The 55,760-nt window shown below is 66.9% G+C and carries 53 protein-coding genes and 1 tRNA gene (2 of these 54 running past the window's edge); 16 read left to right on the top strand and 38 right to left on the bottom strand.

Annotated elements, in window-relative coordinates:
• From atpA to ACTT2I_RS15450, 6 genes are all read right to left on the bottom strand, one after another.
• A protein-coding gene (gene atpA / locus ACTT2I_RS15425; protein WP_088433869.1) for a F0F1 ATP synthase subunit alpha crosses the window boundary here: on the bottom strand, positions 1 to 882 show its 5' portion. Its footprint begins 666 nt before the window's first position; only the first 882 of its 1,548 coding nucleotides appear in the window; the start codon lies at positions 880 to 882; its stop codon lies off the left edge, out of view.
• Between the two features lie 44 nt (positions 883 to 926).
• Positions 927 to 1,454: a F0F1 ATP synthase subunit delta gene (locus tag ACTT2I_RS15430; RefSeq protein ID WP_088433764.1), complete on the bottom strand. Its 528-nt coding sequence runs from the start codon at positions 1,452 to 1,454 to the stop codon at positions 927 to 929.
• A gap of 3 nt (positions 1,455 to 1,457) precedes the next feature.
• Complete coding sequence (locus ACTT2I_RS15435; protein ID WP_088433763.1) at positions 1,458 to 1,928, bottom strand: F0F1 ATP synthase subunit B; 471 nt, start codon at positions 1,926 to 1,928, stop codon at positions 1,458 to 1,460.
• 111 nt (positions 1,929 to 2,039) lie between these two features.
• Positions 2,040 to 2,342, bottom strand: coding sequence for a F0F1 ATP synthase subunit C (gene atpE / locus ACTT2I_RS15440; RefSeq protein WP_088433762.1), 303 nt, complete (start codon positions 2,340 to 2,342; stop codon positions 2,040 to 2,042).
• Between the two features lie 66 nt (positions 2,343 to 2,408).
• Positions 2,409 to 3,203, bottom strand: a complete 795-nt coding sequence (atpB, locus tag ACTT2I_RS15445) for a F0F1 ATP synthase subunit A (RefSeq protein ID WP_088433761.1) — start codon at positions 3,201 to 3,203, stop codon at positions 2,409 to 2,411.
• 31 nt (positions 3,204 to 3,234) lie between these two features.
• The gene (locus ACTT2I_RS15450) at positions 3,235 to 3,603 is read right to left on the bottom strand and encodes a hypothetical protein (protein ID WP_172407534.1); all 369 of its coding nucleotides are present in this window, start codon (positions 3,601 to 3,603) and stop codon (positions 3,235 to 3,237) included.
• 541 nt (positions 3,604 to 4,144) lie between these two features.
• On the opposite strand from ACTT2I_RS15450, the gene ACTT2I_RS15455 reads away from it, so the two are divergent.
• A complete protein-coding gene (locus tag ACTT2I_RS15455) occupies positions 4,145 to 4,963 on the top strand; it encodes a hypothetical protein (RefSeq protein WP_019183629.1) in 819 nt (272 codons plus the stop codon).
• Positions 4,964 to 5,191: 228 nt separating this feature from the next.
• Here ACTT2I_RS15455 and lpdA read toward each other — a convergent pair whose 3' ends face one another.
• The 4 genes from lpdA to ACTT2I_RS15475 form a co-directional block, all read right to left on the bottom strand.
• Positions 5,192 to 7,006, bottom strand: a complete 1,815-nt coding sequence (lpdA, locus tag ACTT2I_RS15460; protein ID WP_421098938.1) for a dihydrolipoyl dehydrogenase — start codon at positions 7,004 to 7,006, stop codon at positions 5,192 to 5,194.
• A 17-nt stretch (positions 7,007 to 7,023) separates the two neighbouring features.
• The gene (locus ACTT2I_RS15465) at positions 7,024 to 7,671 is read right to left on the bottom strand and encodes a hypothetical protein (RefSeq protein WP_421098937.1); all 648 of its coding nucleotides are present in this window, start codon (positions 7,669 to 7,671) and stop codon (positions 7,024 to 7,026) included.
• The gene (locus tag ACTT2I_RS15470; protein ID WP_421098936.1) at positions 7,668 to 9,086 is read right to left on the bottom strand and encodes a dihydrolipoyllysine-residue acetyltransferase; all 1,419 of its coding nucleotides are present in this window, start codon (positions 9,084 to 9,086) and stop codon (positions 7,668 to 7,670) included. The genes ACTT2I_RS15465 and ACTT2I_RS15470 overlap by 4 nt, the downstream gene beginning before the upstream one ends.
• A 200-nt stretch (positions 9,087 to 9,286) precedes the next feature.
• The gene (locus tag ACTT2I_RS15475; RefSeq protein ID WP_088433757.1) at positions 9,287 to 9,808 is read right to left on the bottom strand and encodes a DNA-deoxyinosine glycosylase; all 522 of its coding nucleotides are present in this window, start codon (positions 9,806 to 9,808) and stop codon (positions 9,287 to 9,289) included.
• Positions 9,809 to 10,000: 192 nt separating this feature from the next.
• Here ACTT2I_RS15475 and ACTT2I_RS15480 point away from each other — a divergent pair, with 192 nt between their 5' ends.
• From ACTT2I_RS15480 to glpK, 3 genes are all read left to right on the top strand, one after another.
• The gene (locus ACTT2I_RS15480; RefSeq protein ID WP_019183623.1) at positions 10,001 to 10,633 is read left to right on the top strand and encodes an OmpW/AlkL family protein; all 633 of its coding nucleotides are present in this window, start codon (positions 10,001 to 10,003) and stop codon (positions 10,631 to 10,633) included.
• Between the two features lie 147 nt (positions 10,634 to 10,780).
• Positions 10,781 to 12,274 (top strand): glycerol-3-phosphate dehydrogenase, encoded by a 1,494-nt coding sequence (glpD, locus tag ACTT2I_RS15485; protein ID WP_421098935.1) that lies wholly within the window; start codon positions 10,781 to 10,783, stop codon positions 12,272 to 12,274.
• Positions 12,275 to 12,322: 48 nt separating this feature from the next.
• The gene (gene glpK / locus ACTT2I_RS15490; RefSeq protein ID WP_421098934.1) at positions 12,323 to 13,822 is read left to right on the top strand and encodes a glycerol kinase GlpK; all 1,500 of its coding nucleotides are present in this window, start codon (positions 12,323 to 12,325) and stop codon (positions 13,820 to 13,822) included.
• 4 nt (positions 13,823 to 13,826) lie between these two features.
• On the opposite strand, the gene ACTT2I_RS15495 is transcribed toward glpK, so the two are convergent.
• Together ACTT2I_RS15495 and ACTT2I_RS15500 are read right to left on the bottom strand one after the other, a co-directional pair.
• Complete coding sequence (locus ACTT2I_RS15495; RefSeq protein WP_121040102.1) at positions 13,827 to 14,621, bottom strand: MetQ/NlpA family ABC transporter substrate-binding protein; 795 nt, start codon at positions 14,619 to 14,621, stop codon at positions 13,827 to 13,829.
• A 113-nt stretch (positions 14,622 to 14,734) separates the two neighbouring features.
• On the bottom strand, positions 14,735 to 15,700 hold the full coding sequence (locus ACTT2I_RS15500) for a helix-turn-helix transcriptional regulator (RefSeq protein WP_088433753.1): 966 nt from the start codon (positions 15,698 to 15,700) through the stop codon (positions 14,735 to 14,737).
• A gap of 90 nt (positions 15,701 to 15,790) precedes the next feature.
• Here ACTT2I_RS15500 and ACTT2I_RS15505 point away from each other — a divergent pair, with 90 nt between their 5' ends.
• A complete protein-coding gene (locus ACTT2I_RS15505) occupies positions 15,791 to 16,402 on the top strand; it encodes a hypothetical protein (protein ID WP_421098933.1) in 612 nt (203 codons plus the stop codon).
• Positions 16,403 to 16,524: 122 nt separating this feature from the next.
• Positions 16,525 to 17,301, top strand: coding sequence for a DUF481 domain-containing protein (locus tag ACTT2I_RS15510; protein ID WP_019183617.1), 777 nt, complete (start codon positions 16,525 to 16,527; stop codon positions 17,299 to 17,301).
• Between the two features lie 66 nt (positions 17,302 to 17,367).
• On the opposite strand, the gene hemC is transcribed toward ACTT2I_RS15510, so the two are convergent.
• The 6 genes from hemC to ACTT2I_RS15540 all read right to left on the bottom strand — a co-directional run bounded on the left by hemC (position 17,368) and on the right by ACTT2I_RS15540 (position 23,462).
• On the bottom strand, positions 17,368 to 18,279 hold the full coding sequence (gene hemC / locus ACTT2I_RS15515; protein ID WP_421098932.1) for a hydroxymethylbilane synthase: 912 nt from the start codon (positions 18,277 to 18,279) through the stop codon (positions 17,368 to 17,370).
• Between the two features lie 85 nt (positions 18,280 to 18,364).
• Positions 18,365 to 19,093, bottom strand: a complete 729-nt coding sequence (locus ACTT2I_RS15520) for a LytR/AlgR family response regulator transcription factor (RefSeq protein WP_088433750.1) — start codon at positions 19,091 to 19,093, stop codon at positions 18,365 to 18,367.
• Between the two features lie 10 nt (positions 19,094 to 19,103).
• Positions 19,104 to 20,150 carry a sensor histidine kinase gene (locus ACTT2I_RS15525; protein WP_088433749.1) on the bottom strand — a complete coding sequence of 349 codons (1,047 nt, stop codon included), beginning with the start codon at positions 20,148 to 20,150 and terminating at the stop codon, positions 19,104 to 19,106.
• 4 nt (positions 20,151 to 20,154) lie between these two features.
• Positions 20,155 to 20,820, bottom strand: a complete 666-nt coding sequence (locus tag ACTT2I_RS15530) for an alpha/beta hydrolase (RefSeq protein ID WP_172407545.1) — start codon at positions 20,818 to 20,820, stop codon at positions 20,155 to 20,157.
• Positions 20,821 to 20,896: 76 nt separating this feature from the next.
• Positions 20,897 to 22,804: a glucans biosynthesis glucosyltransferase MdoH gene (gene mdoH / locus ACTT2I_RS15535; RefSeq protein ID WP_421098931.1), complete on the bottom strand. Its 1,908-nt coding sequence runs from the start codon at positions 22,802 to 22,804 to the stop codon at positions 20,897 to 20,899.
• A gap of 478 nt (positions 22,805 to 23,282) precedes the next feature.
• Positions 23,283 to 23,462, bottom strand: a complete 180-nt coding sequence (locus tag ACTT2I_RS15540; RefSeq protein WP_088433746.1) for a hypothetical protein — start codon at positions 23,460 to 23,462, stop codon at positions 23,283 to 23,285.
• A 194-nt stretch (positions 23,463 to 23,656) separates the two neighbouring features.
• Here ACTT2I_RS15540 and ACTT2I_RS15545 point away from each other — a divergent pair, with 194 nt between their 5' ends.
• Positions 23,657 to 24,046, top strand: a complete 390-nt coding sequence (locus ACTT2I_RS15545) for a DUF2628 domain-containing protein (RefSeq protein WP_421098930.1) — start codon at positions 23,657 to 23,659, stop codon at positions 24,044 to 24,046.
• 30 nt (positions 24,047 to 24,076) lie between these two features.
• On the opposite strand, the gene arsC is transcribed toward ACTT2I_RS15545, so the two are convergent.
• Positions 24,077 to 24,511 carry an arsenate reductase (glutaredoxin) gene (gene arsC / locus ACTT2I_RS15550; protein ID WP_421098929.1) on the bottom strand — a complete coding sequence of 145 codons (435 nt, stop codon included), beginning with the start codon at positions 24,509 to 24,511 and terminating at the stop codon, positions 24,077 to 24,079.
• The gene (gene arsH, locus ACTT2I_RS15555) at positions 24,508 to 25,260 is read right to left on the bottom strand and encodes an arsenical resistance protein ArsH (protein ID WP_421098928.1); all 753 of its coding nucleotides are present in this window, start codon (positions 25,258 to 25,260) and stop codon (positions 24,508 to 24,510) included. The genes arsC and arsH overlap by 4 nt, the downstream gene beginning before the upstream one ends.
• Positions 25,261 to 25,299: 39 nt before the next feature.
• On the opposite strand from arsH, the gene ACTT2I_RS15560 reads away from it, so the two are divergent.
• Both ACTT2I_RS15560 and arsB read left to right on the top strand, forming a co-directional pair.
• The gene (locus ACTT2I_RS15560) at positions 25,300 to 25,626 is read left to right on the top strand and encodes an ArsR/SmtB family transcription factor (RefSeq protein WP_421098927.1); all 327 of its coding nucleotides are present in this window, start codon (positions 25,300 to 25,302) and stop codon (positions 25,624 to 25,626) included.
• A gap of 7 nt (positions 25,627 to 25,633) precedes the next feature.
• Positions 25,634 to 26,734 (top strand): ACR3 family arsenite efflux transporter, encoded by a 1,101-nt coding sequence (arsB, locus tag ACTT2I_RS15565; protein ID WP_421098926.1) that lies wholly within the window; start codon positions 25,634 to 25,636, stop codon positions 26,732 to 26,734.
• 50 nt (positions 26,735 to 26,784) lie between these two features.
• Here the strand turns inward: arsB and arcD are convergent, their stop codons facing one another.
• The 4 genes from arcD to ACTT2I_RS15585 form a co-directional block, all read right to left on the bottom strand.
• Positions 26,785 to 28,209 (bottom strand): arginine-ornithine antiporter, encoded by a 1,425-nt coding sequence (arcD, locus tag ACTT2I_RS15570; protein ID WP_088433744.1) that lies wholly within the window; start codon positions 28,207 to 28,209, stop codon positions 26,785 to 26,787.
• Positions 28,210 to 28,273: 64 nt separating this feature from the next.
• Positions 28,274 to 30,823 (bottom strand): methyl-accepting chemotaxis protein, encoded by a 2,550-nt coding sequence (locus ACTT2I_RS15575; protein ID WP_421098925.1) that lies wholly within the window; start codon positions 30,821 to 30,823, stop codon positions 28,274 to 28,276.
• 330 nt (positions 30,824 to 31,153) lie between these two features.
• Positions 31,154 to 32,620: a SulP family inorganic anion transporter gene (locus tag ACTT2I_RS15580; protein WP_421098924.1), complete on the bottom strand. Its 1,467-nt coding sequence runs from the start codon at positions 32,618 to 32,620 to the stop codon at positions 31,154 to 31,156.
• A 244-nt stretch (positions 32,621 to 32,864) separates the two neighbouring features.
• Positions 32,865 to 33,728, bottom strand: a complete 864-nt coding sequence (locus ACTT2I_RS15585; RefSeq protein ID WP_421098923.1) for a DMT family transporter — start codon at positions 33,726 to 33,728, stop codon at positions 32,865 to 32,867.
• 114 nt (positions 33,729 to 33,842) lie between these two features.
• Here ACTT2I_RS15585 and ACTT2I_RS15590 point away from each other — a divergent pair, with 114 nt between their 5' ends.
• Complete coding sequence (locus ACTT2I_RS15590) at positions 33,843 to 35,243, top strand: aminotransferase-like domain-containing protein (RefSeq protein ID WP_421098922.1); 1,401 nt, start codon at positions 33,843 to 33,845, stop codon at positions 35,241 to 35,243.
• Here the strand turns inward: ACTT2I_RS15590 and ACTT2I_RS15595 are convergent.
• Both ACTT2I_RS15595 and ACTT2I_RS15600 read right to left on the bottom strand, forming a co-directional pair.
• Positions 35,240 to 36,334, bottom strand: a complete 1,095-nt coding sequence (locus ACTT2I_RS15595; protein WP_421098921.1) for a DUF5694 domain-containing protein — start codon at positions 36,332 to 36,334, stop codon at positions 35,240 to 35,242. The genes ACTT2I_RS15590 and ACTT2I_RS15595 overlap by 4 nt on opposite strands.
• Positions 36,335 to 36,452: 118 nt before the next feature.
• A complete protein-coding gene (locus tag ACTT2I_RS15600; protein ID WP_421098920.1) occupies positions 36,453 to 37,508 on the bottom strand; it encodes a DUF5694 domain-containing protein in 1,056 nt (351 codons plus the stop codon).
• Between the two features lie 233 nt (positions 37,509 to 37,741).
• Between ACTT2I_RS15600 and ACTT2I_RS15605 the strand changes: the two genes are divergently transcribed.
• Positions 37,742 to 38,266: a hypothetical protein gene (locus ACTT2I_RS15605; RefSeq protein WP_421588821.1), complete on the top strand. Its 525-nt coding sequence runs from the start codon at positions 37,742 to 37,744 to the stop codon at positions 38,264 to 38,266.
• A 26-nt stretch (positions 38,267 to 38,292) separates the two neighbouring features.
• Here ACTT2I_RS15605 and ACTT2I_RS15610 read toward each other — a convergent pair whose 3' ends face one another.
• The 7 genes from ACTT2I_RS15610 to dtd all read right to left on the bottom strand — a co-directional run bounded on the left by ACTT2I_RS15610 (position 38,293) and on the right by dtd (position 44,628).
• Positions 38,293 to 38,643: a hypothetical protein gene (locus ACTT2I_RS15610; protein ID WP_421098918.1), complete on the bottom strand. Its 351-nt coding sequence runs from the start codon at positions 38,641 to 38,643 to the stop codon at positions 38,293 to 38,295.
• Between the two features lie 11 nt (positions 38,644 to 38,654).
• Complete coding sequence (locus tag ACTT2I_RS15615) at positions 38,655 to 38,837, bottom strand: hypothetical protein (RefSeq protein WP_421098917.1); 183 nt, start codon at positions 38,835 to 38,837, stop codon at positions 38,655 to 38,657.
• A gap of 884 nt (positions 38,838 to 39,721) precedes the next feature.
• A tRNA-Ile gene (locus ACTT2I_RS15620) sits at positions 39,722 to 39,797 on the bottom strand.
• Between the two features lie 56 nt (positions 39,798 to 39,853).
• The gene (yjjJ, locus tag ACTT2I_RS15625) at positions 39,854 to 41,254 is read right to left on the bottom strand and encodes a type II toxin-antitoxin system HipA family toxin YjjJ (RefSeq protein ID WP_421098916.1); all 1,401 of its coding nucleotides are present in this window, start codon (positions 41,252 to 41,254) and stop codon (positions 39,854 to 39,856) included.
• A gap of 168 nt (positions 41,255 to 41,422) precedes the next feature.
• A complete protein-coding gene (locus ACTT2I_RS15630) occupies positions 41,423 to 42,097 on the bottom strand; it encodes a hypothetical protein (protein ID WP_421098915.1) in 675 nt (224 codons plus the stop codon).
• Positions 42,098 to 42,249: 152 nt separating this feature from the next.
• Positions 42,250 to 44,097, bottom strand: a complete 1,848-nt coding sequence (rpoD, locus tag ACTT2I_RS15635; RefSeq protein WP_088433679.1) for an RNA polymerase sigma factor RpoD — start codon at positions 44,095 to 44,097, stop codon at positions 42,250 to 42,252.
• Positions 44,098 to 44,187: 90 nt separating this feature from the next.
• Positions 44,188 to 44,628 carry a D-aminoacyl-tRNA deacylase gene (dtd, locus tag ACTT2I_RS15640; protein ID WP_421098914.1) on the bottom strand — a complete coding sequence of 147 codons (441 nt, stop codon included), beginning with the start codon at positions 44,626 to 44,628 and terminating at the stop codon, positions 44,188 to 44,190.
• 86 nt (positions 44,629 to 44,714) lie between these two features.
• Between dtd and ACTT2I_RS15645 the strand changes: the two genes are divergently transcribed.
• From ACTT2I_RS15645 to ACTT2I_RS15660, 4 genes are all read left to right on the top strand, one after another.
• Complete coding sequence (locus ACTT2I_RS15645; RefSeq protein WP_421098913.1) at positions 44,715 to 45,632, top strand: lauroyl acyltransferase; 918 nt, start codon at positions 44,715 to 44,717, stop codon at positions 45,630 to 45,632.
• 68 nt (positions 45,633 to 45,700) lie between these two features.
• Positions 45,701 to 46,834 carry a GTP cyclohydrolase II RibA gene (gene ribA, locus ACTT2I_RS15650; protein ID WP_172407530.1) on the top strand — a complete coding sequence of 378 codons (1,134 nt, stop codon included), beginning with the start codon at positions 45,701 to 45,703 and terminating at the stop codon, positions 46,832 to 46,834.
• A gap of 85 nt (positions 46,835 to 46,919) precedes the next feature.
• Entirely contained in the window at positions 46,920 to 47,447 is a 528-nt protein-coding gene (locus ACTT2I_RS15655; protein WP_421098912.1) for a PH domain-containing protein, read from the top strand.
• The gene (locus ACTT2I_RS15660; protein WP_421098911.1) at positions 47,444 to 48,961 is read left to right on the top strand and encodes a PH domain-containing protein; all 1,518 of its coding nucleotides are present in this window, start codon (positions 47,444 to 47,446) and stop codon (positions 48,959 to 48,961) included. The genes ACTT2I_RS15655 and ACTT2I_RS15660 overlap by 4 nt, the downstream gene beginning before the upstream one ends.
• Positions 48,962 to 49,081: 120 nt before the next feature.
• On the opposite strand, the gene ACTT2I_RS15665 is transcribed toward ACTT2I_RS15660, so the two are convergent.
• A complete protein-coding gene (locus ACTT2I_RS15665; protein ID WP_421099398.1) occupies positions 49,082 to 50,140 on the bottom strand; it encodes a CDP-glycerol glycerophosphotransferase family protein in 1,059 nt (352 codons plus the stop codon).
• Between ACTT2I_RS15665 and ACTT2I_RS15670 the strand changes: the two genes are divergently transcribed.
• Complete coding sequence (locus ACTT2I_RS15670) at positions 50,139 to 50,957, top strand: glycosyltransferase family 2 protein (protein WP_421098910.1); 819 nt, start codon at positions 50,139 to 50,141, stop codon at positions 50,955 to 50,957. The genes ACTT2I_RS15665 and ACTT2I_RS15670 overlap by 2 nt on opposite strands.
• On the opposite strand, the gene ACTT2I_RS15675 is transcribed toward ACTT2I_RS15670, so the two are convergent.
• From ACTT2I_RS15675 to fmt, 4 genes are all read right to left on the bottom strand, one after another.
• Positions 50,942 to 52,243: an O-antigen ligase family protein gene (locus ACTT2I_RS15675; protein WP_088433672.1), complete on the bottom strand. Its 1,302-nt coding sequence runs from the start codon at positions 52,241 to 52,243 to the stop codon at positions 50,942 to 50,944. The genes ACTT2I_RS15670 and ACTT2I_RS15675 overlap by 16 nt on opposite strands.
• A gap of 111 nt (positions 52,244 to 52,354) precedes the next feature.
• Positions 52,355 to 54,076, bottom strand: coding sequence for an ArnT family glycosyltransferase (locus ACTT2I_RS15680; RefSeq protein WP_443096698.1), 1,722 nt, complete (start codon positions 54,074 to 54,076; stop codon positions 52,355 to 52,357).
• A 26-nt stretch (positions 54,077 to 54,102) separates the two neighbouring features.
• Entirely contained in the window at positions 54,103 to 55,446 is a 1,344-nt protein-coding gene (gene rsmB, locus ACTT2I_RS15685; RefSeq protein WP_421098909.1) for a 16S rRNA (cytosine(967)-C(5))-methyltransferase RsmB, read from the bottom strand.
• 1 nt (position 55,447) lies between these two features.
• On the bottom strand, positions 55,448 to 55,760 hold the 3' portion of the coding sequence (gene fmt / locus ACTT2I_RS15690; protein ID WP_421098908.1) for a methionyl-tRNA formyltransferase. Its footprint extends 611 nt past the window's final position; the window shows 313 of its 924 coding nt (coding positions 612-924); the start codon falls outside the window, past its right edge; the stop codon is at positions 55,448 to 55,450.

The following is a 55,760-nucleotide window of genomic DNA, read 5'->3' on the forward strand; positions in this document are numbered from 1 at the left end:
GTAGAACACGTCACCCGGGTAGGCTTCACGGCCCGGCGGACGCTTCAGCAGCAGCGAGATCTGGCGGTAGGCGACGGCCTGCTTGGACAGATCGTCGTACACGATCAGCGCGTCTTCGCCGCGGTCCATGAAGTACTCACCCATGGTGCAGCCCGAGTAGGCGCTGATGTACTGCATCGCGGCCGATTCGGACGCGGTCGCAGCGACCACCACGGTGTGCGCCAGGGCGCCATTCTCTTCCAGCTTGCGCACGATGTTGGCGACGGTCGAGGCCTTCTGGCCGATCGCGACGTACACGCACTTGATGCCGGTTTCTTTCTGGTTGATCACCGCATCGATGGCCAGGGCGGTCTTGCCGGTCTGACGGTCACCGATGACCAGCTCACGCTGGCCGCGGCCGATCGGAATCATCGAGTCGACGGACTTGTAACCGGTCTGCACCGGCTGGTCGACCGACTTGCGCCAGATCACGCCCGGAGCAACGCGCTCCACCGGCGCGGTGGCCTTGGCCGCGATCGGGCCCTTGCCGTCGATCGGCTCGCCGAGCGCGTTCACGACGCGGCCCAGCATTTCCGGACCGACCGGCACTTCCAGGATGCGACCGGTGGTCTTGGCAACGTCGCCTTCGCGCAGGTTCTGGTAATCACCCAGGACCACGGCGCCGACCGAGTCGCGCTCCAGGTTCAGGGCCAGGGCGAAGGTGTTGTTCGGCAGTTCGATCATTTCGCCCTGCATCACGTCGGCCAGACCGAAGATGCGCACGATGCCGTCGGACACGCTGGTCACGGTGCCTTCGTTGCGCGATTCCGCGGCCAGCTTGACCTTCTCGATGCGGTTCTTGATCAGTTCGCTGATTTCGGAGGGGTTGAGCGTGGTTGCCATCGTCAAGTCCTAGTGCCGGCGATCACGCCGGACGTTAAATGAATTCAGTTAGCGAGCGCGGTCTGCAGGCGCGACAGCTTGCCCTTGAGCGAGCCATCGATGACCACATCGCCGGCGTCGATCACGGCACCGCCGATCAACGACGCATCCACTGCGGTCGTCACGTCCACCTCGGCGCCGAAGCGCTTGCGCAGCGCGGCCTTGATGGCGTCCAGTTCGGCGCCGGACAATTCGGTGGCCGAGGTCACGGTGGCCTTGACCACGTGTTCGGCTTCAGCGCGCAGCTGGTCGTACATGCCGGCGATTTCCGGCAGCAGCGGCAGACGGTGCGCATCGGCCAGGATGGCCAGGAAGCGACCGAAGGTCTCGCTGGACGATTCCGGCACCAGCATCGCGACGGCATCGCCGCGATCCAGTTCCGGGTTCGACAGCAAGGCCGCCACGCGCGGGTCGGCAGCTACGTGGGCGGAGAACGCAAGCGCGTCCGACCACGGCGCGAACGTGCCTTCGTCGCGCGCGGTCGCGAACGCGGCGCGGGCATACGGGCGTGCAAGCGTGAGGGCCTGGCTCATCGATCAGATCTCCGAGGCCAGCTCGTCGAGCAGCGCCTTGTGGGCGTTGGCGTCGATTTCGCGCTTGAGCAGCTTTTCGGCACCGCTTACGGCCAGCGCGGACACCTGCTTGCGCAGATCTTCACGGGCACGGTTGGCGGCAGCGTCGATCTCGGCGTAGGCCAGATCTTTCTGGCGGTTGGCTTCGACGATGGCTTCATTCTTGGCGGCATCAACGATCTGGTTGGCGCGTGCATGGGCCTGATCGATGATCTCGTTGGCCTTGGTGCGCGCATCCTTCAGTGCATCGTTGACTTTTTCCTGGGCCTGGGCCAGATCTTTCTGGCTGCGGTCGGCAGCGGCAAGGCCTTCAGCGATCTTCTGCTGACGCTCTTCGATCGCGTTCATCAACGGCGGCCAGATCTTGGTCGCGATGATCCAGATCAGTCCGGCAAACGCCAGTGCCTGGGCAACGAGGGTAAAACCGATATCCATGGGGTTCGCTCAATCTGGGGTGATGGGGTGGTTGCGCCGCCCGAAGCGGCGCAGCCGTCCTTCATCCGCGATCAGGCGCACAAGGCGCCTGATCGTTTCACTTTCGCTGGATCAGCCTGCAACGGCCGGCAGACGTGCAACGAACTCGCCGATGGTCGGGTTGGCGAAGGCCAGCAGCAGGCCAACGGCGACCGAGATGATGAACGCGGCATCGATCAGGCCGGCGGTGATGAACATTCGGACCTGCAGCACCGGAATCAGTTCCGGCTGGCGCGCGGCCGATTCCAGGAACTTACCGGACATGATGGCCAGACCGAGACCTGCACCCAGCGCGGCCAGGCCGATCATGATGCCGACGGCGAGGACGGTGGAGCTCTGGACTTGGGCGAGGTTGGTCAGGACGGCGAAGTACATGGTTTTCTCCTGGAACTTTGAATAGCTAAGGGTTTAGAAACAAACGGATGAAGGGTGAAGCGAAACTCAGTGAGCGTCTTCCGACAGGCTCAGGTACACGATGGACAACATCATGAAGATGAACGCCTGCAGCGGAATCACCAGCAGGTGGAACAGCATCCAGCCCAGGCCGAATGCACCGCCTGCGATGGCGCCGGCGATACCCGCACCGCCCAGCACCCAGATCAGCAGGAAGACGATCTCACCGCCGAACATGTTGCCGAACAGTCGCATCGCCAGCGAAATCGGCTTGCTCAGCCACTCGACGATGTTGAGGATCAGGTTGAACGGGAGCATCCACTTGCCGAACGGCGCCGTCAGGAATTCCTTGGTGAAACCACCCAGGCCCTTGGAGCGCAGCGCGAAGAACAGCATCAGGAAGAACACGCTGATCGACATGCCCAGGGTGGCATTGACGTCGGCGGTGGGAACCGGCTTCCAGTACGGCACGCCGAGCAGCTCGAGCGGCTTGGCGATGAAGTCGGCCGGGATCATCTTGATGAGATTCATCATGAGGATCCAGAAGAACAGGGTGATCGCGATCGGGGTCACCAGCTTGCTGGTGCCGTGGTAGGTGTCCTTGGCCTGGCGGTCAACGAACTCCAGGCAGATCTCGACGAACGCCTGCCACTTGCCCGGGACGCCGGCCGTCGCCTTGCGGGTTGCCATCCAGAAGCCAAACACCATCAACAACCCCATCAGGACCGAAGTCACGATGGTGTCGACGTGAATTGCCCAGAAACCACCTTCCTGCATATGGAACGTCAGGTTGTGCAGGTGATGTTGGATGTAGGAGGTGGGTGTCAGCGCCTCGCCTGCCATGTGTCCGGAACCTTGAGTTAAATAAATTGGATCAGCGCCTGGCCAGAGCCAGGACCTGGAACATCAATCCGACGGCGATACCGGCCAGCAGCGCCAGTGCAGGCAGCTTGAAGACCAGGAACCCCACCATCAGGACGCCGAATACGAGCACCCACTTTGCCACCACCGCCAGGATCAGGCGGGTCATCGCCGAGCCTGCCGCCTGAACCCCGCCGCCCAGCGCCATCCGCGCGGCGACCCAGCCGGCAGCAGAAACCGCCACACCGGAGAGCAGCGCCCCCAGAGCGGCCTTCGGGCCTCCCCACAGCAGCAGGGCAAGAGCCAGGACAGCCACTGCAGCCAGCGGGTAAACCGCTGCGCGCAGCATCAGTCGCCGACCCGCGTCAACGGAGTTCAGCACGTGAATGTCCTGCATGGTTGTGAGTAGGAAAGGCCGAGGCCGCAAGCAACCGCCTCGTCGAGCCGCCAAATTATAGCAATGGGACAATTTGAGAGACAACCGCTGCCTGTTCATCCCGGATGTAAGCCCGCCGTTGGGGGCTTTTAAGAACCTGTTCCACCACCGGGCCAATCCCACTGCGCAAAGGGACGCCCGATGCGGCAGTGCAGCAGATTGAACTTTGGTCGCACCACCCGGTCAGATCCATCAGCCTGCCGTTGAATCCTCGTCGGCGTCCCGCGCGCAGGCCAGTACAGGGTGGCCCCGAAGCCCTCTCCGGGGCCACCCTCTTTTTCCTGGCGCCGCGGCGACCGGGCGAACCGCCGCAGACGGGGCGGCTGGTCGTGAACGGGGTCTGCACCCTGAAACGGCCAGCGAGCGGACCTGCGGCGCCCCGGCACGCATGAACGGTACACACAGCGTCCACCATACCTTCACGAATGGTGGACGTCGCAGTGGGCAATGTGACGGCACATCACCAGAACCACCGCAAGGACCCCCGATGCGCCCGATGCTCTCCCTGCTTGCCGTGCCAGTCGCTCTGGCCGCACTTTCCTATGCCGCTCCGTCCCACGCTGCCGAAGGCGATGACCGCTTCGCCCTGCGTCTGGGTGCGATGCAGATCGATTCGGACAACACGATCCGTGGCAATACCAACATCGCTGGCCAGGATGTGGGCTTCTCCGAAGATTTCGGCCTCGGTGGCAAGGAATGGGAGCCGCGCGTGGACGGCATGTTCCGTATCAGCAACCGCCAGCGCCTGCTGTTCAACTACTTCAAGTACGACAAGGATCGCCGCGAGACCCTGGATCAGGGCGTGAGCTTCGGCGATACCAACGTGCCGGCCGGCAGCTTCATCAAGGGTGAGCTGAAGTACCAGGTCGCCAGCCTGGTGTACGACTACTCGGTGGTGGACACCGACAAGTTCGACCTCGGCCTGCAGTTGGGTGCCGAATACGCCAAGGTCAGCACCAAGGCTTACGCGGACGTCGGTGATCTGTACCAGGGCGAGTTCCTGGACGAGAAGGCCGACGGTGTCGCGCCGGTGGTCGGTGCGCGCCTGAGCTTCACCCCGTCCGAGAAGTGGATGATCACCTTCCAGGGCCAGTACCTGAACACCAAGTGGGGCAACTTCGACGATTACGACGGCGATCTGAGCCGTGCCAATGCGATCGTGGATTACCGCTTCACCAAGAACTTCGGCGTGTTCGCCGGCTACGACTGGTTCAAGCTGGACGTGGACCAGACCGGCAGCGATGGCACGATCGGTCTGAAGCAGGAGTTCAAGGGTCCGGTGGCAGGCGTCAGCTTCGTCTTCTAAGCCCTTCGCAACACCGCTCTCCAAGCGCGGCCTCCGGGACACCCGGGGGCCGCGTTTTTTTTTGCTTTGTTCTGGTGCGACAACGGCGCGGTAGTCGAGTGGCGGGCACGGATACCCTGTCGTGCGAATGTCCCGCGGCCACGGCCCGCGGCAGGGCAACAAAAAACCCCGGCTTTCGCCGGGGTTTTTCGTTGAACCGGAGTCACCATCAATGATGGTGACCGCCGATTACTTCTTCTTCGGCATGTACAGATCGGTGATCGTGCCGTCGTAGATTTCCGCGGCCATCGCCACCGATTCGCTCAGCGTCGGATGCGCGTGGATGGTGTGGCCGATGTCCTCAGCCTCGGCGCCCATCTCGATCGCCAGGCCGATCTCGGCCAGCAGATCACCGGCATGCACGCCGACGATCGCGCCACCGATGATGCGGTGGGTCTCTTCGTCGAAGATCAGCTTGGTGAAGCCCTCGGTGCGGCCGATACCGATCGCGCGGCCGCTGGCGGCCCACGGGAACTTGGCCACGCCGACCTTCAGGCCCTTGGCCTTGGCTTCGGTTTCGGTCACGCCGACCCACGCGATTTCGGGGTTGGTGTAGGCCACCGACGGAATCACGCGCGCCACCCACTCCTTCTTCTCGCCGGCAGCCACTTCCGCGGCCAGCTTGCCCTCGTGCGTGGCCTTGTGGGCCAGCATCGGGTTGCCGACGATGTCGCCGATCGCAAAGATGTGCGGCACGTTGGTGCGCATCTGGCGGTCAGCCGGGATGAAGCCACGGTCGGTGACCTGCACGCCGGCCTTCTCGGCATCGATCTTCTTGCCGTTCGGCGAGCGGCCCACGGCAACCAGCACGCGGTCGAAGGTGGTTGCTTCCAGACCCGGCTTTTCGCCTTCCACGGCGGCTTCGAAGGACACGGTGATGCCGGCCTTGTCAGCCTTGACGTCGGTCGCCTTGGTCTTCAGGTGGACCTCGACGCCCTGCTTCTTCAGGCGGTCGGCCAGCGGCTTGACCAGGTCCTTGTCGGCGCCCGGCATCAGCTGGTCCATGAACTCGACCACGGTCACCTTGCTGCCCAGCGCCGCATACACCGTCGCCATTTCCAGGCCGATGATGCCGCCACCGACCACCAGCAGCTTGCCCGGCACTTCGGCCAGCTCCAGCGCATCGGTGGAGTCCATGACGCGCTTGTCGTCCCACGGGAAGTTCGGCAGCTTCACCGCCTGCGAACCGGCGGCGATGATGCACTGCTCGAAGCGCAGCAGCTGGGTCTTGCCGTCGTCGCCGACGATTTCCAGCTCGTTGGCCGAGACGAACTTGGCTACGCCCTGTACGGTGCGCACCTTGCGCTGCTTGGCCATGCCGGCCAGGCCCTTGGTCAGCTGGGTGACCACTTTTTCCTTGTAGCCGCGCAGCTTGTCCAGGGTGATGGTCGGCTTGCCGAACTCGACGCCGAAATCACCGGCATGGGCGACTTCATCGATCACCGCGGCGGCATGCAGCAGCGCCTTGGACGGGATGCAGCCCACGTTGAGGCAAACGCCACCGAGGCTGGCGTAACGCTCGATCAGCACGGTATCCACGCCCAGATCGGCCGAACGGAAGGCGGCGGTATAACCGCCCGGGCCTGCGCCCAGCACCACCATCTTGCAGTCGATATCGGCCGGCTTGCCCGAGGACAGCGCCGGCTGCGGCGCGGCCGGTTCGACCGGGGCGCGGTGCGACGGGGTCACCGGCGGCTTGCTGGCCGGAGCGGCCTCGGCCTTCGGCGCTTCGGCCTTGGCCGGCGCGGCAGGCACGGCGGCCTCGCCTTCGGCTTCCAGCAGCAGCACGACGTCGCCTTCGGAGAGGTTGTCGCCGAGCTTGACCTTGATTTCCTTGACCACACCGGCGGCCGAGGACGGCACTTCCAGCGTTGCCTTGTCCGATTCCAGCGTGACCAGACCCTGGTCCTTCTTCACCGTGTCACCCACGGCGACCAGCAGTTCGATCACCGGGACACCGCTGTAATCGCCGATGTCGGGAACCTTGATTTCAATTGCGGCCATTCGTGTTCTCCTGGTGCTCAGACGGCCTTGCCGCCGAGCAGTTGCTGCAGTTCGTCGAGCGACTCGTCCAGATCTTTCCAGCGACGGTCGAGCTTCTTTTCCTTGGTGTCGCTGGCTTGGATCAGCAGCGCCACCTGTTTCATCATCAGCCGGCCCGCACCGCACTCCGGCCGGGTGCCGCTGTAACGCTGGCCGGCCACGGTGAAGGACAGCACGTCACCGTCCAGCACCGGCGCCTTGCGCTCGGCCGGCACCTGCGCGGCCAACGCGGCCTGCCAGCTGTGCAGCAACCGCTGCGCCAACGGCGCCGGGATGCTGACCTGGTACTGGTCCGGCTGCTGGTCCACCCGCAGTTCCACGCCGCCCTGGCGGGCGCCGCTGTTCCAGCTGTAGACGCGCTTGTCGGCCCGGCTGTAGCGCAGCGTCCATGCCTGGCCCTGGGGACCGGGCAGCAACGCTACGCCGGTTTCCACGCCACTGCTGGGCAGGCTGACCAGCGACAACGCCGGCTGCGCCTTGCCGCCGAACAGGGTTTCCACTGCCTGGCCATAGTTGCCGACCGCCGGGGGCCAGCCATGGCCCAGGTCGGACGCGCATTCGCGCGCGCCCGCCTGTGCCATCGGCAGCGCCATCAGCAGCCCGGCCAGGACCAGGCCCTGCTTCACAGCAGGACGCGCCGCATGTCGGCCAGCACCTGCGAGAGGTAGGTGGTGAAGCGGGCAGCCAGCGCGCCGTCGATGACGCGGTGGTCATAGCTCAGCGACAGCGGCAGCATCAGCTTCGGAGCGAATTCCTTGCCGTTCCAGACCGGCTGGATCGACGACTTGGACACGCCCAGGATGGCCACTTCCGGTGCATTGACGATCGGGGTGAACGCGGTGCCACCGATGCCGCCCAGCGAGCTGATCGAGAAGCAGCCACCGCTCATGTCGGCCGGGCCGAGCTTGCCGTCGCGGGCCTTCTTGGCCAGTTCGCCGGATTCCTGCGCGATCTGCACCACCCCCTTCTTGTCGACATCGCGGATCACCGGCACGACCAGGCCGCTCGGCGTATCGGCCGCGAAGCCGATGTTGAAGTACTTCTTCAGGGTCAGGTTCTCGCCGCTGGCATCCAGCGAGGCGTTGAACTCCGGGAACTTCTTCAGCGCCGCGGCGCTGGCCTTGACCAGGAAGGCGAGCATGGTCAGCTTGATGCCGGCCTTCTCGTTTTCCTTGTTCAGGGCCACGCGCAGTGCTTCCAGCTCGGTGATGTCAGCCTGTTCGAACTGGGTGACATGCGGAATCATCGCCCAGTTGCGGGCCAGGTTCGCGCCGGAGATCTTCTTGATGCGCGACAGCGGCTGGACTTCGACCTCACCGAACTTGCTGAAGTCGACCTTCGGCCAGGCCAGCAGGTTCAGGCCGCCACCGGCCGCCACGGTGCCGCCGGTGGCAGCGCCGCCGCCGGCCAGGGCCGACTTGACGAACTTCTGCACGTCGGACTTGGTGATCCGGCCACCCTTTTCAGTACCGCTCAACTGGTTCAGGTCCACGCCCAGCTCGCGGGCGAACACGCGCACGGCCGGCGAAGCGTAGGGCACCTTCTGCGGCAGCACGCTGTCGGCGTTGAAGGCGACCGGCGGGCTGGTCGGCGGGCTGGTCGGCGAGCCACCCGACGGGGCAGCGGCGGCCGGGGCCGGCTGGGTCGGCTTGGCGGCGGACTGTTCGATATCACGGGCGGCCAGCTTGTCCGGCTCGGCCGGGGTCGCGACGGGCTCGACCTTGGTCGCGGTCTCGGCCGCTTCGGTCTTGGCGGCCGGGGCCGGAGCAGCAGCGGCAGCGGCCGGCGCGGCGGCCTCGTCGCTGACTTCGATCAGGGCCACGAGCTTGCCCTCGGAGAGGTTGTCGCCGATCTTGACCTTGATTTCCTTGATGATACCGGCCACCGAGGACGGCACTTCCATCGTGGCCTTGTCCGATTCCAGCGTCACCAGACCCTGGTCTTTCTTGACGGTATCTCCAACGGCGACCAGCACCTCGATTACCGGGATATCGCTGTAGTCACCGATATCGGGGACAAGTGCTTCCTTGATTTCGGCCATGGGGAAAACTCCGGCAATCTGGTGTAGGGAATCGCCTATTGTGGGGGCTTCGCGCGCCAGCGCCAACCAGCTTGGCGAATTTTCAGCACCCCTGTCCCGGGACAGCCTGTTGCAGGCATCTGCTTTGGCCGGATTCGGCTTGGCACAGTGCAAAGCGGAATTTTCCAGTCGGTACCGTATTGTCCGCTGCTGTCCCCGCCTCAGCGCCGTATGGCCTCGGCCAGCGGCTGCCACGCCTCCACCAGCCGGGGCAACGGCCAGGCCGCGTTGGCCGGACTGGTAGAGGGCAGCGACCAGACCGGGACCTCGCGCGCCGCGCCGACCAGCCCCGGCAGGATGAAACGCTGGAACGCCCGGTACGCGGTGCCGCCATTGCAGGCGATCGCGCGCAGCGCAGGCAATCGCTCGATCACTGCACCCAGCGCATTGGGCACTTCACTGCCGCGCACGATCGACGCATCCAGGCTGCCGCGCCGCTGGCACTGCCCGATCACATCCCACACGCCCACACCGGCCGCGTTCAATGCACGCACGCGTTCCGGATAAGGAAGCGTCGCGTCGATCCCGCACAGCACGCCCATCAACGGCCAGAAACGGTTGCGCGGATGGGCGTAGTACCGCGCGGCCTGCAGCGATGCAATGCCCGGCATCGAGCCGAGTACCAGCACGCGGCCATCGGCGTTCAGCTGCGCAGGGAAGCCGATGCACGTTGTCGTTTCCATCACACCATCACCAGATGCATGAATGTCAGGCATTGCATGATCGCCCGTAAATACAGCGGTTTCGCACTGATCGCTGAATGGAAACAACTAAATTTTAACGTGCGTCGGATGCGATTCATATTGCGGGGACTACGGTTGCCTCGCCCCACAACACCGGGGCCCAGAACAAAAACATCCTGAGGAGATTCCCCCATGCGCTCCATCCGTACCCTGACCCTGGCTACCCTGACTGCTCTTGCTTTTGCGCCGGCTGCTTTCGCGCAGGACAGCACTGTTGATACCGCTTCGGGCAAGCACTTCGCCGTGGTCGGCGGCGTGTCGCTGCTGCAGCCGAAGAACGATCCGCTTGATGGCGTGCGCAAGGTAGACGGCGGCCCGGCCCCGACCCTGAGCTTCAGCTACTACATCAACGACAACTGGGCCGTGGAACTGTGGGGCGCAGCCGACAAGTTCGATCACCGCGTGCGCGGCACCGATGGCGCCCGCCTGGGTACCGTCGAACAGCAGCCGATCGCGCTGAGCGGCCAGTACCACTTCGGCCAGGCCGACAACGTGTTCCGTCCGTTCGTGGGCGCCGGTTACTACGAGTCCAACTTCAGCAATGAAGACCTCGCCAGCGACATCGGCCACATCGGCGTGAAGACCGCCAAGGGCGCCATCGGCACCGTCGGCGTGGACATGAACATCAACAGCACCTGGTTCGCCCGCGCCGATGCCCGCTACATGCATTCGCGCCCGGAGCTGACCGTCAACGGTGAAGGCACCGGCGACAAGGCCAAGCTGGATCCGTGGACCGTGGGCTTCGGCATCGGCGCGCGCTTCTAAGCACGCCGTCCGCTTCCACGCAGTACGCACAACGGGCCCTTCGCGGGCCCGTTGTCGTTGGGGGTCGGCAACTTTCATCGGGCGTTGCCGACCACTGCCCGACACTGGCCACCACGGCGGACCACGCCGATCCGCCCCGGGGAGCCGATGCGCGAGTCCTTCGACATGCTGGTGGTGGGTGGCGGCATCAATGGCGTCGGGATCGCGCGGGATGCGGCCGGGCGCGGGCTCTCGGTCTGCCTGTGCGAGCAGGATGACCTGGCCGCCCACACCTCCAGCGCCAGCACCAAGCTGATCCACGGTGGCCTGCGCTACCTGCAGCAGGGTGAAATCGCACTGGTGCGCAAGGCGCTCAACGAACGCGAAACGCTGCGCCAGCTCGCCCCGCACCTCATTGCCCCGACCACGTTCGTGCTGCCGCATGCACGCCATCTGCGCCCGGCATGGATGCTGCGTGCCGGCCTGTGGCTGTACGACCACCTGGGCCGCGCCAATGCGCATTTCCCTGCTACTCAACGCATCGACCTGCAACGCGATCCCCGCGGCGAGACGTTGCAGCCGGGTTACCGGACCGGCTTCACATATGCCGACGCGCGCGTCAACGATGCGCGGCTGGTGGTGCTCAACGCACTGGACGCGCACGAGCGTGGTGCAGAGATCCGCACGCGCACCCGCTGCGAACAGTTGATCCGCCACCGCGATCACTGGTGGGCGGTACTGCGCACGGCCACCGGCGCCGTGCAGCGCATCCGCGCCCGGTGCGTGGTCAATGCCAGCGGGCCTTGGGCCGGCACCGTCCTGCAACGCGCCGGGCTGGATGCACCGCTCGGGCTGCGGCTTGTGCAGGGCAGCCACCTGGTGGTGCCGCGCCTGTTCGCGCATGACAGCGCCTACCTGTTCCAGCAACCCGACCAGCGGGTGGTGTTTGCGATTCCCTTTGAACAGGACTTCACCCTGATCGGCACCACCGATACCGACTACGACGGCGATCCGGCGCAGGTGCAGCCCCGCGCCGACGAGCAGGCCTATCTGCTCGACGCGGTGAACCGGTTCCTGCGGGCGCCCGTGCGCGCCGAAGACATCGTCTGGCGCTACAGCGGGGTGCGCCCGCTGCTGGCCGACCATCACCGCGATGCGTCGCGGGTCACGCGCGATTACCGGCTGGACGTGGATACCGCCGGCGCGCCGCTGCTGAGCGTGCTGGGCGGCAAGCTCACCACCTACCGCGCCTTGGCCGAGGACGCCTTGGGGCGCCTGTCACCCTCGCTGCCGGAGATGGGTGCGGCGTGGACGGCCGGCGGGCCGCCGTTGCCGGGGGGCGATGGCGGCACGGCCGCCGAGGTGGCCGATGCGCTGCTGCGCGGTCACCCTGGCCTGCCCCCTGCCCTGCTGCAGCGCCTGGCCGCCAGTTACGGCATGCGTGCGATGCGGCTGCTCGATGATGCGCAGACGCTCGACGCGCTGGGCCAGGACCACGGCGGCGGCCTGTACGACCGCGAGCTGGACTACCTCATCGCACACGAATGGGCGCGCAGCGCCGACGATGTGCTGTGGCGCCGCGGCCATCTGGGCCTGCGACTGGATCCCCGCCAGCGCGAGGCCTTGGCGGCCACGCTGCAGGCGCGCGTTTCGATGCCGTAGGCTGTAGGCCTGTCACGCCTCACGGCATCGATTTCCACGGAGCAGACCATGGACAAGCACTACGTGCTCGCCATCGACCAGGGCACGACCAGTTCGCGCGCCATCCTGTTTGACCGTGCCGGGCACATCGCCGGCAGCGCGCAGCGCGAGTTCACCCAGATCTTCCCGCAGCCGGGCTGGGTCGAGCATGACCCGCGCGAGATCCTGACCAGCGTCTACACCACGATCACCGAACTGTTGAACCGCCATCAGGTGGACCCGCGCACGATCGCCGGCATCGGCATCACCAACCAGCGCGAAACCACCGTGGTCTGGGACAAGGCCACCGGCCAGCCGATCCACAACGCCGTGGTGTGGCAGTCGCGGCAGAGCCATGCGATCTGCGAGCAGCTCAAGGCCGAGGGTCACGAGCCGCTGATCCGGCGCAAGACCGGGCTGTTGATCGATGCCTATTTTTCCGCGACCAAGATCCGTTGGATCCTCGACCACGTCGAGGGCGCGCAGGCACGTGCCGAACGCGGCGAGCTGCTGTTCGGCACCATCGACAGCTGGCTGATCTGGAACCTCAGTGGCGGCCAGGCGCACGTCACCGATGTCACCAATGCCGCGCGCACGCTGCTGTTCGATATTCATGCGCTGCAGTGGGATGACGAGCTGCTGGCGCTGTTCAACATTCCGCGCGCGATGCTGCCGCAGGTGCGCAGCTCCAGCGAGGTGTATGCCACCACCCAGGCACAGTTCTTTTTCGACCAGCACCTGCCCATCGCCGGTATCGCCGGCGACCAGCAGGCCGCGCTGTTCGGCCAGGCCTGCTTCGAACCGGGCATGGCCAAGAACACCTATGGCACCGGCTGTTTCATGCTGATGAACACCGGGGACAAGGCGGTGGTGTCCGAGAATGGCCTGCTCACCACCATCGCCTGGGGCATCGACGGCCGTGTGGAATACGCGCTGGAAGGCTCGATCTTCGTCGCCGGCTCGGTGGTGCAGTGGCTGCGCGACGGGCTGCGCATGTTCGGCAAATCCAGCGATTGCCAGGCCTACGCCGAACGGGCCGCTGACAACGGCGGTGTGTACCTGGTGCCCGCGTTCGTGGGACTGGGCGCCCCGTACTGGCGCAGCGATGTGCGCGGGGCGATGTTCGGGCTGACCCGCGGCACCACCAAGGAGCATTTCATCCGCGCGGCGGTGGAATCAATGGCCTACCAGACCCGCGACGTGCTGGCCGCAATGCAGGCCGATGCGGGCATCGAGCTGAAGGAACTGCGCGCCGATGGCGGTGCGATCGCCAACGATTTCATGGCGCAGTTCCAGAGCGACATCCTGGGCGTGCCGGTGCTGCGCCCGCAGGTGGCCGAAACCACCGCGCTGGGCGCTGCCTATCTGGCCGGGCTGGCCACGGGCTTCTGGAGCAGCCGGGCGGACATCGCCGAGCAGTGGGCGGTGGACCGCCGCTTCACCCCGCAGATGCCGGTGGATCAGCGCGAGGCGCTGTACGCCGGCTGGCAGCAGGCGGTCGAAGCGACGATGGGCTTCCGCGTGGGGTGACCCCTCAGAACGCCGGGAGGACCGCGCCCTTGTACTTCTCGGCGATGAAAGCCTTCACTTCCGGGCCGGTCAGGGCCTTGGCCAGCTGCTGCACGCGGGCATCGTCCTTGTTGTCCGGGCGGGCAACGAGGAAGTTCACGTACGGCGAATCCTTGCTTTCGATCGCCAGCGCATCCTGGGTCGGGTTGAGCCCGGCATCCAGCGCGTAGTTGGTGTTGATCAGGGCCAGGTCCACCTGGTCCAGCACGCGCGGCAGCATCGCCGAGTCCAGCTCGCGGAACTTGAGCTGCTTCGGGTTGGCGATGATGTCGCGCTGGGTCGCCAACGCATTGGTCGGGTCCTTGAGCGTGATCACGCCGGCCTTGTGCAGCAGGATCAGCGCGCGGCTGTTGTTGCTCGGGTCGTTGGGAATCACCACGTCGGCGCCGTTGGGCAGCGCATCGAGCGATTTGAAGCGGCGCGAGTACGCACCGAAGGGCTCGATGTGCACGCCGATCACCTTGACCAGGTCGGTCTTACGGTCGCGGTTGTAGGCGTCCAGGTAGGGCTCGGTCTGGAAGTAGTTCACATCGACCTGCTTCTGCACCAGCTGGTCGTTGGGCTGCACGTAATCATTGAATACGCGCACGTCCAGGGTCAGGCCTTCCTTTTCCAGGATCGGCTTGACCACGGCGAGGATCTCGGCGTGCGGCACCGCGGTAGCGGCGACCACCAGCTTCTTGGAATCGTTGGCCGGCTTGCCACAGGCGGCCAGGGCCAGCGAGGCGGCAAGCAACGGGAGCAGCAGGTACTTTTTCATGGGGGCAGCGGGATCCGTAAGGGCAGCAGCGCCCCACGATACCGCACGCCCCGGCCCTTGCGGAATCCGGGGCATATGACCCCACGGCATGAGCCGATGCCGGTCGGGCCGGCTTACTCGTAGCTGGTCAGCGCCAGGGCCAGCAATGCCTTGGCCTGTTCGCGCAGCATCACCGGCTCGACGATTTCCGCGTCCGAGCCGTAGTGCAGCACATCCATCAGCAGCTCGCGCGAAACGCTGTAAGGCAGTTTCAGCTCATAGCGGCCATCGGGCAGGAAGCGGCCCTGCTGCTTGGAATGCCAGTGCTCATCGGCCACCCAGCGCGCAGCCTTGGCGCTGAACACGATGGTGGCCCAGCCTTTGGGCGGCCCGGAGAAGATGCCGTAGCTGGCCCCCAGCTGCTCGTCCAGCTCGCTCTCATCCACATCGCGCGCGGTGGTATCGATCACGCGTGCCTTGTAGATGCGGTCCACGGCGAAGCTGCGCAGGCCCTCGCGGCCGTGGTCCCAGGCATCGAGATACCAGTTGTCGCGGTAATGGGTCATGCGCTGCGGCGACACGGTGCGCTGGGTCGCCTCATCCGTCGAACGGGCCCGGTACTCGAAGGCCAGCTGCTTGCGCTCCAGCACTGCCGAGGCCACCGCGCGGAAGCTGGCCTCATCGAATTTGCGGCCGCGGTGCGGGATCACCCGGACCCGGTCGACCGGCCAGGTCGAAACGCCGGCCTGCGCGGCCAGCAGGCCTTCGATGCGCTGCTGCAGCGGGGCCAGCACCGAGGACAGCACGCCGCCCCCCGTACGCGAGAGCAGGTGCTGGGAGGCCAGCAGCGCATGCAGTTCTTCCGAGCTCAGCCACAGGCCCGGCAGCTCGAAGCGGTCGCTTTCGTCGGCCTGGTAGCGGAAGCCCGCCTCGCCATCGCCTTCCACCGGCGCCATCAGCGCATCGCGCAGAAAGGCCAGGTCGCGGTAGACAGTCGCGCGGGAACACTCCAGTTTTTCCTGCAGTGCCGCCACCGTTACCGGGTAACGGGCGGACTTGAGCAGGCGATGCAGGGCGTTGATGCGTTCATATCGGTCCATGACCCGATTATGTCCGAGTCGCCGTCGTTGTGGCGGCTTGAGCTGCATCTTCGGCTATCGTGGGGCCCCCACCGCCTGCTGCCGCCCGTCATGCGCCTGTTGCCCGCCCTTGCCCTGTCCGCCGCCGCCCTGCTGCTCAGTGGCTGTGGGCGCACTGAAACGCCTGTGGCCGCGGTGCCTGCCGCGACCGCGCCGGCGTCCGACCCGGTCGGCACCGTGCTGGCCGCCAGCCAGCGCTTCGGCCAGCTGCGCAGCTTCCATGCGGTGATGAAGATGCAGGGCCCGCGCGCCGTGGAGGCGCAGCTGGACTACGTGGCCCCGGACCGCTACCGCCTGATCACCGACGACGGCCCGCAGACGATCGTCGGCGGCACCTTCTTCCTGCAGCGGGCCGGCGAAGTGCGCCAGATCCCGGTGCCCGAAGGGATGCTGGCCCAGTGGCGCAATCCATTGCCGGCCGATCTGGAGCCGGCCCAGCTGCAGGTGCGCGACCTCGGCGAGGAACGGGCCGGTGGCCAGCGCGCGCACAAATACGAGGTCCGCCACGCCACTGCAGCGCCCGACGGCCTGCTGTACTGGATCAATGCGCATGGCCTGCCGGTGCAGATCGAGCGCAAGGGTGAGACCAACGGGCAGCCGTTCCGGATCACCGTGACCTATTCGCGCTTCGATGACGCCTCACTGCGCATCGATATTCCCTGAACAGGGGCCGAGGCCGAACGTGCCCTAAAGCCGGGGCGCTTAGCCGAATGTGACGCTGAACGCATCAAGTATCATCCCCCCCTTGTTGTCCCTCCCCCTTGTCCGATCACGGAGAACCGTTGATGTCCCTGCGCGTTTCGTTGCTTGTTCCCCTGCTGCTCTGCGCCCCGGCGGTTTATGCACAGGACGTTGCCGAACTGGCGGCGATGACCTCCCCCTGGAGCGGCAGTGGCGGTGAACTGGGCTTTGCCTCGGCCCGCGGCAACAGCAATACCGAGAGCTTCAACGGTCGTCTGCGCCTGCGCTACACCGACGATGACTGGGTGCACAGCATGGACCTGTTCGGCCTGCGCTCGCGCTCGGAATACACCGATACCAATGACGACGGCACCACCATCCGCCGCCGCAACACCACCGCCAACCGCTACACCGGCAGTGCCGGCAGCGCGCTGCAGCTGGGCGAACACCGCCAGATCACCGCCACGGTGCGTTACGAGCGCGATGATTTCGCCACCTACGACCGCCAGAGTTCGTTCGGTTTGGGTTACGGCACCCGGATCATCGACGCCGAGCGCTTCTACATGGATGCGCAGATCGGTCCCGGTGTGCGCCGCACCCACAACACCGAAGACGACTCGACCCGCACCGGCCTGATCGGCCGTGGCCTGTTCGATCTCAAGTACACACTGACCCCGAACACCGACCTGGTGAACACGCTGCTGGTCGAATCGGGGTCGTACAACACCTTCGCGCAGAACGATTTCGGCGTGTCGGTCAGCATGAACGAGCATCTGGCGCTGAAGGCCGGCTGGCAGGCGCGTCACAACAGCGACGTCGCCGATGACAAGCGCAAGACCGACACGCTGACCACGATGAACGTGGTCTACAAGTTCAAGTAATCCAGGCGGGCGCCCCGCGCCCACCACGTGATGCAGTGCCGGCCGCTGGCCGGCACTCGCCTGGATTCAAACGCCCAGCAGTTCCCCGGCACCGGCATCCAGCAGACCCCGCGCGACACGTTGGCCCAGCGTTTCCGGATCACTGGCCGGGCCACGTGCCTCGGCGCGCACGATGCGGCCATCGGCGACACCGCCGACCAGCCCCTGCAGGAACAGTTCCTCGCCTTCCCATTGCGCGAAGCCGGCCACCGGCACGTGGCAGCTGCCGTGCAGCGCGCGGTTCATGGCGCGCTCGGCTTCCACGCAGGCACGCGTGTCGGCATCGTCCAGCGCCGCGAACAGGCCCATCACTGCCGCGTCCTCGCCGTTGCATTCCACCGTGACCGCGCCCTGCGCCGGGGCCGGCAACCAGTCCGGTGCGGCCAGGCGCGCCACGATGCGGTTGCCCAGTCCCAGGCGCTCCAGCCCGGCCACCGCCAGCACGATCGCGTCGTAGCCGCCGTTGTCTAGCTTGGCCAAGCGTGTGTTGACGTTGCCGCGCAGGTCCTGCAGGTCCAGGTCGGGGCGCAGCGCGCGCAGCTGGGCCTGGCGGCGCAGCGACGAGGTACCCACCCGCGCGCCGATCGGCAGCGCCTCCAGCGAGGCGTACAGGTTGGAAATGAATCCATCGGCCGTGTCATGACGGGTCAGCATCGCCGGCAGCGCGAACGGCGCGTCCAGTTCCATCGGCACGTCCTTGAGCGAATGCACGGCGCAATCGGCTTCACCGCGCAGCATCGCCAGCTCCAGTTCCTTGAGGAACAGGCCCTTGCCACCGATCGCCGCGAGTGAACGGTCCAGCACCTCATCGCCGCGCGTGCTCATCGGGACCAGCACCACGTCCAGCCCGGGATGCGCCTGGCGCAGGCGGTCGGCGACATATTCGCTCTGCCACAGGGCAAGCGGGCTCTTTCGGGTGGCGATGCGCAGGGTCTTCATGGCGCCATTATCGACGCACAGAGGCGTATCGACCAACGGTCACTGCAAGCCGGGGCCGATGGGAAGGCCGTGGCCCCGCCCTCGCTCAGAGGTGCTTGAGGTCCTGTTTGAGGCTGGCCACGCAGCGGCGGCTGACTTCCAGCGGCCCGTGGCCATGCCGCAGGACCGCCTGGACCTGGCCTGCGCCATTTCGTCGCAGCTCGACCAGTTCGTGCCGGGCGACCAGGCAATTGCGGTGGATGCGCACGAAGCGGTTGCCGAACTCTTCTTCCAGCGACTTCAGCGATTCTTCCAGCAGGTCTTCGCCGCGGGCGTGGTGCACGACCACGTATTTCTCTTCGGCCTGCAGGTAGTGGATGTCCTCGACCGGGATCAGCCGCAGGCTGCCGCGCAGGCGGGCGCACAGCAGCGTGCGGGCTTGTTGGCTGGCGGCGGTCGCCGGGCCGCTGCGGCCGGCCAGGAAGGTCCGCGCACGCTCCAGCGCGGCAGCCAGACGCTCGGGGCGCACCGGCTTCATCAGGTAGTCGATGGCCGCCGCCTCGAATGCGGACAGCGCATGCGCGTCGTATGCGGTGCAGAACACCACCGCCGGCCGTGGTTCGAAGGTGGCCAGATGACGCGCGGCCTCCAGCCCGTCCAGGCCGGGCATGGCGATGTCGAGCAGGACCAGGTCCGGCTGCAGTTCCGCGCAGGCATGCAGCGCCTGTTCGCCGTTCTCGGCCTCGGCCACGACCTCGATGCCCGCCTGGTCGGCGAGCAGGGCGCGCAGGCGCTCGCGGGCCAGCGGTTCGTCGTCGGCGATCACCACCTTCAAGACACTTTCCTCACTCGACCGGGACCGTGATTTCGCAAGCATAGTAGCCGTCGGCCCACGCCCCCGTCATCCGCGCGGCCGGGCCGAAGCGCCAGGCCAGGCGGTGGGCGATGTTGCGTTGTGCGTGGCCGGCGCCCTGCAGCAGCGGCAGCCCGCGCGTGGCCGGATCCGGTGCCGGGTTGCGCACGCGGATGCGCAGATGCGTTCCATCGCTGGACAGCGCCAGCACGATCGTGCCGCCCGCCGGCACCCGCGAGATGCCATGCAGCACGGCGTTCTCGACCAGCGGCTGGAGCACCAGCCGCGGCATCGGCAGCGACCACGGTAGCGGCTCGTCGCGCAGCCAGATCACTTTGAGGCGCTCGCCCAACCGCAGCGACTCGATCGACAGATAGCGTTCGGCCAGTTCGCACTCGGCCTGCAAAGTGGAGTCGCCATCGCCGGCCCCGAGCGCAGCGCGGAACAGATCCGACAGGTCCAACACCGCGCGCTCGGCCACGTCCGGATCGCGACGCAGCAGGCTGGCGATCAGGTTCATGCTGTTGAACAGGAAGTGCGGCCGGATCCGTGCCTGCAATGCATCGGCCTGGGCCCGTGCGTTGGCCAGCATCTGCGCGCTGCCGCGATCGCTGACGTAGAAGTAGCGCAGCGCCAGGGCGGTGATCAGCGCGGTCATCGCCGCACTGCCCAGCGTGAACCGCCAGAAGCCGACCGCCTGCGCAAAGCTGCTGCCGCCGAGCACGCCGTACAGCGCATGCACGATCGCCGCACACGCACCGGCGATCAGCCCGGTCATCAGCACTACCAGCACCATGCCCGGCACTTCGGGCAGGCGCGAGAGCATCGCGCGCACGCTGCACAGGCTGACCGTCACCGCCAGCGCCAGCCACAATGCGAAGCCGCTGGCAGACAGGAAGTCCGGCAGCGTCCAGTGGCGACTGCCGTCGGGCGCCAGCGCCACCACGACGACCACCAGCTCGGCCAACCCCAGCATCGCCGCCAGGCGCGGCAGGCGGCACAGTTCGGGCAACCAGGACTGCTGGCGCGGGTCGTTCATTCGGTCAGGCGGCGAAACGCGCCTCGAGCCAGTTGCCCAGTGCGCCCAGTTCCTCGGCACAGACCTGGTGAGCCATCGTATAGGTGTGCCACTCCACCGGCAGGCCGAGCGCGCTCAGCGTCTGTGCGGTGTGCTCGGCAATCGCCACCGGAATCACCGGGTCCTGCGTGCCATGGGCCATGAACACCGGCACGCTGATGGCATCGGCCACGCGCGCGGCAGCGGCCTTGGCCGGATCCGGCAGATAGGTCGACAGCGCGATCAGCCCGGCCAGCGGACGGGTGCGGCGCAACAGCGCGCTGAGGATCACCGCCCCGCCCTGCGAGAAGCCGGCCAGCAGGATGCGTTCTGCTGGAATGCCGCGGGCGATCTCGCGCTCGATCAGCAGCTCCAGCTCCACGATCGATGCATCCACGCCGGCACTGTCGGCGCGCGAACGGAAGTCCATGCTGACGATGTCGTACCAGGCGCGCATCGGCACGCCGTTGTTGATCGTGATCGGCTGCACCGGCGCATGCGGGAACACGAAGCGGATCGCCGGCCAGTGCGGGCGCACCAGTTCGGGCACGATCGGGGCAAAGTCATGGCCATCGGCACCCAGGCCATGCAGCCACAGCACCGACCACTGCGGGTCGGCGCCGGTTTCGTTTTCCACGGTATCCAGCATCAGGCGGCTCCAGTACGTTCAAGCCGCATTATGACCGCGCCCCCGCTGCAATGGGGCGCTGATCGCGGCAACGCAGGGCTCAGCCGGCCGGGTGCGCCTCGGCGGCCGCACGGCGCAGTTCGGCCGCGCGCACCAGCACCTTGGGCGGTGCCGTTTCTTCCGGAATCTCCATCAGCCCCAGCCGGTGCATCCAGACGCCGGCGGTGCGCGAGGAGGTGAAGCCCACCACCGGAATCGCCAGCACCATGCCGATCACCACCGGTGCCATCCACGCCGCCAGCGAGGGCGAGACGGCATATGCCAGTGCCCCCATGAACAGACCGAACACACTCAGCCCGCCATAGCCACGTGCCAGCGCCAGCCAGGACACCCCGCCATCGTCGCGCTGCTGTGCATCCCAGCCCGAATCCTTGCCCGCCAGCACTTCGGCCACGCCGCGCGACTGCACGTACATCACCACCGGCGCCATCAGCGCGGCGAGGATGGTCTCCAGCAGCATCGAAATAAAGGCCCGGATCGTGCCACCGCAGCCACGGCGTTCGACCGGCTCCAGCAGCATCGCCAGGTAGCCCAGTACCTTGGGCGAGAGCAGCACCACCATGGTGATCGCGAACATGCGGATCACCTGGGTCTCATCCTGGTGGCGCCAGTAGACGCCGGGCGAGAGATGCAGCACTTCATTGAGGTCGATGCCGCCCTGGAACAGCGGAATCGCGATGCCGATCAGCATCAGCATCGCCCACATCGGCGCGGTGAAGTAATGGCCGATGCCGACCAGCATGTGCATCCGGCTGACCCAGTGCAGGCCCTTGGAGCCGACCACCTTGGCGTGCTGCAGGTTGCCCTGGCACCAGCGGCGGTCGCGGACCAGCAGATCGGTCAGGGTCGGCGGGCCTTCCTCATAGCTGCCTTTCAGGTAGGGCACCATGTGGGTGGCCCAGCCGCCACGGCGCATCAGCGCGGCTTCGACGAAATCGTGGCTGAGCACGTGCCCGCCAAACGGCTCCTTGCCCGGCAGCGACGGCAGGCCGGCCTGCTCGGCGAAGGCCTGGGTCCGGATGATCGCGTTGTGGCCCCAATAGTTGCTCTCCGCGCCATGCCACCACGCCACGCCGCGGCCGATCACCGGGCCGTACACGCGCCCGCCGAACTGCTGCATGCGGGCAAACAGGGTACGCCCGCCGACCACCGCCGGCAGGGTCTGGATCAGCCCGACATCCGGGTTGTGCTCCATGCCCGCGACCAGGCGCACGATGGTGTCGCCGGTCATCAGGCTGTCGGCGTCCAGGATCAGCATCTGCGGGTAGGCGCCGCCGAAGCGGCGGACCCAATCGGCGATGTTGCCGGCCTTGCGCCCGCTGTTGTCGCCGCGGCGACGGTAGAAGATGCGGTCGTGCCCGCCCACGGCATCGCACAGCGCGTGGAAGGCTTCTTCCTCAGCCTGCCCGATGTCATCGCGCCGGGTGTCGCTGAGCACGTAGAAGTCGAAGTTCGCCAGCTGGCCGGTCTCGGCCACGGACTCATAGATCGCCTGCAGGCCAGCCAGCAGCCGGCGCGGATCTTCATTGTAGGTAGGCATCAACAGCGCGGTGCGCGTGTGCACGGTCGGCAGCGGTGCGTCCGGGTCGATGCCCAGCTTGTAGCCCCGATCGAACACGGCGGTCAGGAAGCCGGCCACGGCCCCGGCGAAGGACAGCGCGATCCACGCGAACAGGCCGACGAACAGCACCAGCAGGCAGGCCTCGAGCACGCTGATGCCGTTGACGGCCAGCACCTTCCACATCATCCGGCTGGCGGCGGCGGTCATCGCCGCGGTGCCACCCAGGATGTAGAAACGGCGCAGCCCGATCATCCGCGGCGAGGTGCGCTGGCGCGGCACCTGCAGCTGGCCCTCGCGCAGGGACTGCTCGGGCATCGCCAACGGCGACTCGGCCGGCAACGTCGCCCGGCCGGCGTCCAGCGGGGCGGTGAGGGTCTGGATACTCATGCGCGGTGTCCCTGTGCAGGGCGTGCCAGGCCGGGGGTGCCAAGTGTGGAATGGGGCGTCCTGAGCCCAGCGTGCGCGATGGCATGCATGCGTCCTGTCGGTGCGGGCCGGAGACCGGCACGCAGCGTATGTCTGTGACTACCGGAACCCACGAACTCTCCAAACCGACTTGAGACGAAAAATGCGGCTCAGTCTATGGCGCGAAATGTAAGGTGCGCGCGAAGGGCTGACTGGGGATTTCTCCGCATTCAGCTTTTGGATCGAGACAAGTCCCGGCCCCCGCCCGGACGCAGGCGCGCAGGCCCTGTGCCACGGACCTCTGCCCATTCATCTTGGCGCCGGATGTGGGTCCGGGGCCAAGCGCAACGTGAGTGGCTGCAATGGACTTCGCAGGATCCGGCGGCGCCGGTGGTGCGCAGTTTTCGCCCCCCACACGGTCCCGAGGCCGCTCCGGCGTGGGACGGGCGGCGGGGTCAGCTCAGGCGACGGTGGCGGCGGTGGCCAGGTCGGTGTCGACCGGCGGGCGTGACAGCGCACGTGCGCTCACCTGCGAGAACTGCAGCTGGGCGAGCAGGTGCTGCGCCTGGGTAGCAACCGGACATGGGGTGATCTGCGGTCCTGCCGCGGGGCGCTCGTGGGGCATTACATCAATGGACATGGTCTGGCATCTCGTTGACTTCTCTTGACCCGCGGGGCTTCCGGCCGCGCGGATTGCGCACCCTATCGGAAAACCGGGACGAATGTGTGACGGTGCCCGCAGTCCGTGCCAACAGTGACAGGAAGCGTCGAAAAATTGGCGTTAATCAAGAGCTTGCCGCTATCATGTAATCGTTTTCAACACACGATTCGGATATGGATTCCAACACTGCTTCCCCCTACAGCCCCAAGTGGCAGTTCCGCTTCAACTTCTTCGAACAGCACGGCGCCCCCAATTCGCCAACCTTCAAGGCCGCGTACAAGACGCTGCCGTTCGGCCAGAAGATCAAGGTCAACTTCAACTTCTTCGCCCTGTTCTTCAGCTGGATCTACCTGCTGATCCTGGGCATGTGGCGCAAGGCGCTGACCATCCTGGGCATCACCCTGGTGCTGATGGTCGTCGTGGCTTTCCTGCCGGAGGTGGTCGGCCGTGCGATCGGCGTGGCCTGGTCGGTGCTGATCGCGCTGACCACCAACTATTCGTACTACCTGGAAAAAGTGAAGGGCGACACCAGCTGGAACCCCTTTGCCGGCATGCGCTGGTAAGCAACGCGCAGGCGTGGATGAAGAGCCCGGTCACTGACCGGGCTTTTTTGTGGGGCCCCGGCCCTCGGCGTCGATCACCACCTCGCCGTCTTCCTTGCGGAACGGAGCATGCACCGGTGGCAGAATCTCCAGCACGTTCTCCGAGGGCCGCGCCAGGCGCACCCCGCGATCTGTCTGCACGAACGGCCGGTTGATCAGGATCGGATGCGCCAACATCGCATCGAGCAACTGCGCGTCGTCCAGCGCCGGATCGGCCAGGCCCAGTGCGGCGTAGGGGGTGCCCTTCTCCCGCAGCGCATCGCGCACCTGCAGCCCCGCCGCCGCGATCAGTGCGATCAAATGCGCGCGATCCGGCGGGGTCCGCAGGTACTCCACCACCTCCGGTTCGACGCCGGCATGGCGCATCAGCGCGAGCACATTGCGCGAGGTTGCGCAGGCGGGGTTGTGATAGATGACCGCCTTCATGCGTGGTCTCCCACGGCGCGCGGCGGCGGTGGCGGGACCGGCTCCACCACGCCGGCAGCACGGGCCAACTGCGCCGCGTGCACGTCGCCCTTGCGTTCACTGTAGCGGTCGGTCAGGTAGTCGCTGTGGTCACGCACCAGCAGGGTGAACTTCACCAGCTCCTCGACCACGTCCACCACGCGGTCGTAGTACGCCGAGGGCTTCATCCGGCCGTCCGTATCGAACTCCTGCCAGGCCCTGGGAACCGAAGACTGGTTGGGGATGGTCACCATCCGCATCCAGCGCCCGAGCACCCGCAATGCGTTGACCACATTGAAGGACTGCGAGCCGCCACACACCTGCATCACCGCCAGGGTGCGGCCTTGGGTGGGGCGTACGCTGCCTTCGGACAACGGCAGCCAGTCGATCTGATTCTTGAACACCGCACTGAGGGTCCCGTGACGTTCCGGGCTGATCCAGACCTGGCCTTCGGACCAGTGCGACCAGGCACGAAGCTGTTGGACCTTGGGGTGGTCGGCATCCACCGCGTCGACCATCGGCAGCTCGTGCGGATCGAACACGCGGACCTCGGCGCCGAAGTGCTGCAGAAGACGTTCCACCTCCCTGGCGAGCCGCCGGCTGTACGACTGCGGGCGCAGTGAACCAAACAGAACCAGAATGCGCGGCGGATGGTCACTGGCACGCGTCGACAACCGCGCGGGATCGGGGATGTCGACCGCCGCAGCGGTCAGGTGTGGCAAGCGGGACATCGGGTTGCTCCGGATCATTTGTTCGACTATTCTAGAAACATGGAACATAAAACCGCAACCCACGCCCTGGCCGCGCTCGGCCATGCCACCCGCCTGAGTGTCTTCCGTCTGTTGGTCCAGGCCGGCCGCGGCGGCCGGTTGGCCGGCGAGATCGCCACCGCACTGGGGCTGCCCGGTGCCACCCTGTCGTTCCATCTCAAGGAGCTGAGCGCAGCCGGACTGGTCAACGCCGAGCCACGCGGACGCAGCATCTGCTACCGCGCCGATTTCGAGGCGATGAATGGCCTGATCGGTTACCTGACCGAAAACTGCTGCGCCGGCGAGGCGGACTGTGGCCCGGGCGGCCAATGCGCGCCGCCGCGCTGACACCTTGATGACCGCGCCTGTTGCGATGACGACGCCCGCCTCTTCCCGGTTGTCCTTCCTGGACCGCTGGCTCACGCTGTGGATCTTCGCGGCGATGGCGCTTGGCGTGACGCTGGGGACGCTGTTCGACGGCCTGCCCGCCGCGCTGGAGGCCATGACCCTCGGCGGCACCAACCTGCCCATCGCCGCGGGGCTGATCCTGATGATGTACCCGCCGCTGGCCAAGGTGAAGTACGAGGCCCTGCCCGCTGTCTTCGCCGACAAGCGCGTGCTGGCGCTGTCGCTGCTGCAGAACTGGGTGGTGGGGCCGGTGCTGATGTTCGCGCTGGCCGCGCTGTTCCTGCACGACCGGCCGGAATACATGACCGGGCTGATCCTGATCGGGCTGGCCCGCTGCATCGCCATGGTGCTGGTCTGGAACCAGCTGGCGCGCGGCGACAATCAGTACGTGGCCGGCCTGGTCGCGTTCAACTCGCTGTTCCAGATCGCCTTCTTCAGCGTCTATGCGTGGCTGTTCCTGACCGTGCTGCCGCCGTTGTTCGGGCTGCAGCGCAGCGTGATCGATGTCAGCACATGGACCATCGCCGGCGCGGTGCTGGTGTATCTGGGCATCCCCTTCGCAGCGGGCTATCTGGGCCGGCGGGTACTGCTGCGGCTGCGCGGCGCCGCGTGGTACGAAACCCGTTTCCTGCCCGCGATCAGCCCGATCACGCTGGTCGCGCTGTTGTTCACCATCGTGGCGATGTTCAGCCTCAAGGGCGGTGACGTCCTGCGCATTCCGCTGGATGCAGTGCGTATCGCCATCCCGCTGACGATCTACTTCTTCGTGCAGTTCCTGCTGAGCTTCTTCATGGGCCGCTGGATCGCACGCGATTACCCGCGCACCACGGCGATTGCCTTCACCGCGACCGGCAACAACTTCGAGCTGGCCATCGCGGTGGCGATCGCCGCCTTCGGGCTGGGCTCACCGGTCGCGTTCGCCGCCGTGATCGGGCCATTGGTGGAAGTGCCGGTCCTGATCATGCTGGTCCACCTCGCGCTTCGGCTTGGACGTCGCGGTTTCCCAGACACCACCTGCAACAGCAGCAACAGCAGATCGATCTGTTGACCGAGCGGGTGGCGCGCGGCAACCGGGAAGGCTGAGCCGATCCGGCACGGTCAGGCCAGGTGAAGATGACCTTGGTAGAGGCCCCACGCCGCCCAGCCGGCAACGACGATCACGGCCGCCACGATCACCTGCTCCGCCCGGGTGAACAGCCGTTGCCCATTCTGGTACTTGGCCGCGGCGAACATGGCAATGCCCGGGGCGTACAGCAGTACGGACAGCAGCACCTGCGACAGCCCACCGGCATAGACCAGCCACAACGCGTACACCGTTGCCAGCCCGGCCACCAGCAGATCCCGGAACCGCAGCGCGGGCTGCCCGGCATAGGTTTCCCCGCGCAGCGCGAGCAGGGCGCCGTAACCGGCCGAGAACAGATACGGCACCAGGCTCATCGACGCGCCCAGCAGCACCAGGCTGGTATAGGTGCCGGCACTGAACAGGGTGATGACCAGAAACAGCTGGATCAGCCCGTTGGTGAGCCACAGGGCGTTGGCAGGGACCTGCCGCGCGTTCTCACGCCCGAGGAAGGCAGGCATCGTTCCATCCCCCGCCGCCGCGTACAGCACTTCGGCGCACAGCAGTACCCACGCCAGCAATGCGCCCAGCACCGACACGATCATGCCGATGATGATCAACGTGGCGCCCCAGGGCCCGACGATGGCTTCGAGCACGAACGCCATCGAAGGGTTGCGTGCATGGGCCAGGGCATCCTGCCGCAGCACGCCCATGGAGAGCAGATTGACCAGCATCAGCAGCGCGAGAACGCACAGGAACCCGATGATGGTCGCGCGCCCGACATCCGAGCGCTTGGCCGCGCGCCGCGAGTAGATGCTGGCACCCTCGATGCCGATGAACACCCACACCGTGATCAGCATCATGCCGCGCAGCTGCTCGCCCACGCTGCCGAGCGCGGCCGTGCCCCAGAAGTCGCCGGTGAAAATCTCGGCCTTGAAACCGACCGCAGCGATGATCAGAAACACCACGATCGGCACGATCTTGGCCACGGTCACGACGGCATTGACCAGCGCAGCCTGGCGGATGCCGCGCAGGATCATCGCGTGCATCGACCACAGCAGCACCGAGGCGCACGCCACCGCCTGCCAGGTGTTGCCTTCACCGAAGGCCGGCACGAAGTAGCCCAGCCCGCTGAAGATCAGCACGAAGTAGCTGACGTTGCCCAGCAGCGAACAGACCCAGTAGCCCCAGGCCGCAGAGAAGCCGATGTAATCACCGAAGCCGGCCCGCGCGTACGCGTAGATGCCGGTATCCAGTTCGGGCTTGCGGTTGGCCAGGTTCTGGAACACGAAGGCCAGCATCAACATGCCCAACCCGCTGATCATCCAGCCGATCAGGGCCACGCCCGGGCCGGCGCTGCGCGCGATGTTCTGCGGCAGCGAGAAGATGCCGGCACCGACCATCGACCCGACCACCAGGGCAGTCAGCGCGGTCAGGCCAAGCCGATCGGAACGGGAGGTCATGTGCTCACCATGCCTGCAAAGGATAGCGCCGATTACCAACGCAGGGCGGTGAGCATCCGGTGAATCAGGCGGTGCTGTATGCCGGCGAAGCACGACGCACCGGTGAGCCCGCCACAGCCACATTGGATTGCAGACGGAAGATTGCCACCGCGGTACCCAGGTGCTGGGCCTGCTCCTCCATCGCACGCGCCGCCGCCGTGGCTTCCTCCACCAGCGCGGCATTCTGCTGGGTGGTCTCGTCCATCTGGGTGATGGTCTGGTTGACCTGTTCGATGCCGGCGGACTGTTCTTTCGAGGCCGCCGAGATCTCGGCCATGATGTCGTTGACCCGGCGCACGCCGGTGACGATCTCTTCCATCGTGCGGCCGGCGGTCTGCACCAGCGCCGAACCCGCACTGACCTGGGTGACCGAGTCGTCGATCAAGGTCTTGATCTCCTTTGCAGCGCCGGCCGAGCGCTGCGCCAGCGCGCGGACCTCCGTGGCCACCACCGCGAAACCGCGGCCCTGCTCGCCAGCACGTGCGGCTTCCACCGCGGCGTTCAGCGCCAGGATGTTGGTCTGGAAGGCGATGCCGTCGATCACCGAGATGATCTCGGCGATGCGCTTGGACGAGGCCTCGATGCCGGCCATGGTGGTCACCACCTGGCCGACCACCATCCCGCCCTGCGAGGCCACCTCGGCAGCACCGGCGGCGAGCTGGTTGGCCTGCACCGCATGGTCCGCGTTCTGCCGGACCGTGGAGGTGAGTTCCTCCATCGAGGCGGCGGTCTCTTCCAGGCTGGCAGCCTGCTGCTCGGTACGGCGCGACAGATCGCTGTTGCCCGCGGCAATCTCACCGGCGGCCAGATTGATGCTGCCGGTGGCCTGCTGGATGCGGCCGACAATGTCGGTCAACTGCGCCACCGTGGTATCGGCATCGTCACGCATCCGCGCGAACACGCCATGGAACTCACCGTGCATGCGGGCGGTGAGATCGCCCGCGGCGATGGCGCGCAGCAGCGCGGAAATCTGCTGCAGATTGTCATCACTGACCTGCATCATGGTGTTGAGGTTCTCGACCATCCCGCGGAAGTCATGGTCGAAGCGCACCACGTCGCCACGCTGGCTGAAATCGCCCACTGCCGCCGCGCCGGCCAGCGCCCCGATCTGGGTGTTGATGGCGCGCAGGTTGGCCTTGGTGGTATCCATCGCCGCGGTAAAGGCCGCCTGTTCGCCGGGCAGGCGGTCCATGTCCTGGCTCAGGTCACCGACCGCGTAACGCTGCATCACCTCGACCAGACGGCGCGTGACCGCGATGTTGGCGCCAACCAGCTGATTGGTCTCCTCCACCATCTTGCCGTACTCGCCGGGGAAGGCCTGCGCGTCCATGCGGTAGCTCAACTCGCCGGCCTCGTGGCGCTGGGCCATTTCGCCCTGCGCCGCCATCACCGCACGTAGCTGGCTGCGCATGCGCTGCATCGATTCGAGCAGGCGCCCGACTTCGTCATTGCGCGCGGGCGGCAGCGGCGTGTCCAGACGGCCCTCGGCCACCTCGGCGGACAAGCGGACCGCATCGGCCAGCGGGCGGATCGCCTGGCGGCGCAGCAGCACGTACACGCTGCCGCTGAGCACCAGCGCCGCGCCCAGGCCAACGGCGAGAATGATCCACAGCAGCGCGCGCGCCTGCGCGGTGATCAGCGCGTGCGGCACGATCACGCCGAGCGCGAAATGCTCCTGGCTGCCCGCGATGCGCAGCGGCACATACGTTTTCACGTTGCCGGCCGCATCCGGTTCGAAGGCATCGAAGGTCTTGTCCGCCTTGACCGCGGCCAACACCTGCGTGGTCACCGCGTCCTCGCGGTGCCTGCCGATCTCGTTCGGGTCCTTCGCGGCCAGCACGATGCCGCCGGGCGAGATCAGTTCAACGTGACCTTCGCCCATCGGGCGCAACGCGGCCAGGTGCTTCTGCAGTGCGGCCAGGGCGAAGTCCACCGTCACCACGCCGAGGAAGGTGCCGTCATCGATCACCGGGGTGGACAGCGTGGTCATCAGCACCTTCTGACCACCGATCTCGTAGGTGTAAGGCTCGGCGACCGTCTGCCGCTTCAGCGCCTTTGGCTTGAGATACCAGTCGCCGTCGCCGGGCACGTCGTAGCCCTTCAGCGCATCCTGCATCGGCGCACCGTCGTGCCAGGCCCAGTAGCTCATGAACCGGCCGGTAGCGTCGTGTGCCTCGGCACCGACGAACTCGGCGTCCTTGCCATCGAACGCCTCCGGCTCCCACAGCGTGCCGAACCCCACCCACTCCGGGTGTACCTGCACCTGCTGGTGGATCACGGCGGCGACCGTCGCCCGTGAGAGCGTACCCGCGGCGCGCTGCACCAGCAGGCTCTGCGCCAGCGCCTGGCTGGTGGCGAAGGCACTGGAGAGGTCACCACTCACCCGCAGCGCTTCGGCCTGGGCCTCGCTCTGCATGGTGTGGCGTGAGGCATCGACCAGCGACGCACTGGCTTCGCGATAGCTGATGGCGGCAGTGACACCGAAGCAGAGCATGGCGATCAACGCGGTACCCAGCATCAGTCGGTTGGCGATGCTGCCAGGGCGCTTGGACGCGGTGGGACGGGACACGGGCATGGGGGGCGGTTCCGGAAAAAGGGCATACCGGCGGACGCACGCGTGCGCCGCCACGGAAACACGCAGTCCATTGCGGGCCGGCACGCGCGCGGTGTCATCACGGCGCGGCCAGCGGGGATCGATGCAACGTCGGATCGGCGCAGGCGCCCGCCGCCACTCCCGGCAGGGCGGGTCCCTGTGCTGGGGTCACCGCGTCGTACGCCACGGTGGCACCGCCCTGCTCTGTGGAGATACCGCCTGCCCGCACCGTGACGGCGCCGGCCCAGAGAAGGGACTCAGCTGGATAACGGCGTGATCGGCGCGATGTTTAGCGCGGGTTCCTGACCGTGTTCAGTGAATGCCCGCACTGCGCTCGCCGCGCCCCAAGCGCTCCACCAGCGTCTGGCTGGCCGCATTGAGTCCGATCACCTCCACGGTGGCCCCACGCGCGCGCAGCTTGCCGGTCACCCGCTCCAGTGCACCCACCGCACTGAGATCCCAGAAGTGCGCGTTGCTCAGATCGATGGCCACACGCTCGGGCACATGCAGCAGATCGAAGGCCGCGGCGAACTGCCCGGCCGAGGCGAAGAACACCTGGCCACTCACGGTGTAGACACGCGTGCCGTCGGCGGTGTCGGCCTCGGCGATATCCAGCATCCGGCCTACCTTGCGGGCGAAGAACAAGGCCGACAGCAGCACCCCGGTGAACACGCCCTTGGCCAGGCCATGCGTGGCCACGGTGACGACCACCGTGCCCAGCATCACCACCGTTGAGCTTTTGGGATGCAGCCGGAGCTCGGCGAACGAGCGCCAGTGGAAGGTGCCGATGCTGACCATGATCATCACCGCGACCAGCGCGGCCATCGGAATCTGCCGGACCCAGTCCGCACCGTAGACCACCAGCAGCAGCAACAGCACGCCGGCCACCAGGCAGGACAAACGCCCACGGCCCCCGGACGAGACGTTGATCACCGACTGGCCGATCATGGCGCAGCCGCCCATGCCGCCGAATAGTCCGGCCGTGATGTTGGCCAGGCCCTGCCCGGCACACTCGCGGTTGCGCTGGCTGGGCGTATCGGTCATGTCTTCCACGATCTGCGCGGTCATCATCGACTCCAGCAGGCCGACCACCGCCAGCGTCGCCGAGACCGGCAGCAGGATGCGCAATGTTTCCCAGGTGAGCGGCACGTCCGGCAGCAGGAAGGCCGGCAGGCTGTCCGGCAGCGCGCCCATGTCGCCCACGGTGCGGATGTCCAGGCCGAGCCAGATGGACAGTGCGGTCAACACCACGATCGCCACCAGCGGCGAGGGCACCGCGCGGGTCAGCAGCGGCAGCAGGTAGATGATCGCCAGGCCCGCCGCGCACACGGCGTACACCGTCCATGGCATACCGATCAATTCGGGCAGCTGCGCCAGGAAAATCAGGATCGCCAGTGCGTTGACGAAGCCGGTGATCACCGAGCGCGAGACGAAACGCATCAGGGCGCCGAGTTTCAGCGCGCCGGCGATGATCTGCAGCAGCCCGGCCAGGATCGTCGCGGCCAGCAGATACTGCAGGCCATGGTCGCGGACCAGATCGACCATCACCAGCGCCATCGCGCCGGTCGCCGCGGAGATCATGCCCGGTCGCCCCCCGGCGATGGCGGTGACCACCGCGATGCAGAACGAGGCATACAGGCCGACCTTGGGGTCCACCCCGGCAATGATGGAGAACGCGATCGCTTCGGGAATCAGCGCGAGGGCGACCACGGCGCCGGACAGCAGATCACCGCGGATGTTGCCGAGCCATTGCTGGCGCAGCGGGTAGGATACAGACATGGACAGACTCCACGCACCGGCGATGCGCACGGCGCGTTGTGTGATGAAGACAAAGCACTCCCTGAGCCAGCGCAAGGGCCGGCGCGTCGTCAACGCGGTATCAGGGTGGCGTCATCACAAGGGGTCCTGCCGGGGCAGCGAAAGCGGCGCGCAGGATAGCGCAGTCACCCGATGCCCTCAAACGCGGGGGGCAACGATCGTCACCGAACGCCCGACGATCAACGGCTGCAGCGCGCGGCTCGGGTCAGCGCGCGAAGTGCCGCGCACCGGCCACGCAGGTCACCGCGCACACCGTGACGACCAGCATCGCCCAGCTCACGGTTTCATGCAGCAGCGCGGCCGCCAGTGCCAGCCCGAAGAACGGCTGCAGCAACTGCAGCTGGCCGACCGCGGCGATACCGCCCTGGGCGAGCCCGCGGTACCAGAACATGAAACCGATCAACATGCTGAAGACCGCCACATAGGCCAGGCCACACCACGCCGGCGCATCCACCGCCCCCAGGGAAGGCGGCCAGCGCAGGGCCACCAGCGGCAGCATCAACGGCAAGGACAGCACCAAGGCCCAGCTGATCACCTGCCAGCCACCCAGCGTGCGCGACAGGCGCGCACCTTCGGCATAGCCCAGCCCACAGACCAGCACCGCCGCCAGCATCAACAGGTCGCCCTGCAGCGAGGCGGCGAGCCCGGTCGACAGCGCATAGCCCACCACCGCGGCGCTGCCGAGCAGCGAGAACAACCAGAACGCCGGACGCATCCGCTCACCGCCGCGTAGCACACCAAACAGCGCGGTGCTCAGCGGCAGCAGCCCGAGGAACACGATCGAGTGAGCCGAAGACACGTGCTGCAGGGCCAGTGCGGTGAGCAGGGGGAATCCCACCACCACCCCGAGGGCGACCACCAGCAACGGCCCCAGCGATGCGCGCGTAGGCCGCGGCTGGCGCAGGGCAAGCAGCAGTATTCCGCCAAGCAACGCCGCGATGCTCGCCCGGGCGGCGGTCAGGAAGAGGGGGTCCAGCTGCAGTACCGCGATCCGCGTGGCCGGCAGCGAGCCGGCGAAGATCACCACACCGATGAAACCGTTGATCCAGCCGCGGGTTGCGTTGTCCATGCCGACATCCTTGAAGGGCGGCCAGTGGACCACGGCGGCGGGCCGCCACTCCATGTACAGTCCAGTACACTTTGCCGTAACTGTTATGGCCGAACGACCCGTACGGATGCCCCGATGACGCTCCCCACCACCCGCATCGAGATGGTCATGGCCAGCGTGCGTGCCCGCCTCAACGACCGCAGCTGGCTCCCCGGCGCGCGACTTCCCTCGGTGCGCGCACAGGCCAAGACACTGCAGGTGTCGGTGTCCACCGTGGTCGAAGCCTATGAGCGGTTGGCAGCCGAAGGGCTGATCCAGGCGCGGCCCGGCTCCGGCTTCTATGCGGCCGGCCCGGTCGCGCCACTGGCACTGGCCGAGATGGGGCCCCCACGCGATCGCCAGGTCGACCCGTTGTGGCTGGCACGGCAATCGCTGGATCACGAGGCCGGCGTGCTCAAGCCCGGCAGCGGCTGGCTGCCCAGCGACTGGATGTATGTCGAGGGGATCCGCCGCGGCCTGCGCAGTGCCGCCCGCGCTAGCAGCGCCGCACTGGCCGATTACGCCTCGCCACTGGGCCTGCCGCCGCTGCGGCAACTGCTGTCCCGTCGCTTGGCCGGGCACGCGGTCGAGGCGGCGCCCGAGCAGATCATGCTCACCGAATCGGGTTCGCATGCGGTCGACCTGATCTGCCGTTTCCTGCTCGAGCCCGGCGATACCGTACTCATCGACGACCCGTGCTACTTCAATTTCCTGGCCCTGCTCAAGGCGCACCGCGTGCAGGTGATCGGCGTGCCATACACGCCGAATGGCCCGGACGTGGATGCCTTTGCCGCGGCGCTGCAGGCGCATGCGCCCCGCCTGTACATCACCAATTCGGGCATCCACAACCCGACCGGCGCCACGCTCTCCCCGGCCACCGCACATCGGCTGCTCTCTCTGGCCGACAGCAGCGACCTGATCATCGTCGAGGATGACTTGTTCGCTGATTTCGAGCACACGCCCGCACCGCGGCTGGCCGCATTCGACGGGCTGTCCCGGGTAATCCAGGTAGGCAGCTTTTCCAAGACGCTGTCCGCGTCGGTGCGCTGCGGGTACATCGCCGCGCGCCGCGACTGGATCGAAGGCCTGGCCGACCTGAAGATCGCCACCAGCTTCGGCGGCGGGCGCCTGGCCGCCGACATCCTGCACGCCGCACTGACCGACAGCGGCTATCGGCGCCATCTGGAGAACGTACGCGTACGGCTGACCGCGGCACGTGAACTCACGCTGGCGCGGCTGGCGCCCCTGGGCATCACGCCATGGACGGTACCGCAGGCCGGCATGCTGCTGTGGTGCCACCTGCCCGACGGCATGGATGCCGCCAGCATCGCCCGCCGCTGTCTTGGCGAGGGCGTGATGCTGGCACCCGGCAATGCCTTCAGCCCATCGTTGCGCGCAGCCGGCTTCCTGCGCTTCAACGCCGCGCAGGCGCAGGATGCACGGGTATTCGAGGTGCTCGCGAAGGCGATGACCGCCTCACACGCGGATGCCGACTAACGAGTCTGACGCTGCGCGTCGGGTGCCGCCATCGGCGCCTTCTCCCCACCGAGCACTCCCTGCGTGTCCACGATATACACCCCCGAGACCTGCCCCAGCCAACCATCGAACCAGGGCTTGTGCGAAGCGCCGACGATGGAGAGCACGCGGGAGCCGGGGTGGTCACGCACGACCTCGAGAATGTTGGCGACCATGCGCAGGTTGCGGATCTCCCAGCCCTGCACCCAGATCTGCGGGTAGTGCTGCGGTGACACGGCCGCCAGCGTTGGGCGCACGTTGGACTCGGCGAGCACCTGCAGCGCGGCAGGATCGTTGACGCTGCGATACAGCGAGAGCAGGTCGTTGGACGCGATGAAGGCCGCTTCGCGTTCCGTCATGGCATCGAACGTGGGGCCATATCCGCTCCACGCCTGCTGGAGCGCTGCGCTGAACGCCTTGCGGTCGGCGATCCTGTGATTGTCACCGGTATGGTCGTCCACCGCGTAAACGCGCTGCAGGCCGAGTCGCGCGGCCAGGACGGCGGCGATCTGGTAGCTCTCGTTCTTGCGCGTTTCGATCTGCCTGAGCAGCTCGACCAGGGTGCCGTCCAGGCCATCGCCCGCCCGTCGCTCGGCCACGGGCAGCTGCAGCCACTGCACGTAGGCAGATGCCCGTTCGCCGGCAGCAAGGAACAGCGCGGCCAGTTGGCGACGCTGCGCGGGCGTGGGCGATGCCGGCCAGGTGGCGAGCGTCGTGTTGCCCTGCACGATCGCGGCGGGCACCTCCCGTCCCGTGGCCGTCTTCGCGGCCTCCGTGCTGGCGCAGTAGTCATCGCCGTAGGCCGCGGAATGGCGCTTGGCGAGGTCGCACTGCTCCCCGTTGATGGCTTCGATGGTGATGTAGCCGGGCTTGAAGGCGGCCAACCTGTCCATCAGCGGGTCAAGTGCCTTGGGGTCGAAGGTCTCATGCTCGCTGAGGTGGACGCTGCCCAGCACGAGGACCTCGGTGCGTGGGCCGACCATGTCCTTGTCCAGGTTCGCCAGGTCGATCTGCGCTTGGGCGCAGACCGGGATCAGGGCCATCACGCAGGCCGACAACACGCGTTGCTTCATGCATCACCTCAAGAGGGGTCCGTGGCCGCCTTTCTAGCAGGCTGATGCAGGTCGGGCCACGTGCCGGATGGCACGGGGCCGACGGCAGTCTCCATGGTGGCACCGCCAAGTGCGCTCTCTATTCCTTGAGCACGTTCTCTGCATCCACGATATCCACGCCCGACATCTGGGCCAGCCACCCATCGAACCAAGGCTTGTGCGAGGCACCGACGATGGAAAGCACGCGGGCGCCGGGGTGCAGGCGAACCACATCCAGCACGTTGGCGACCATGCGCAGATTGCGGATCTCCCACCCTTGCACCCACATCTGCGGATAGTGCTGCACGGACACCGCGGCCAGAGCCGGGCGCACGTTGGACTCGGCCATCACCGCCTGCGTCCGCGGCGCATTGGTGAGGCGGTACAGCGAGAGCATGTCCTTGGCGGTGACGAGGCGCTTCTGCTCGTCAATGACCGGCTGCAGTTGGGACCGATCTTGGCTCCATGCATCCTGCACCGCCTTTCCGAAGGCCTCGCGATCGGGAATCTGGTGCCTCCCGCCGGTGTAGTCATCGACCGGGTACACGCGCTGGTGCCCCAGTCGCGCCGCCAGGCGAGCGGCAATCTGATAGTCCTCGTTGTTGCGCGTACCGAACTGCTCCAGCATCTCGACCAGGGTCCCATCCAATCCATCGCCGGCGTGCTGTTCGGCCTGGGGCAGCTGCAACCACTGCACGTAGGCCGATGCCCGCTCACCGGCGGCCAGGAACACGGCGGCCAGCCTGCGACGCTGCGCAGGTGTGGGCGCCGCTGGCCACACCTTCAATTGCGTGTTGATTTCAACGATTGCGGAAGGTACATCGAGGCCGGTGGCCATCTTCGCTTTCTCCGTGCTCGCACAGAAATCCTTGCCGTAGACCGACGGGTGACGCATCGCCAGATCGCACTGCTCGCCACTGAGTGCTTCGATCGTAATGAACGCCGGTTTGAACGCGGCAAGCCTGTCCAATACGGGATCAAGCGATGTGCGGTCGAAATCCTTGTACTCGCTCAGGTGCACGCTGCCGAGAACGAGAATCTCCATGCGTGGGCCGACCATGTCCTTGTCCAGCGCGGCAAGGTCCACAGCCGCATAGGTGACCGCAGGGAGCAGCGTTGCCAGGCAGCCGCACAACCGTGAGTAGCGTCGGTTCATCATCCATGACCTGAGAGGTGGTTGACGGCTGTTTTAGCAAGCCGCGGGGCCAGCGACACCTGCCGAATGACACGGGGACCAAAGGCGCCGTGGGGGGAGCCTGCGAAAGAAGTCCCCCAACAGCTGACGAGCACCCCCTGGCGGTTCAGAATGGCCGGCTCCCCGCGTGTTGCGGGTGTCTCAAGGGATGTGGCATGGCGACAAGGAACACCAAGGTCGAGTGGATCAAGGGGGTGATGCTGCTCATCTTCTTTGCCATGCTGTTCGGTATTCCCAACAGCTCGCCATGGTTCGGGCTGGTGTTCGTCTACCTGATGGCCGCCGGGTTGTTCATCGTGGGCAGCATGCTGTGGATTGCGTTGCGCAGCCGACGCGCAGCGCTGGCAGTGAGCCGCACGCCACCCAAGCGCGCCCTTCATACCCGCGAGGTGAAGGCACTGGAGTGGTTCGGCCAACCCGAGCGGATCGTCTGGCGCATGCCGCGCGGCAAGGTGATCGATCTTGAAAAAGCGGCGCAGGCCGCAGGCAACCGGCCGGTGGTGCGCACACTTCGCGGGCCGTACCGGGAAATGGTGCGTGCCCGGCATCACGAGCGGCATGCGTTCATCGGGGAGGTCGAAGTGCTCATGCTGCCCGGCGCCGACCACTCGCTGCGCGAGAACAATGAGGCGGACGTGTTGCTGTGCGGAACGTTCGCGGTGGTGCTTGCGTTGAATGGCGCCTGGCGGATCGACCAGGCGCCGTCGTTGCTGCGATGACGCGCGCGCACCGCGTTGTCGCTCAATCAGTAGCGCGGCTTGATCGGCTCACTGGCATCCAGGTAGCCCGCCGCGACTGCCTTCTCGCAGGCGATATAGCCTGCATTGACGACACGCCCCTGCGCGTTGAAGGCCACATAGTAGGGCGAGCTGTTGCCGCGGTTGCGCAGGAGGTAGTTGTAGCAGACGCCGTTGATGCCGGGCAGCACCATCGCGTCCAGCGGCCGGCCCGCAGCGCTCAGGACCGACTCGCGCGTCGCCCCCTGCTGCAGCGAACTCATCACGACCGGATTGCCGCGGTCATATTGAAGGACGCTGGGCATGCATCCGGACAGCGCTGTGGAGACACCACACGCCAGCAGGATCGCCTTGGTCATGGGGGCGGCGCTCACTGCCGGCGCGCACGTGCTGCCGCCGCGTTGGCGTCGCGGATGCGCTGGTTGCGCGCCTGTTTATCGTAGTCATCCTTTGCCTGCATCACGCCACCGGCGGCCTGGATCCAGCTGCTGGTCGTACAACCGGACACAAGCACTGTCACGGCAAGCGCTGCCGGGATAATGAGAAACTTCATGATTCAACCTCTCTGAAAGCCAATCGACACGTGGCCGATGGAAAACTGCGCTGCATTACCGCCACGCGCACATGAAGCGATGCGCAAAACCACATCGCGAAATCGGCCAAGCCACTAGTGGCGCCGTCAAACGGGGCGGAACGATAGTTGACGCGCACTTAACAAAAACGAAATGCGCTGCATTATTTTTTTTGTATATTCCTATTATTTTTCGAGCGCGGAAGCCATCAACGCACTTTTCCCGGCCGAATCTGATGTGATTCGCAGGACGTGTGATCGAAGTTTCTTTTGAAACTTTCGGTGACGCCACTCATCGCCCCGATTGACCCGCCGCAATCCATGGGGGTGTGGTTAGGAACGTACAAACAGCATCGGCGAGGTAATCGAACAGCTCGGTTGCGACACTCACGCTGTCCGATCAGCTTTCACAGCTTACGATTCGGGACGGCCGACGCTCTGGCATTGGTCGACGACGAGAGACTCAAGAGACGGCAGCGTGGGGCTCCGCTGGCGGCCAAATTGGCCGCCAACTCAGCTGGACGCGCCCAGCGGTTCAACCGGGCGAGCATCCTCACGACCTTCGGTCGAGGCTGTAAAGATTGACGGGCATTGACGACGTCAACGCGCAGACGAGGCATGCTTTGGTGTCGGCGTACACGCGGCACAACGGTCGGACGTCATGCCGCCCGGGCCGAAGTTGGAAGGTGTCGATAGCCGGGTCACGTCACATACCAGGTCTACCCGGATGGTCGTCTCTGGGTGGATGCGCCACCAGGATCAGGCTTGCACGCTGTCAGTTCTCGGCGTCAATCTCTGCGAGATCGTCGACGTCTCCGCGCGGCTCGGCAGCACATCCGCTGCTGCGGCCGCGCCGCCTGCTGCATTGGTGGGCCCACCAGGATTCGAACCTGGAACCAAAGGATTATGAGTCCTCTGCTCTAACCGTTGAGCTATAGGCCCTTGCGGCCGCACAGTGTAGTGGAGGCCCGCAGGCGCTTTCCACTGCAATCCTCACATCAGCCGAAGCGCCGCCCCATCTCCTCCACCCGACGCGCGTTCTCCACCGCCAGCTCACGCAGCACGCTCGAGCGCAGCAGCGCCGAACCCGCCACACGTTGCCAGTAGTCCACCGCCAGCGGCGCTGCCCAGTGCAGGTGCGCGAGCTGGCCGCTGCGCTCCGGCGCGATGGAGGCGAGCGGGGTAGCCACACGCAGCACCCCTGTGCGCGAGGGTGCCAATGACATCGGCAACATGTCATAGGCGGGCGCCAACGGCAGCGGGCCGCGATCAACCAGGTGGAAACCCAGATTGCCCTGATGCATATCGCTGTTGCCGATCAGCCGGCCGAACGCGTGCAGCCTTCCCATCGCGGCCTGCGCGTCGCGATCGACCCAGCCCTGCATCAGCAGCGCGTCGGCAGCGGTTCCCCAATCCGCGGTCACGTCACCGACGAAGGCCGAGGACAGCGCCAGCAGCGAGACGAAGCCGCGACGGCCAAGCACGTCGGCGGTGCGGTCGAAGCGCTGTACCTCCAGGAACGTATGCGTGTCGGTCTGCAGGATCTCGGACGCTGCTGCGGGCGCGCCCGCGTCGCGCAGGCACTGCAGGGCCAGGTGCTCGCAGACCAGCAGGTCCGCCCAACGTTCGGCGGCCTCGCCTGCGGTGGGCTGCGCGAACTTCACCAGCGCCGCATAGCGCCCTCCCTCATGCTCCACCGTGGCAGTGAACTTCGGTTGCTCGCCACCCGGCGACGATCCGATGTCTTCGCCTTCCAGTGCCGCTGCGGCGCGCTCAGGATAACGACGTGCGCGCTGCCCGGCCAGGACGTGATCGCCAGGCGCATCGAGCGCGCGCAACGCCATCTGCACGGCATCGCCACCCAGCAGGAGGTCACCGATCTCGGTGCCGCCTGCCCGTACCAGCGCCTGCAGGGTGTCACCCAATTGCCAGCGATTGAGGTCGTCGGGGACGCCCAGGTCACGCCCGCGACGATGCGCGAACGTACGCCCGAGGAAGCCCTGTGGGCGCAGGTCGTCCAGATACCACGGCAGCCCCGGGAAGTGGCCTTCGACGGTCTCGTCGGGCGAACGGGTCAGATTGGGGCGTGCGGCGGTGGTCGAGACGTGGAAGGTCTCGCCCGTGAGTGCCACGACCGCGCCCAGTTCTTCAAGGGTGGCATCCGGGCGCAACCGGAACAGCGGCCACTCGCTGCCCGCGGCGGTCTGCTGGCGGACCGCATAGGCCGTGGCGCGGGTGCGGCCCAGTCGCACCACGCGGTCCCCGGCCTCGGCGACAAGACGACTCAACGTTGTCCGGGTAATCCCCAGGCGATCGACGAGATCGGCAGCTGATACGACCTCGCCGGCAGGCAGGTTGTCGAACAGCGTCTGGAGCTGGACGGTACGGGGACGGGCCATGGCCTAAGTTTCGGGACGAATTAAGTTACGAACCTATACGCCAATCTTCGGCGACCCGCAACCTCATGAAGACGCTAAGCCACTGATTAAAATAATATCGTCTCGGCCACAGCAAAAGCACAGCAGCAATTAAGTTACGAAACAAGCAACGAAATTAACAGAAACAACCTAGCGATCCCCCACCCCCTCGAACAACCGCTCCATCCGCTGCGCCGCCGCCCGGCTCGAGTACACGCCACCCGGGCTGGCCCCGCCGATCGCGCACTGCCCGTTATCGGTAAGCACCAGCTTCGACCCCTGCAACGAGGCCCGCACTGCGCAGGGTTCCTCGCCCAGGAACAGCTCATCGCCCATCGGTTCGGCGCTGCCGATCAGCGTACCCTTGCCTTTGGCGCCCGCTGGCAGCATGCGCAGATGCAGCGTGTCGCCCTCGGCCTGGATCTCCAGCGCGCGCCCGGCGCTGCCGTCCCACTGCCCCAGCCAGCTGCTGAAGTCGGTCTCGGCCATGTGGCCGGTCTTCATGACACGCTGTTCCGGCGCCCAGCCCACCACCGCTTTGCCGGGTGGCAGAACCTGCACGCAGTAGTAGTCGTTCCAGCGGCTGCCGATCACCAGGCTGCTGCCCGGTTCGATCTCATCGCCGCTGCGGCAGCCGTCCTGCGGCGTGTCCAGGCAGCCGGCGCGCTCACCCACCAGGGCCAGGTTGCCGGCATCCACGACGCGGCCGACCGTGAGGTCGGGCTGGGTCTGGAAGAAATCAGCTGCGTTGCAGGCAGGCTGCCGAGGCTCCGCGGCCAGCGCGGCGAAGGGACACAGGGCAAGGACAAGCAAGCCTTTTTTCATCGTCATTCCATTGATCCACAGGTGTAAAGCGACGCGCATCCTACCGCATCCGCATTGCTGCCCGCTGCACACGCGGCGGCACCTGCCGCCCCAAAAAACAAACCCCGCTTGCGCGGGGTCTGTCGGGTTTCAACGCGGTGCGCTGGAATCGATCAATCGATATCCAGGAAGCTGCGCAGCTGCTCGGACCGGCTCGGGTGACGCAGCTTGCGCAGCGCCTTGGCTTCGATCTGGCGGATGCGCTCGCGGGTGACGTCGAACTGCTTGCCGACTTCCTCGAGGGTGTGGTCGGTGTTCATGTCGATGCCGAAGCGCATGCGCAGCACCTTGGCTTCCCTCGGGGTGAGGCCGGCCAGCACGTCGCGCACGGTTTCAGACAAGTTGATGTTGGTGGTGTTCTCGATCGGGGACTCCACGTTGGTGTCCTCGATGAAGTCGCCCAGATGGGAATCCTCGTCGTCGCCGATCGGGGTTTCCATCGAAATCGGCTCCTTGGCGATCTTCATCACCTTGCGGATCTTGTCTTCCGGCATGTCCATTTCCTTGGCCAGCTCCTCCGGCGTGGCCTCGCGGCCGTACTGCTGGAGCATCTGGCGGGAAATGCGGTTCAACTTGTTGATCGTTTCGATCATGTGCACCGGAATACGGATGGTGCGCGCCTGATCGGCGATCGAACGGGTGATGGCCTGGCGGATCCACCAGGTCGCATACGTGGAGAACTTGTAACCACGGCGGTATTCGAACTTGTCCACGGCCTTCATCAGGCCGATGTTGCCTTCCTGGATCAGATCGAGGAACTGCAGGCCGCGGTTGGTGTACTTCTTGGCGATCGAGATGACCAGGCGCAGGTTGGCTTCGACCATTTCCTTCTTGGCCTTGCGCGCACGCGCTTCACCGTAGGCCATGGCGCGGCTGATTTCCTTCAGCTCGTCCAGTTCCAGCCAGGTGGTCTTCTCGATGTCGATCGTCGCCTGCTGTTCGGCGATGATCTGATCCTTCACGTCACGCAGGGCCGAGGACCACTTCTGCTTGCGCTTCAGTGCGTCTTCCACCCACTCCAGGTTGGTCTGGTTGCCTTCCCACGAGCGGATGAAGTCCTTGCGCGGCATGCGCGCGGTCACGGTCGCCAGGTTCAGCACGCGGCGTTCGTGGGACTTGATCGAGGCCATGACGTCGCGCAGCTGCTTGACCAGCACATCGGTCAGCGGCAACGGCAGCTTCAGGGTCACGAACACGGCGGCCATGTCGTCGCGCAGCTTGGCCAGCGGCTTGCGGTCGCCCTTGGCAGCGGCCTTCTTGAACGCGGTGTACGCATCGCTCAGGGCCTGCATGCGGCGTGCGACTTCTTCTGGATCCGGACCGGTCGGGCCGGCTTCTTCCTCGACGTCGTCGCCGTCGTCGTCTTCATCGGCGTCGTCGTCCGCGTCTTCGCTGGTGTCTTCAGCCACGGCCGGGGCCGGGACTTCCTCCACCAGGTCGTTGAAGCCGACGATCACTTCGGCCAGGCGCTTCTTGCCTTCCTTGTGCGCGTCGTAGTCGGCCAGCAGCGATTCCACCGATACCGGGAAGGTACCGAGTGCGGCCTGGACCTGGCCCAGACCTTCTTCGATGCGCTTGGCGATGGCGATTTCGCCTTCGCGGGTCAGCAGCTCGACGGTACCCATTTCGCGCATGTACATGCGCACCGGGTCGGTAGTGCGGCCACCTTCGGTGTCGAGCGCGCTCAGCGCGGCGGCAGCTTCTTCGGCCGCGGTGTCATCGACTTCGCGGTTGCCGGTGTTGCCATCGTTGAGCAACAGCGTTTCTGCATCGGGAGCAACTTCATGGACATCAATGCCCATGCCGTTGATCATGCCGATGATATCTTCGATCTGCTCCGGGTCGACGATGTCGTCGGGCAGATGGTCATTGACTTCGGCGTAGGTCAGGTAGCCCTGTTCCAGGCCCTTGCTGATCAGAAGCTTGATGTCGTTTTGCTGGGCAGGACGTTCGTTGGCCATGTAGTGCTCGCGCCACCGGCTGGGAGAGGGAATAGAACCTAGCATTATACCAGCCCGGCGCCCCGCGTTCCCGGGCGGTGGTCCCGGGGGCTAGGGTCTGAGCAGGAAGGTCACGGGACCATCGTTGACCAGGCTGACAACCATATGGGCACCAAACTGGCCGGTTTCCACCCCCGGGGAGTGTTTTTGTCTGCAGATCTCGACCAGTCGGTTGAATCCGCGTTCAGCCTCCGCCGGCGATGCGGCGGTACTGAAGCCCGGCCGCATCCCGCTGGATGTATCGGCCGCCAGGGTGAATTGGCTGACCAGCAGCAATCCGCCGCCGGTATCGCGCAGAGACCGGTTCATTTTTCCGGTCTCATCGCCAAAGACACGGTAACCCAGCAGGCGACCGGCCATCCGGATGATCTGGGCCTCGGTATCGCCCGGCTCCATGCCCACCAGGGCCAGCAGGCCGGGCCCGATCTGGCCGACCACGGCCTGCTCGACACGGACGCTGGCTTCGCTGACGCGCTGGATCAGGACACGCATGGACAGGGCTCCGCTAACTGAAGGCGGCCTACCTTAACGCGCCCGCGCGCCGACAGGCTGGCCGCCAGCGGCTAGACTTTGCGGTGATGAAACCGCATACCACTGCCCGCCTGGCCTATCGCGCCGCTGCCCTGTTCACCCGTCTGCCCTGGTCCTGGCTGCATGCCTTCGCCAATGGGCTGGCCTGGCTGTGGATCCGTCTCAATGCCCGTGAGAGCCGCGTGACCCGTCGCAATCTCGAACTGGCCTACCCCGAGCTGAGCGACGCCGAGCGCGCAGTGCTGCACCGGAACGTGCTGCGCTCCACCGCACTGCAGGCGATCGAGACCCTGCGCCTGTGGACCCAGCCGCGCGAGCGCAACCTGGCCCGCCTGACCGAGCGCCACGGCGAAGCCCTGTACGACGCGGCGCTGGCCGCCGGCAAGGGCGTGATCGTGGCCGCCCCGCATTACGGCAACTGGGAGCTGCTCAACCAGTGGCTGGCCTCCCGCGGTCCGATCGCGATCGTTTACAAGGCCCCGGATGAAGCGGTGGGCGATGCCTTCCTGCAGCTGGTCCGCGGCGGCGACAACGTCCAGCAGGTCCGGGCCGAGGGCCCGGCCGTGCGCCAGCTGTTCAAGGTGCTCAAGGACGGCGGCGCGACCGGCATCCTGCCCGACCAGCAGCCCAAGGCCGGCGACGGGGTGTTCGCGCCGTTCTTCGGGGTGGAGGCACTGACCATGACCCTGGTCAACCGGCTGGCCGAGCGCACCGGCGCGACGGTGCTGTACGGCTGGTGCGAACGCATCGGCCCGGGCATGGACTTCGCGCTGCACATCGAGCCCACCCCGCCCGCCGTGGCCGATCCGGACCCGCGCACCGCCGCCACCGCCCTCAACGCCGGGATCGAACGCATCGCCCGGCGCGATCCGGCGCAGTACCAGTGGACCTACAAGCGCTATACGCTGCGCCCACCGGAGAGCGGCGAGGACGATCCCTATGCCACCGAGGACCATCCGCACTGACTGCGACGCAGCGTCGCGCCCCTGGTGCGATTGAATCGCCGCGATCCGTCCCCACTGTGGAAACCACGATGTCCCCCACGGCCCCTGTCATGTCTCCTGCTTCTTCCCTGTTCGGCGATCCGGCCGCGATCCGCTGCGAGCGCGCGGTGGCCGAACTGCGTGCCGGCCGCCCGGTGGTGATCGACGATGGTCACGGCCAGCGCCTGGCCTTCATCGCGCTGGACAGCAGCACCCGCACCAGCTTCAGCGCCTTCGCCGCTGCCGCGGAACATCGCCACTACCTGTTCCTCACCGCCACCCGCGCGCGCGTGCTCGGGGTGAGTGCCGAACGTGGCGCGCGCGTGCCGCTGGCCGGGATCGACTTCGATGCCCTGCCCTCGCTCAGCTACCTGCGCGATCCCGGCGCGATGCCGCCGGGCTGGACCGGCGGGGAAGCACTCGACGATGGTGCCGTGGAAATCGCCCGCCTCGGCCTGCTGCTGCCGGCGATGGTCGGCGTGCTGTTGACCCCTGATGATCGCCGTTTCGACGACTGCGCCCAGGTCTCGCTGTGCGACCTGAGCCAGGGCGCCGAGCAGGCCGCGCACGCCTATGAACTGGTGGCCCGCTCGCCGGTCCCGTTGCGCGAGGTCGGCATGACCGAATTCGCGGTGTTCCGCGGTGGCGTGGCCCAGCGCGACCAGGTCGCGATCATCGTCGGCACGCCGGACCTGTCCGCCGTGGTGCCGGTGCGCGTGCACTCCTCCTGCCTGACCGGCGATCTGTTCGGCTCGCTCAAGTGCGACTGTGGCGACCAGCTGCGGCGTGGCCTGCGCAAACTCAAGGAGCTCGGCGGCGGCGTGCTGCTGTACCTGGACCAGGAAGGCCGTGGCACCGGCATCGCGGCGAAGATGCGCGCCTACGGTTATCAGCACGATGGCCTGGATACGATCGACGCCGATGCCCAGCTCGGCTTCGGTGCCGACGAGCGCCGTTACGGCAGTGCCGTGGCGATGCTGCAGGGCCTGGGCGTGACCCGCGTGCAACTGCTCAGCAACAACCCGACCAAGGCCCAGCGCCTGCGCAATGCCGGCATCGATGTGGTCGACTGCGTGCCGGTCACCGGCGACATCACCGCCGAAAACGAGCAGTACCTGCGTACCAAGGCCGAACGTGCCGGCCACCTGCTCGATGTCGATGCACTGATCCAGGCCGCGCAATAGCCCACGGCAACCTGCTACCGTCTGCGCCACGGGCGGTTGCACCTGCACGCATGCGCCCGGCCTGTTTCCAGCCGAGCGCCCTGCCTTGTCCGATCTCCTCGACACTCCCGTGCCGCCGCCGTTGCCGCCGTTGCCGGCCGCCGCCCCCGACTGGCAACCGCTGCCCGTGCGTTCGGCCTGGCTGGCCGCCTTCGGCGGCGCGATCGCCGGCGCATTGATGATCGGCGGCGTGCTCGGCGCGCTGTGGGTGGTCTTCGATCTGCCGGGGCGCTGGTGGGGTGCGGCCGGCATGGTGGTGCTGGGCGCGCTGTTCGGTGCGGCGCTCGCCTTCCGCCGGCAGCGCCGCACCTATTGGCGGCTTGATGCCCAGGGCCTGGGGCTGCGGCGTGACCTGCTGTGGCAGAACGAAACCCGGGTGCCGACCTCGCGCGTGCAGCATCTGGATCTGCGCCGGGGCCCGATCGAACGCAGCGCCGGCTTGAGCACGCTGGTGGTGCATACCGCCGGCAGCCGCTTCAGTGCGGTCACCCTCAGCGGGCTGGACAGCGCCGATGCCGAGCGCCTGCGCGACACTCTCGCGCACCAGCTGGACCAGGACGACGACGCCCTGTGAGTACGCCGCCGCCGCTTGATGTCGCGCCGGAGCAGCGGCTGCACCCGTGGTCGTGGCTGTTCGTGCTGCTGATGCAGTTGCGCCAGGGCCTGGTCCCGCTGATCGCACTGGTGGTGTTCGGCCAGCGCGGCGACCGCGATGAACTGTGGCTGTCACTCGGCCCGGTGATCGCGGTAATGGTGCTGGTCGCGTACTCGGTACTGCAGTACCTCACCTATCGCTACCGGATCGGCACGACGGCGATCACGGTGCGCAGTGGTGTCTTCGCGCGCAATCGCCGCGAGATTCCCTTCGCCCGCATCCACAACGTGGTGGTCCACCAGAACCCCCTGCATCGCCTGTTCGGTGTGGCCGAGCTGAAGCTGGAATCGGCCGGTGGCAATCGCCCCGAAGCGGAAATGCGGGTGCTCAAGCTCGACCAGGCCCTCGCGCTGGAGCGGCTGGTGCGCCAGCGCGGCCAGGCCGCCCCGGTCACGGCCGAAGGTGAGGCGACCATCGCCGAGCCTGCCGAGGACGTACTGCTCGCACTGAGCTCCGCCGAGGTGGTCCGTATCGGCCTGCTCTCCAACCGCGGCTGGGTCGTGGTGGTGGCGGTGGTGGGTGCGATGCTGCAACTGTTCCCGCGTGGCAGCGTCTCCGATGTGATCGAAGCCGGTGGTCGCCAGGCCTTCGGCTATGCCAGCCACCTGCATCCCGGCATCTGGCTGTGGACGATCGCCGCGGTGATCGCCGTGGCCGGTTTCTGGGTGCTGCTGCGGGTACTCTCGGTGGTGCTCGCGCTGCTGCGTTACTACGGCTTCCGGCTCAGTGAGCACGAGCGTCGGCTGACCGTGGCCAGCGGCTTGCTGACCCGCATGCGCACCAGCGTGGCGCGCCGCCGGATCCAGGCGTGGACGTTGCGCGAGAGCGCCCTGCAGCGCTGGTTCCAGCGCCGGCAACTGCGGATCGATATCGCTGCCGGCAATCCCGGCGAAGGCGAGCGGCGTGACCTGCGCGAGCTGGCGCCGCTGGCGACGCCGGCCGTGTGCGATGGGCTGGTCCAGCATCTGCTGCCGCACCTGCAGTGGCCGCCGACGCGCTGGCAGCCGGTTCAGATGCGCGGCTGGTGGCGACTGTGCCTGGGCGCGCTGTGCTTCGTTCCGCTGCTGAGCGCAGGCGCGATCTGGTACGGCGGCCCGTGGGGCGCGGTGTTGCTGCTGTGGTTGCCGTGGTCGGCATTCCGCGCGCATCGGCAGATGGCCCGCATCGGCTATCACCTGGATGACGACTACGTAGCCGTGCGTGGCGGCTGGTGGCAGCGCTGGTGGCGCTTTGCCGAGCTGGACAAGCTGCAGGCACTGCGCCTGACGCGCTCGCCGCTGGATCGCCGGCTGGGCACGGCCAGCGTGTGGCTGGATACCGCTGGCGCAGGCATGGGCACGCCGCTGGTGCTGCAGTACCTGCCGGAAGCCGACGCACGCGCGGTGTATGAGCAGCTCGGCCGGGCGTTGGCCAAGCGCCGCCTGCGCTGGTAAAAGAGCAGCCATGCATGGCGTGAACCTGCCGGATGAGCGGCGTCCACGCAGGGGGTGAATCCCGGTGGCGCCGGCCGCTGGCCGGCTTCCCGCAACCCGGCCGGCATCGCGAAGGGCGCTTCAGCGTTTGGCCGGCCCCCAATACCCGAGATCCTTGCGGATCTGCAGACCGCGCGTCCACGCGCCGAACGGTTTGCGCTTGAGCGTGCCGAGTTCACCGGACAGGAAATCCTCGGTCGCGGCGATCACCCGCTCGGAGGAATACCCATCGCGGAACGGGTGGATGGTATCGGCGTAGCGCCGGATCTCGGCCATCAACGCCGGGGCGGGATTCAACGCTTGGGCCAGCATCGCCGGCAGCTGCGTGGCATCGTCGAAATCGATCATGTGCGGCTGCGGCACCCGGTTGCGGAAGGTCACCACCGGTTTGTGCTGCACGATGAACTCGGACACGATCGAGGAGGTGTCCGAGACCAGCACATCGGCGGCACGCTGCGCGGCCATCACCTGTTCCGGTTCGATGAAGCGCGCATGCGGGCCGGCCAGCGCGCGGTAGCGATCGAACAGTTCCGGCGCGCACTTGGGATGCAGGGTGAGCAGCCAGTAGTGATCGCCACGGGCGATGTCGGCGGCGATCTGGTCGTACAGGTGTGGCGCCGCGCTCAACCGCTCGGTGAAGGTCGAGCCAAACAGGATCACCGGGCGGCCTTGTGCCGGCACGCGCAATCCTGCGCTCAGGCCGCCGTCATCGCGGAACAGCGGGTCCAGTTTCGGCCAACCGGTCTCGGCCACGGCGAAGTGGCCCTCGCGCGCGGCCAGCTCGCGGAACGGGGTGGTGGTGGCCGGCCCCTGGGTGCAGTAAAGATCGAACAGGCCGCGCACCCGGAAGTGGCCGCGGGCACTGTCACGCTTCTGCACGTTGAAGCCGTGGAAGACCTGCACCTTGGCCCCGGCAATGAACGGCGGCACCCAGTTGGCCGCGCTGAACACCGCGCGCGGGCGCAGGGTCAGGGCCTCTTTCAGGCCGACGTTGGGCACGCGGGGCAGCGACGCACCGGCGGCGCCATCGGCGAACCAGGCCGACACCGATTGACCGGATGCGTGCAACGCCTGCGCCAGAGGGGCGAGAATGGGCAGCGCATAACGCTCCGTCGCAAACAGCAGGTACTCGGCCATCATGTCCTCCTCGACCGCTCCCACTGAACGGCCTCGCATTTCGGCCTGCATTATCGCGTTCAATGAAGCCGACCGCATCGGCGATTGTCTGGCCTCGCTGGCCTTCTGCGACGAGATCGTGGTGGTGGACTCGCACTCCACCGATGCCACCGTGGCGATCGCGACGGCGGCCGGGGCCCGCGTGCTGCAACGCCGGTTCGATGGTTTCCGCAGCCAGAAGGCGTTCTGCGTCGAGCAGGCCGCGCATGACTGGGTGCTGTGCCTGGACGCCGACGAGCGCATCAGCGCCCCCCTGCGCGAGGCGATCCTGGCCGCCCAGGCCAACGGCTTCGCCGGCCACCACGGCTACCGGTTCGCGCGGCTGTCCGCGTATTTCGGCAAGTTCCTCAAGCATGGCAATGCTTACCCGGACCGGGTCCTGCGCCTGTTCGACCGCCGCCATGGCGGCTGGCGCGGCAAGCGCGAGATCCATGAGGCCGCCAGCGTGGATGGTGCGGTGGGCACCCTGCGCGGCGATCTGATCCATTACCCCTACCGCTCGCTGGAACAGCAGTTGCTCAAGACCCAGCGCTATGCGCGGATGATGGCCGAGCACGAGTTCGCGCGGGGCAAGCGCGCCACCCTGCCCAAGCTGATCCTGGCCCCGGCGTGGCGGTTCTGGCGCGGGCTGCTGCTGCGCGGCGGCTTCCGCGACGGCTGGCACGGCCTGGTCTACGCCTACGTGCGCGCCAACTACGTGCGCCAGAAGACCATCATGCTGTGGATGCTGCAGAACGGGCAGCCGGTGACCGATCCACCGCGGGATCAGCCCGGCGCCTGACTCCGGGCCCGCGCCAGCGCCAGGCGCCGCGTGTGACCCTGGACGATCGACAGCCCGGCCAGCAGGCCGACGATGGTGACGTAGAAGCTGGCCGTGATCTGGTGCGCGAACATCGACTGGGTGATCCCGCACAGCACGTAGGTCACCACCACCATGATCCCGGCGGCGGCCGGACCGCGGAAGGTCTGCTCGCCGCTGCGCCGGTGCAGCCCGGTGAATACCCACAGCGGCACGCCGTAGATGGCCAGCAGCAACAGCAGGCCGGGGGCGCCTTGGGTCGCGGCCCACTCGGCCAGATCGTTGTGCGCGTGGCCCAGGTGGCAACGCTGCTCGCTGGGATCATCCCGGCACACCGGCAGGCGCTGCATGGCGCTGTCAAAGTGACCAATGCCCACCCCGGTGAGGGGATGATCGAGGAAGGTTTCGTAGGCCACCTGCAGCCGCTCCACGCGCGCACCGGCAGACGAGTCGCTGTCACCGCGCTCCATGCGCACCACGTCGTGCTTGAGCTCGGTCAGGCGGACCTGCTCGCGCAGGCTCGGGATGGTGAGGGTCAAGGTGCCGGCGATCGCCACCAGCGCCAGCAGCACGCCCAGGCGCGCGCGGCCGGTGCGCCAGCGCAGGCTCATCGCCATCACTACCAGCAGCGCCAGCAGCGCCAGCCAGACCCCGCGGCTGCCGCTGAGCACGATGGTCACACAGCCGGCCACCATGCCCACGATCACCCAGGTCCAGCGCTGGTGCGGCCGGCAGAACACCAGCAGCACCATCAGCACCAGCACGATGTCGGCCAGCACGATCGCATTGGTACTCAGGTCGGCGCGTGGCGCGCCGCCGGCCACCTGCAGGATCGACAGCACCATGGTGCCGAGCAGGCCGGCCAGCGCCCCGCCCCACAGCCAGCGAATGTCCGGCCGCAGGGCACACACCCACAGGGCGATCCACGGGATCACCACGAACCGGGAGCGGTTGTCGATGTCGCGCAGTCCCTGTTCGAACAGATAGATCGAGAGCAGGGCAAAGGCAATCGCGGCCACCACCAGCCAGGTCAGGGCCTTCACCGGCCGCCCGGCCAGCCCGCGCGCGCGCCACAGGTAATCCGGCGCCAGCAGCGTGCTCAGCAGCAACAGGATGCCGTACGGCAGCAGGTTCTGCGGCAGGGTCAGCACCAGCGCGGGCATGCAGAACAGGCCCACGGTGGCGATCCAATGCGCCACGCCGGCACGCCCCTGCAGCGGCGGCAGGGAAACGGGGGTGGCCGGCTCGGATGCTGCGGAGAACGTCATTGCCAACCTCGATTGCCACACGCAGGCACACACGCCCGTGATTGCACAGGACGCGACCGGCGCCCACGGAGCTGCGGCACCTGCCCGACCAGGCCGCCAGCATTACAGAATTCACTCATCGCCGTCGATCCGGTGCAGCGCGCGTTCGCGCTCCTGTTCTTCGGCGCTGGCCACGCAGGCACCGTGGATATCACCGGGCCTGACCAACCACCAACGGCGGCGGTTGGCGACCCCGGCCAGCTCCGCGGTGGTGCGGTCCACACACGCCAGCAGCGCGTCTTCCTGCACCAGCAACCAGCGCTGCTGCGGCTGTTCCGCCTGCCAGGCCACACCATCTTTGAGCTGCCGATCCCAGCGGCGATTGAAACCAAACGTGGCGGCCTCACGGTCGGCCATCAGCAGGTTCTGCTCTTTCCAGGCGACCAGACCGAGTTCCGCCTCCGGGCCGATACGTTGACCGACCTGCTGCATCAGCCCACGTGCCGAGCTGGAGTCGTTGAACAGCGGATAGCCGATCAGGCCGAACGCCACCCAGGCCATGGTCAGCGTCGCCACCACCGCCAGATGGAAGCGGCGCACGCCGGCGATGCACAGGGTCAGCACAGCCCAGCAGCCCAACGCGACCGCGACCCAGCCCAGGCCGGAGGTGACCGCGGTATCGATGCCGCGGTCGAGGATCAGTTTGCGCTCGAACCCCGGCTGCCCGACCAGCATCGAAATGCCGATGCCGAGCAGGCCGGCGGCCAGCAGCGCCACGAAGCCCCCCAGCAGCCATTGGAAGGCGCGCTTGCGCAGCAGCCCCGGCAGCAGCGGTGCCAACGCCAGGCAGAACATCGGCAGCGCCGGCAGGATGTAGACGTCGCGCTTGCCGTTGGGAATCGAGAAGAACAGCACGATCAACAACCACCACACCAGCGGCAGCAGATAGCGCGCATCGCGCCGCTGCAGGCGCCGGCGCCAGGCTGGAATCGCCCAGGGGATCGCCAGGAAGGCCGGGATCCACATCGAGGGCATCGTGCCCAGGAAGTACCACCAGGGCTGGTGATGGTCCCAGGATTGCGCGTAGCGCTTGGCGGTCTGCCGGAACAGGATGTCGTCCAGATACGCGCGGTACTCGGCCGACCCGCTGCTCAACGCCGTCACCACCATCGGCACCAGCCACAACGCGATCGCCAACAGGAACGCCAGCGGCCCGACCCAGAAGCGCCAAGCACGGATGTGCAGCGTCACCCGCGGCCAGCCCCGTACAGAAGCCACGGCCGCCGGCACGATCATCAGCAGCGCGATCACGCCTACACCCTTGGTGATCACCCCCAGCCCGGCGGCGAACCAGCCCAGCCACCACCAGCGCCAGGCAGGGCCACTGAGCAGGTGGCGCAGCAGGCCGTAGTTGGCCAACGTGATGAAGAACACCACCAGCGGATCGATCTGGGCCTTTTTGGACTGGAAGGTGAAGTGCAGCGCGAACAGCAGCGCCCAGGCCGCGTACAAGCCGACCCGCCGCGTCCACAGGCGGCGGCCCAGGTCATAGACGCAGGCCAGCGTGCCCAGCGCGGCCAGCAACGAGGGCAGCAGGAACGCCACCCGCCAGTCGCCGACCAGCGAGTACAGCGTGGCCTGCGACCACATCAGCATCGGCGGCTTGTCCGAATACAGCTCGGTGCCCCGGTGCGGGAACAACCAGTCGCCGCTGTCCACCATCTGCTTGGCGACCAGTGCGAAGCGGGGCTCGTCGGACGGCCACGGATCACGCATGCCCAAGCCTGCCCCCAGCACCAGCAGGGCCATCAGGGCAAGCAGCCAGAACTCTCGGGATGCGCGGTTTTTAAGCATGGGGCGGGATTCTAGCCGGGTTCGGATCAACCCTTCTTTAGCAGACGCGCATAGAAGAAGCCGTCAGCACCGTCCTCACCGGGCAGGCGCTGGCGCCCGGCCCAGGAATCGTGGCCATACGCGTCACCCAACGGCAGGAAGCCCGCATCACGCGTGCGCTGCAGGAAGGCCTCGACCTGGAATTGATTTTCATCGCGCAGGATCGAGCATGTCGCATACAGCAGGGTTCCCCCCGGCGTGAGCATCGACCAGCACGCATCCAGCAGGCGCGCCTGCAGGGCGATCAGTGCCTCGATGTCGGTGGGCCGGCGGTGCACCAGCACGTCCGGCTGGCGGCGGATGATACCGGTGGCCGAACAGGGGGCGTCGAGCAGGATGGTGTCGAACAGCTGCCCGTCCCACCAACTGGCCGGCGCAGTCGCATCGCCGGCCAGCACCTTCGCGTTCTGGCCCACGCCGGTGCGCGCGAAGGTGTCGCTGATGCGCTTGAGCCGGCGCGCATCGATATCCAACGCCAACAGCTGCAGGGTCGGATCGCGCTCCAGCAGATGGGCCGCCTTGCCGCCCGGTGCGGCGCAGGCATCAAGCACCCGCGAACCCGGGCGCGGCGCCAGCGCATCGGCCACCTGCTGTGCAGACAGATCCTGCACCGACAACGCACCATCGGCGAACCCGGGCAGCGCGGAGACCGCGACCGGCACCGGCAGGCGGATCGCATCGGCCCCCACGCTCGATGCTTCGGCGGCGATACCGGCGGCCTCCAACTGCTGCAGCATCGCGTCACGACTGCTGTGCTGGCGGTTGACCCGCAGCCACAGCGGCGCGGCCTGCAGGCTGGCGCTGAACACGGCTTCGGCCTCGTCCGGCCAATCCTGCTCGATCTTCTCGGCCATCCACAGCGGGAAGGCGTCGCGCGCGGGCAGCGGCGGAATGCCTTCGCGCTGGGCGCGGCGCAGCAGTGCATTGACCATGCCGGCCTGGCGATCACGGCCCATCGCGCGCGCGGCGTCGACCGTGGCCGAGAGCGCGGCGTGCGCCGGCAGTTCCAGCGCGTCCAGCTGGGCGAAGCCGACCAGCAGCAGCGCGCGCAGCTCGTCTTCGCGCACGCTCAGCGGCCGCGGCATCCACTGCGCCAGCGCCGCGTCATAGGCCGCGCGGTGGCGCAGCACGGCAAAGCACAGCGCCTCCAGCAGCGCGCGGTCGCGGCTGTCGTCCAGGGTCGGCAACGCGGTGGCCAGCTCGGCCTTGAGCGAGCGGCCGCGGCCGATCACCTGGGCCAGCACGCGCGCGGCCAGCACACGGGTGGGTACCCCGGGGGCGGTATGGGCGGTGTACGCGCCAGCAGGCTTGGCGGGACGGGGCGTCGTCATCTCAGGCACCTGCCACGAGGTCGCGGCGGGCATTGAGGTAATCGGCGGCGGTGATCGCCTTGCCGCCCTCGCGCTGCAGCACGCGCAGGCGCAGCGCGCCGTGACCGCAGGCGATGTCGATACCATCGCGCGAGGCGGCCAGCAGCGTGCCCGGCGCCTTGCCCTGGTTGTCATCCAGCGCGATCGCACCATGGATGCGTACACGCTCGCCGACCAGCATCGCCTCGGCGACCGGCCACGGATTGAACGCACGCACGGTGCGCGCCAGCGCGTCGGCGTCCTGCGCCCAGTCCAGACGGGCTTCGGCCTTGTCG

Origin of the sequence: Stenotrophomonas sp. PUT21, from assembly GCF_052232875.1 — a bacterium.
Taxonomy (GTDB): Bacteria; Pseudomonadota; Gammaproteobacteria; order Xanthomonadales; family Xanthomonadaceae; genus Stenotrophomonas; species Stenotrophomonas maltophilia_N.

What these genes read in the sequence shown, in the direction of transcription:
- ACTT2I_RS15430 (WP_088433764.1), bottom strand. Translation starts at nt 1,454, where the DNA reads ATGAGCCAGGCCCTCACGCTTGCACGCCCGTATGCCCGCGCCGCGTTC.
- ACTT2I_RS15435 (WP_088433763.1), bottom strand. Translation starts at nt 1,928, where the DNA reads ATGGATATCGGTTTTACCCTCGTTGCCCAGGCACTGGCGTTTGCCGGA.
- atpE (WP_088433762.1), bottom strand. Translation starts at nt 2,342, where the DNA reads ATGTACTTCGCCGTCCTGACCAACCTCGCCCAAGTCCAGAGCTCCACC.
- atpB (WP_088433761.1), bottom strand. Translation starts at nt 3,203, where the DNA reads ATGGCAGGCGAGGCGCTGACACCCACCTCCTACATCCAACATCACCTG.
- ACTT2I_RS15455 (WP_019183629.1), top strand. Translation starts at nt 4,145, where the DNA reads ATGCGCCCGATGCTCTCCCTGCTTGCCGTGCCAGTCGCTCTGGCCGCA.
- lpdA (WP_421098938.1), bottom strand. Translation starts at nt 7,006, where the DNA reads ATGGCCGCAATTGAAATCAAGGTTCCCGACATCGGCGATTACAGCGGT.
- ACTT2I_RS15470 (WP_421098936.1), bottom strand. Translation starts at nt 9,086, where the DNA reads ATGGCCGAAATCAAGGAAGCACTTGTCCCCGATATCGGTGACTACAGC.
- ACTT2I_RS15475 (WP_088433757.1), bottom strand. Translation starts at nt 9,808, where the DNA reads ATGGAAACGACAACGTGCATCGGCTTCCCTGCGCAGCTGAACGCCGAT.
- ACTT2I_RS15480 (WP_019183623.1), top strand. Translation starts at nt 10,001, where the DNA reads ATGCGCTCCATCCGTACCCTGACCCTGGCTACCCTGACTGCTCTTGCT.
- glpD (WP_421098935.1), top strand. Translation starts at nt 10,781, where the DNA reads ATGCGCGAGTCCTTCGACATGCTGGTGGTGGGTGGCGGCATCAATGGC.
- glpK (WP_421098934.1), top strand. Translation starts at nt 12,323, where the DNA reads ATGGACAAGCACTACGTGCTCGCCATCGACCAGGGCACGACCAGTTCG.
- ACTT2I_RS15495 (WP_121040102.1), bottom strand. Translation starts at nt 14,621, where the DNA reads ATGAAAAAGTACCTGCTGCTCCCGTTGCTTGCCGCCTCGCTGGCCCTG.
- ACTT2I_RS15500 (WP_088433753.1), bottom strand. Translation starts at nt 15,700, where the DNA reads ATGGACCGATATGAACGCATCAACGCCCTGCATCGCCTGCTCAAGTCC.
- ACTT2I_RS15505 (WP_421098933.1), top strand. Translation starts at nt 15,791, where the DNA reads ATGCGCCTGTTGCCCGCCCTTGCCCTGTCCGCCGCCGCCCTGCTGCTC.
- ACTT2I_RS15510 (WP_019183617.1), top strand. Translation starts at nt 16,525, where the DNA reads ATGTCCCTGCGCGTTTCGTTGCTTGTTCCCCTGCTGCTCTGCGCCCCG.
- hemC (WP_421098932.1), bottom strand. Translation starts at nt 18,279, where the DNA reads ATGAAGACCCTGCGCATCGCCACCCGAAAGAGCCCGCTTGCCCTGTGG.
- ACTT2I_RS15525 (WP_088433749.1), bottom strand. Translation starts at nt 20,150, where the DNA reads ATGAACGACCCGCGCCAGCAGTCCTGGTTGCCCGAACTGTGCCGCCTG.
- mdoH (WP_421098931.1), bottom strand. Translation starts at nt 22,804, where the DNA reads ATGAGTATCCAGACCCTCACCGCCCCGCTGGACGCCGGCCGGGCGACG.
- ACTT2I_RS15540 (WP_088433746.1), bottom strand. Translation starts at nt 23,462, where the DNA reads ATGTCCATTGATGTAATGCCCCACGAGCGCCCCGCGGCAGGACCGCAG.
- ACTT2I_RS15545 (WP_421098930.1), top strand. Translation starts at nt 23,657, where the DNA reads ATGGATTCCAACACTGCTTCCCCCTACAGCCCCAAGTGGCAGTTCCGC.
- arsC (WP_421098929.1), bottom strand. Translation starts at nt 24,511, where the DNA reads ATGAAGGCGGTCATCTATCACAACCCCGCCTGCGCAACCTCGCGCAAT.
- arsH (WP_421098928.1), bottom strand. Translation starts at nt 25,260, where the DNA reads ATGTCCCGCTTGCCACACCTGACCGCTGCGGCGGTCGACATCCCCGAT.
- ACTT2I_RS15560 (WP_421098927.1), top strand. Translation starts at nt 25,300, where the DNA reads ATGGAACATAAAACCGCAACCCACGCCCTGGCCGCGCTCGGCCATGCC.
- arsB (WP_421098926.1), top strand. Translation starts at nt 25,634, where the DNA reads ATGACCGCGCCTGTTGCGATGACGACGCCCGCCTCTTCCCGGTTGTCC.
- arcD (WP_088433744.1), bottom strand. Translation starts at nt 28,209, where the DNA reads ATGACCTCCCGTTCCGATCGGCTTGGCCTGACCGCGCTGACTGCCCTG.
- ACTT2I_RS15575 (WP_421098925.1), bottom strand. Translation starts at nt 30,823, where the DNA reads ATGCCCGTGTCCCGTCCCACCGCGTCCAAGCGCCCTGGCAGCATCGCC.
- ACTT2I_RS15580 (WP_421098924.1), bottom strand. Translation starts at nt 32,620, where the DNA reads ATGTCTGTATCCTACCCGCTGCGCCAGCAATGGCTCGGCAACATCCGC.
- ACTT2I_RS15585 (WP_421098923.1), bottom strand. Translation starts at nt 33,728, where the DNA reads ATGGACAACGCAACCCGCGGCTGGATCAACGGTTTCATCGGTGTGGTG.
- ACTT2I_RS15590 (WP_421098922.1), top strand. Translation starts at nt 33,843, where the DNA reads ATGACGCTCCCCACCACCCGCATCGAGATGGTCATGGCCAGCGTGCGT.
- ACTT2I_RS15595 (WP_421098921.1), bottom strand. Translation starts at nt 36,334, where the DNA reads ATGAAGCAACGCGTGTTGTCGGCCTGCGTGATGGCCCTGATCCCGGTC.
- ACTT2I_RS15600 (WP_421098920.1), bottom strand. Translation starts at nt 37,508, where the DNA reads ATGAACCGACGCTACTCACGGTTGTGCGGCTGCCTGGCAACGCTGCTC.
- ACTT2I_RS15610 (WP_421098918.1), bottom strand. Translation starts at nt 38,643, where the DNA reads ATGACCAAGGCGATCCTGCTGGCGTGTGGTGTCTCCACAGCGCTGTCC.
- ACTT2I_RS15615 (WP_421098917.1), bottom strand. Translation starts at nt 38,837, where the DNA reads ATGAAGTTTCTCATTATCCCGGCAGCGCTTGCCGTGACAGTGCTTGTG.
- yjjJ (WP_421098916.1), bottom strand. Translation starts at nt 41,254, where the DNA reads ATGGCCCGTCCCCGTACCGTCCAGCTCCAGACGCTGTTCGACAACCTG.
- ACTT2I_RS15630 (WP_421098915.1), bottom strand. Translation starts at nt 42,097, where the DNA reads ATGAAAAAAGGCTTGCTTGTCCTTGCCCTGTGTCCCTTCGCCGCGCTG.
- rpoD (WP_088433679.1), bottom strand. Translation starts at nt 44,097, where the DNA reads ATGGCCAACGAACGTCCTGCCCAGCAAAACGACATCAAGCTTCTGATC.
- dtd (WP_421098914.1), bottom strand. Translation starts at nt 44,628, where the DNA reads ATGCGTGTCCTGATCCAGCGCGTCAGCGAAGCCAGCGTCCGTGTCGAG.
- ACTT2I_RS15645 (WP_421098913.1), top strand. Translation starts at nt 44,715, where the DNA reads ATGAAACCGCATACCACTGCCCGCCTGGCCTATCGCGCCGCTGCCCTG.
- ribA (WP_172407530.1), top strand. Translation starts at nt 45,701, where the DNA reads ATGTCCCCCACGGCCCCTGTCATGTCTCCTGCTTCTTCCCTGTTCGGC.
- ACTT2I_RS15670 (WP_421098910.1), top strand. Translation starts at nt 50,139, where the DNA reads ATGTCCTCCTCGACCGCTCCCACTGAACGGCCTCGCATTTCGGCCTGC.
- ACTT2I_RS15665 (WP_421099398.1), bottom strand. Translation starts at nt 50,140, where the DNA reads ATGATGGCCGAGTACCTGCTGTTTGCGACGGAGCGTTATGCGCTGCCC.
- ACTT2I_RS15675 (WP_088433672.1), bottom strand. Translation starts at nt 52,243, where the DNA reads ATGACGTTCTCCGCAGCATCCGAGCCGGCCACCCCCGTTTCCCTGCCG.
- ACTT2I_RS15680 (WP_443096698.1), bottom strand. Translation starts at nt 54,076, where the DNA reads ATGCTTAAAAACCGCGCATCCCGAGAGTTCTGGCTGCTTGCCCTGATG.
- rsmB (WP_421098909.1), bottom strand. Translation starts at nt 55,446, where the DNA reads ATGACGACGCCCCGTCCCGCCAAGCCTGCTGGCGCGTACACCGCCCAT.